The sequence below is a fragment of the Halanaerobaculum tunisiense genome (assembly GCF_054657635.1).
In genome coordinates, this window is sequence record NZ_BAAHYI010000001.1 from 1 (window position 1) to 57,671 (window position 57,671).

52 protein-coding genes (1 of these 52 running past the window's edge) are annotated in these 57,671 nt (G+C 34.0%); 1 reads left to right on the plus strand and 51 read right to left on the minus strand.

Going from position 1 to position 57,671, the window contains the following annotated elements:
- Positions 1–154 precede the first annotated feature (154 nt).
- The 9 genes from ACYQ3D_RS00005 to gyrB form a co-directional block, all read right to left on the minus strand.
- Positions 155–2,500 carry a hypothetical protein gene (locus ACYQ3D_RS00005; protein WP_459834757.1) on the minus strand — a complete coding sequence of 782 codons (2,346 nt, stop codon included), beginning with the start codon at positions 2,498–2,500 and terminating at the stop codon, positions 155–157.
- 334 nt (positions 2,501–2,834) lie between these two features.
- Entirely contained in the window at positions 2,835–4,196 is a 1,362-nt protein-coding gene (ltrA, locus tag ACYQ3D_RS00010; RefSeq protein ID WP_459834760.1) for a group II intron reverse transcriptase/maturase, read from the minus strand.
- A gap of 495 nt (positions 4,197–4,691) precedes the next feature.
- Positions 4,692–6,152, minus strand: coding sequence for a hypothetical protein (locus ACYQ3D_RS00015; RefSeq protein ID WP_459834762.1), 1,461 nt, complete (start codon positions 6,150–6,152; stop codon positions 4,692–4,694).
- A gap of 198 nt (positions 6,153–6,350) precedes the next feature.
- A complete protein-coding gene (locus ACYQ3D_RS00020; protein ID WP_459834764.1) occupies positions 6,351–7,700 on the minus strand; it encodes a serine/threonine-protein kinase in 1,350 nt (449 codons plus the stop codon).
- Between the two features lie 370 nt (positions 7,701–8,070).
- On the minus strand, positions 8,071–9,432 hold the full coding sequence (gene ltrA / locus ACYQ3D_RS00025; RefSeq protein WP_459834760.1) for a group II intron reverse transcriptase/maturase: 1,362 nt from the start codon (positions 9,430–9,432) through the stop codon (positions 8,071–8,073).
- 527 nt (positions 9,433–9,959) lie between these two features.
- Complete coding sequence (locus ACYQ3D_RS00030; RefSeq protein WP_459834766.1) at positions 9,960–10,559, minus strand: hypothetical protein; 600 nt, start codon at positions 10,557–10,559, stop codon at positions 9,960–9,962.
- Between the two features lie 718 nt (positions 10,560–11,277).
- The gene (locus tag ACYQ3D_RS00035) at positions 11,278–11,706 is read right to left on the minus strand and encodes a hypothetical protein (RefSeq protein WP_459834768.1); all 429 of its coding nucleotides are present in this window, start codon (positions 11,704–11,706) and stop codon (positions 11,278–11,280) included.
- A gap of 106 nt (positions 11,707–11,812) precedes the next feature.
- On the minus strand, positions 11,813–12,007 hold the full coding sequence (locus ACYQ3D_RS00040) for a YwbE family protein (RefSeq protein WP_459834770.1): 195 nt from the start codon (positions 12,005–12,007) through the stop codon (positions 11,813–11,815).
- A 14-nt stretch (positions 12,008–12,021) separates the two neighbouring features.
- On the minus strand, positions 12,022–13,932 hold the full coding sequence (gene gyrB, locus ACYQ3D_RS00045; RefSeq protein WP_459834772.1) for a DNA topoisomerase (ATP-hydrolyzing) subunit B: 1,911 nt from the start codon (positions 13,930–13,932) through the stop codon (positions 12,022–12,024).
- 250 nt (positions 13,933–14,182) lie between these two features.
- Here gyrB and gyrA point away from each other — a divergent pair, with 250 nt between their 5' ends.
- Positions 14,183–16,555: a DNA gyrase subunit A gene (gene gyrA, locus ACYQ3D_RS00050; RefSeq protein ID WP_459834774.1), complete on the plus strand. Its 2,373-nt coding sequence runs from the start codon at positions 14,183–14,185 to the stop codon at positions 16,553–16,555.
- 35 nt (positions 16,556–16,590) lie between these two features.
- Here gyrA and ACYQ3D_RS00055 read toward each other — a convergent pair whose 3' ends face one another.
- The 42 genes from ACYQ3D_RS00055 to tnpB form a co-directional block, all read right to left on the minus strand.
- Entirely contained in the window at positions 16,591–16,728 is a 138-nt protein-coding gene (locus ACYQ3D_RS00055; RefSeq protein WP_459834776.1) for a response regulator, read from the minus strand.
- Between the two features lie 8 nt (positions 16,729–16,736).
- Entirely contained in the window at positions 16,737–18,338 is a 1,602-nt protein-coding gene (locus ACYQ3D_RS00060) for a chemotaxis protein CheA (protein WP_459834778.1), read from the minus strand.
- A gap of 84 nt (positions 18,339–18,422) precedes the next feature.
- Positions 18,423–18,617, minus strand: coding sequence for an aspartyl-phosphate phosphatase Spo0E family protein (locus ACYQ3D_RS00065; protein WP_459834780.1), 195 nt, complete (start codon positions 18,615–18,617; stop codon positions 18,423–18,425).
- A gap of 236 nt (positions 18,618–18,853) precedes the next feature.
- Complete coding sequence (locus tag ACYQ3D_RS00070; RefSeq protein WP_459834782.1) at positions 18,854–19,438, minus strand: tyrosine-type recombinase/integrase; 585 nt, start codon at positions 19,436–19,438, stop codon at positions 18,854–18,856.
- A gap of 132 nt (positions 19,439–19,570) precedes the next feature.
- Positions 19,571–20,224, minus strand: coding sequence for a bifunctional phosphoribosyl-AMP cyclohydrolase/phosphoribosyl-ATP diphosphatase HisIE (gene hisIE, locus ACYQ3D_RS00075; protein ID WP_459834784.1), 654 nt, complete (start codon positions 20,222–20,224; stop codon positions 19,571–19,573).
- The gene (hisF, locus tag ACYQ3D_RS00080; RefSeq protein WP_459834786.1) at positions 20,215–20,973 is read right to left on the minus strand and encodes an imidazole glycerol phosphate synthase subunit HisF; all 759 of its coding nucleotides are present in this window, start codon (positions 20,971–20,973) and stop codon (positions 20,215–20,217) included. The genes hisIE and hisF overlap by 10 nt, the downstream gene beginning before the upstream one ends.
- Before the next feature lie 82 nt (positions 20,974–21,055).
- Positions 21,056–21,784 (minus strand): 1-(5-phosphoribosyl)-5-[(5-phosphoribosylamino)methylideneamino]imidazole-4-carboxamide isomerase, encoded by a 729-nt coding sequence (hisA, locus tag ACYQ3D_RS00085; RefSeq protein WP_459834788.1) that lies wholly within the window; start codon positions 21,782–21,784, stop codon positions 21,056–21,058.
- A gap of 509 nt (positions 21,785–22,293) precedes the next feature.
- Positions 22,294–22,908 (minus strand): imidazole glycerol phosphate synthase subunit HisH, encoded by a 615-nt coding sequence (gene hisH / locus ACYQ3D_RS00090; RefSeq protein ID WP_459834790.1) that lies wholly within the window; start codon positions 22,906–22,908, stop codon positions 22,294–22,296.
- 126 nt (positions 22,909–23,034) lie between these two features.
- Positions 23,035–23,622, minus strand: coding sequence for an imidazoleglycerol-phosphate dehydratase HisB (gene hisB / locus ACYQ3D_RS00095; protein WP_459834792.1), 588 nt, complete (start codon positions 23,620–23,622; stop codon positions 23,035–23,037).
- Positions 23,623–23,784: 162 nt separating this feature from the next.
- Positions 23,785–25,074: a histidinol dehydrogenase gene (gene hisD / locus ACYQ3D_RS00100; RefSeq protein ID WP_459834794.1), complete on the minus strand. Its 1,290-nt coding sequence runs from the start codon at positions 25,072–25,074 to the stop codon at positions 23,785–23,787.
- A 196-nt stretch (positions 25,075–25,270) separates the two neighbouring features.
- On the minus strand, positions 25,271–25,918 hold the full coding sequence (hisG, locus tag ACYQ3D_RS00105; RefSeq protein WP_459834796.1) for an ATP phosphoribosyltransferase: 648 nt from the start codon (positions 25,916–25,918) through the stop codon (positions 25,271–25,273).
- A complete protein-coding gene (gene hisZ / locus ACYQ3D_RS00110) occupies positions 25,911–27,170 on the minus strand; it encodes an ATP phosphoribosyltransferase regulatory subunit (RefSeq protein ID WP_459834798.1) in 1,260 nt (419 codons plus the stop codon). Before hisZ ends, hisG begins: the two co-directional genes overlap by 8 nt.
- Positions 27,171–27,405: 235 nt before the next feature.
- On the minus strand, positions 27,406–27,981 hold the full coding sequence (locus ACYQ3D_RS00115) for a cell wall hydrolase (RefSeq protein WP_459834800.1): 576 nt from the start codon (positions 27,979–27,981) through the stop codon (positions 27,406–27,408).
- Between the two features lie 36 nt (positions 27,982–28,017).
- Entirely contained in the window at positions 28,018–28,689 is a 672-nt protein-coding gene (locus ACYQ3D_RS00120; protein WP_459834802.1) for an S-layer homology domain-containing protein, read from the minus strand.
- The gene (locus ACYQ3D_RS00125; protein ID WP_459834805.1) at positions 28,670–30,691 is read right to left on the minus strand and encodes a cohesin domain-containing protein; all 2,022 of its coding nucleotides are present in this window, start codon (positions 30,689–30,691) and stop codon (positions 28,670–28,672) included. The genes ACYQ3D_RS00120 and ACYQ3D_RS00125 overlap by 20 nt, the downstream gene beginning before the upstream one ends.
- Positions 30,692–30,702: 11 nt before the next feature.
- Positions 30,703–31,674, minus strand: coding sequence for an energy transducer TonB (locus ACYQ3D_RS00130; RefSeq protein ID WP_459834807.1), 972 nt, complete (start codon positions 31,672–31,674; stop codon positions 30,703–30,705).
- 10 nt (positions 31,675–31,684) lie between these two features.
- Positions 31,685–32,119, minus strand: a complete 435-nt coding sequence (locus ACYQ3D_RS00135; RefSeq protein ID WP_459834809.1) for an ExbD/TolR family protein — start codon at positions 32,117–32,119, stop codon at positions 31,685–31,687.
- Entirely contained in the window at positions 32,112–32,729 is a 618-nt protein-coding gene (locus ACYQ3D_RS00140) for a MotA/TolQ/ExbB proton channel family protein (RefSeq protein WP_459834812.1), read from the minus strand. Before ACYQ3D_RS00140 ends, ACYQ3D_RS00135 begins: the two co-directional genes overlap by 8 nt.
- A gap of 11 nt (positions 32,730–32,740) precedes the next feature.
- Positions 32,741–33,562 (minus strand): PHP domain-containing protein, encoded by an 822-nt coding sequence (locus ACYQ3D_RS00145; RefSeq protein ID WP_459834814.1) that lies wholly within the window; start codon positions 33,560–33,562, stop codon positions 32,741–32,743.
- A gap of 96 nt (positions 33,563–33,658) precedes the next feature.
- Positions 33,659–34,192, minus strand: coding sequence for a spore maturation protein (locus ACYQ3D_RS00150; RefSeq protein ID WP_459834816.1), 534 nt, complete (start codon positions 34,190–34,192; stop codon positions 33,659–33,661).
- Positions 34,189–34,773: a nucleoside recognition domain-containing protein gene (locus ACYQ3D_RS00155; RefSeq protein ID WP_459834818.1), complete on the minus strand. Its 585-nt coding sequence runs from the start codon at positions 34,771–34,773 to the stop codon at positions 34,189–34,191. Before ACYQ3D_RS00155 ends, ACYQ3D_RS00150 begins: the two co-directional genes overlap by 4 nt.
- A gap of 91 nt (positions 34,774–34,864) precedes the next feature.
- Positions 34,865–36,886 (minus strand): bifunctional 4-hydroxy-3-methylbut-2-enyl diphosphate reductase/30S ribosomal protein S1, encoded by a 2,022-nt coding sequence (locus ACYQ3D_RS00160; protein ID WP_459834820.1) that lies wholly within the window; start codon positions 36,884–36,886, stop codon positions 34,865–34,867.
- Between the two features lie 157 nt (positions 36,887–37,043).
- Complete coding sequence (locus tag ACYQ3D_RS00165; RefSeq protein WP_459834822.1) at positions 37,044–38,498, minus strand: DUF445 family protein; 1,455 nt, start codon at positions 38,496–38,498, stop codon at positions 37,044–37,046.
- Positions 38,499–38,572: 74 nt separating this feature from the next.
- Positions 38,573–40,012, minus strand: coding sequence for an ATP-binding protein (locus ACYQ3D_RS00170; RefSeq protein ID WP_459834824.1), 1,440 nt, complete (start codon positions 40,010–40,012; stop codon positions 38,573–38,575).
- A 119-nt stretch (positions 40,013–40,131) separates the two neighbouring features.
- Entirely contained in the window at positions 40,132–40,989 is an 858-nt protein-coding gene (locus ACYQ3D_RS00175) for an ABC transporter permease (protein ID WP_459834826.1), read from the minus strand.
- Entirely contained in the window at positions 40,982–41,752 is a 771-nt protein-coding gene (locus tag ACYQ3D_RS00180; protein WP_459834828.1) for an ABC transporter ATP-binding protein, read from the minus strand. Before ACYQ3D_RS00180 ends, ACYQ3D_RS00175 begins: the two co-directional genes overlap by 8 nt.
- A gap of 140 nt (positions 41,753–41,892) precedes the next feature.
- Positions 41,893–42,876, minus strand: a complete 984-nt coding sequence (locus tag ACYQ3D_RS00185) for an ABC transporter substrate-binding protein (protein ID WP_459834831.1) — start codon at positions 42,874–42,876, stop codon at positions 41,893–41,895.
- A gap of 87 nt (positions 42,877–42,963) precedes the next feature.
- Positions 42,964–43,578 carry a tetratricopeptide repeat protein gene (locus ACYQ3D_RS00190; RefSeq protein ID WP_459834833.1) on the minus strand — a complete coding sequence of 205 codons (615 nt, stop codon included), beginning with the start codon at positions 43,576–43,578 and terminating at the stop codon, positions 42,964–42,966.
- 66 nt (positions 43,579–43,644) lie between these two features.
- Positions 43,645–44,487, minus strand: coding sequence for a diaminopimelate epimerase (gene dapF, locus ACYQ3D_RS00195; RefSeq protein ID WP_459834835.1), 843 nt, complete (start codon positions 44,485–44,487; stop codon positions 43,645–43,647).
- Positions 44,488–44,525: 38 nt separating this feature from the next.
- A complete protein-coding gene (hfq, locus tag ACYQ3D_RS00200) occupies positions 44,526–44,759 on the minus strand; it encodes an RNA chaperone Hfq (RefSeq protein ID WP_459835448.1) in 234 nt (77 codons plus the stop codon).
- A 63-nt stretch (positions 44,760–44,822) separates the two neighbouring features.
- Positions 44,823–45,020, minus strand: a complete 198-nt coding sequence (locus ACYQ3D_RS00205; protein WP_459834838.1) for a hypothetical protein — start codon at positions 45,018–45,020, stop codon at positions 44,823–44,825.
- A 12-nt stretch (positions 45,021–45,032) separates the two neighbouring features.
- A complete protein-coding gene (locus tag ACYQ3D_RS00210; protein ID WP_459834841.1) occupies positions 45,033–45,557 on the minus strand; it encodes a hypothetical protein in 525 nt (174 codons plus the stop codon).
- A gap of 32 nt (positions 45,558–45,589) precedes the next feature.
- A complete protein-coding gene (locus tag ACYQ3D_RS00215; RefSeq protein ID WP_459834843.1) occupies positions 45,590–46,189 on the minus strand; it encodes a GTPase in 600 nt (199 codons plus the stop codon).
- Between the two features lie 24 nt (positions 46,190–46,213).
- A complete protein-coding gene (locus tag ACYQ3D_RS00220) occupies positions 46,214–47,179 on the minus strand; it encodes an AAA family ATPase (protein WP_459834845.1) in 966 nt (321 codons plus the stop codon).
- Between the two features lie 88 nt (positions 47,180–47,267).
- Positions 47,268–47,573 carry a hypothetical protein gene (locus ACYQ3D_RS00225; RefSeq protein WP_459834847.1) on the minus strand — a complete coding sequence of 102 codons (306 nt, stop codon included), beginning with the start codon at positions 47,571–47,573 and terminating at the stop codon, positions 47,268–47,270.
- A 14-nt stretch (positions 47,574–47,587) separates the two neighbouring features.
- Positions 47,588–48,523, minus strand: a complete 936-nt coding sequence (miaA, locus tag ACYQ3D_RS00230; RefSeq protein ID WP_459834849.1) for a tRNA (adenosine(37)-N6)-dimethylallyltransferase MiaA — start codon at positions 48,521–48,523, stop codon at positions 47,588–47,590.
- Between the two features lie 110 nt (positions 48,524–48,633).
- Positions 48,634–50,451 (minus strand): DNA mismatch repair endonuclease MutL, encoded by a 1,818-nt coding sequence (gene mutL / locus ACYQ3D_RS00235; RefSeq protein ID WP_459834852.1) that lies wholly within the window; start codon positions 50,449–50,451, stop codon positions 48,634–48,636.
- 197 nt (positions 50,452–50,648) lie between these two features.
- Positions 50,649–53,303, minus strand: a complete 2,655-nt coding sequence (gene mutS / locus ACYQ3D_RS00240; protein ID WP_459834855.1) for a DNA mismatch repair protein MutS — start codon at positions 53,301–53,303, stop codon at positions 50,649–50,651.
- Between the two features lie 149 nt (positions 53,304–53,452).
- On the minus strand, positions 53,453–53,821 hold the full coding sequence (locus tag ACYQ3D_RS00245) for a YlbF/YmcA family competence regulator (RefSeq protein WP_459834858.1): 369 nt from the start codon (positions 53,819–53,821) through the stop codon (positions 53,453–53,455).
- A gap of 17 nt (positions 53,822–53,838) precedes the next feature.
- Entirely contained in the window at positions 53,839–55,167 is a 1,329-nt protein-coding gene (gene miaB, locus ACYQ3D_RS00250) for a tRNA (N6-isopentenyl adenosine(37)-C2)-methylthiotransferase MiaB (RefSeq protein WP_459834860.1), read from the minus strand.
- Positions 55,168–55,494: 327 nt separating this feature from the next.
- Positions 55,495–56,457, minus strand: a complete 963-nt coding sequence (locus tag ACYQ3D_RS00255; protein WP_459834862.1) for a YbaY family lipoprotein — start codon at positions 56,455–56,457, stop codon at positions 55,495–55,497.
- Positions 56,458–56,598: 141 nt separating this feature from the next.
- A protein-coding gene (tnpB, locus tag ACYQ3D_RS00260) for an IS200/IS605 family element RNA-guided endonuclease TnpB (protein ID WP_459834864.1) crosses the window boundary here: on the minus strand, positions 56,599–57,671 show its 3' portion. It continues 40 nt past the right edge of the window; 1,073 of the gene's 1,113 nt are visible here — the last part of the coding sequence; its start codon lies beyond the right edge, outside the window; the stop codon is at positions 56,599–56,601.

Here is a 57,671-nt window from a genome sequence, read left to right on the forward strand (position 1 = left end):
GTCACATAACGTCCCGAGGCTTCGCGACGTCTGCGGAATAATCACTACAACTTATTTTTACACCACCCTGTATTTCATAAGTCAGCTCCTACTCTCGTGTATGCTCCCTAGCAGATGTCGCTAAGCCTGTGTTATATGACGGAAATAGGTAGTTTTAACTCTTATTATCCGGAAGCCTTTTAGGAAAATCTTCCCACATTTTTGTATAGTTTGATTCCTCTTTAATAGAAAACCTTAATCCTGAATCAAAAGATCTTAATTTTAATAATGGAACAAAAATTAATGGATCTTTAAAGCTAGGAAGTTCAAAAAAATTATCATTTAATAAATTTAATTCTACAACATTATTAGCATCATTTATTAATTTAACCTTAGTTCTTCCATAAGTTTCTTTAATTTTTTTATGCAATCTATAAACCATAGGATAAATACCTAAATCCTCCATTGACTGAATAATTTCTTTTATTTGGTAACAAAATCTCTCTAACTTTTTCTTAGGCGGAAAATCTTCATCTTCTCTTTGATGACTTGTACAATTTCTAATTTTACACACATCTATATTTTTTAGTCTTTGACTTAAACTTTTTAATTCAGTAATTACTCTTTGAAAATTTTCTAAATCTAATATTAAATGTTTATGTAAGAAAGGAAAGAAACATAAATCATGTTTATAACCAAATGGTAAATTAACTTCTTCTTTTCTATACTCGGTTTTGTTCGTTTTTAATTCTTCACAAATCAGAGCCAAAACTTTAAATCCCTCAATCAAAGGATACAAAGTATTCTTTCCTCTTGAATCTAATTCAAGCTTGTGATCTTCACTAAGATTATACCCATTAAGATATTTAAACATTATTTCTTCAGCCTCTTTATAAAAGTAACTAAAATTCGTATTTTTATAATGATCAGACAACAAGACCCAACACATAAAACTTAAACTCTTTTGTAATATTTCTTCTAATGAAATAAAAAAGTTAATTGATTTGCTTCTTATTAATTCCTTTACTTCTTCAGTATATTCATTGTGTTTTACACATTCCTCTCTAAACTTTTGATGTCTATCCCAAAATATTTTTAATTCATTTGGAAAAGTATTTAATCTAAAACCTAATTTCCATATTATTTTATTTAATAATAACTCTTCTTCTTTCTCGCTATCTGGAATAAAAAAGTTACCAAATCGTAAAATATCAAAACTTTTTTTTAGTTTATCCACATCATCAAAAACTAAAGTCAATAATATTTCTTCAATATCATTATTACTTATGTAATAATCTAATTTTTCATATTTTTTATTTGTTCTTTTCCCATTTATATTAAGATGTCTCAATTTCCAATTTAGATTTTCAATTTCTTCTTTTGTAGAATATAATTTTTTTAGTAAAAGTCGCAATCTTTTTAAACCAAACTGTTCATCTAACATAATTTGATTAAGTGGTATACTCCTGATTCCAAATTTTGAGCATTGACAAGTAAAACTAGTAGTAGAAGCTTCATTATCAAATCCAGGTAAAAAATTCTTATTAAAACTTTTTCTGATTTCAGTAGCAGGGATTATTATATTATTTTCATCAATTAATTCTTCTATTGAATTCACTATTTTTTTATTGCTTTCTAATAAAATTAACTGCATACATTCAGGTTTATCTAATTTTGATACAATTTCTTCAGCACTTCCTTTGAATTTATCATCTGATGGTAATTTATCCCTAAACTTTTCTTGTTCTTTCTCTATTAATTTTCTTAATATTTTTTGAGACTCAACCCGATTAAAACAATGCCCACAAAAAATAGGTAATTGATCTAAATCATAATGATCACACCAACTATCATATGGAAAAATTATATTTTTATAATATTTATTAGGTATTTCATTATCTCCCTTAGAATTTTTTAAAATGTGATGAGATACTTCAAAATAATTTTCCTTTTTATTGCCTTTCAATTTAACTTTATGAAATTTTTTACACCCCGGATTAGAACAATGCCATAAGTGTACAAAAGGTTTAGGTAAAATTCTTCTTTTTTCCTCGGTGACAATAATACCTAAAGGACCAACTATGATATTACCACTTTGATAAACACCTTGAGGGGTAGAATCTAATAATTCTAAAACCGCTTCATGTTCTAATATTTCTATATTTTCACCGAATATTTGATAAAATTTATTATACAAAATATTGTCAAATTTCCATGGGAAAAGAATTTGTTTTTGAGAAATTGCCAAAGATAAAATTTTCTTTAAATTATTAAATCTAGTTTCTTTAAAGTCCACTAAAAATTCTTCTGCATATAATGAATATAATATGCAAAATCTTATATACTCATCTGATAAACTTTCAAACTCATTAGAAATCATTTTAGCATATTCTTCTCCTTTTTTATTTAAAACTATTTCTTCTCCTACTTGTTCAAACGGAAAATCAGAGCAAATAATACCTCTATTTAATAATTTTTTTAAAGAAATTATCTTAAATATTTTTTCAGAATATTTCTTCATTATTTACCTCCTCGTATAATATAGTTAAAGTCATTAAACCACCTATTTCTGTCACATAACGTCCCTAGGGTTCGCGACGTCTAGCTAAACTCTCCTATAACTTGTCCATTCTCTAAAACTTTCATATGTAACTCTTAGCCTTGCCTATCCTCTTAGCCTAGATGTGGTAAGTAGATATATACACCTTATAAACTTAGAAACGGCTTTGTTTTCCCCGTTCTCTCACCCTTTCGTCTGTGAGTGTCACAATATTTGTTTCTTATCTAGTTGGTGTATACCCCTCTCAGAACCGAACTTGCCCAATTCAGGCATTCGGCTCCCCAGATGTTCCTCTTCACACAAAAGCTGAATTAAGATTAACTAAAGATTTAGGATTTACCAGAGGATATATTTTGAGTAATTTTCTAAATTGCTTCCAAGTTAAACTACTCCTCTGACCTCGTTTATTAAGCCATTTATACAAAAGTTTTATAATTTCTTCTTTAAACCTTAAGAGATTATTCCAGTTATCGCTTACTCCATAATATTGATAATGTCCTCTTAACTTCTGATTCACTTTTTGCCATATATCTTTCATAGGAAGATGTCTATTCTCTTTTATCCACTCTCGAAATTTATTTATCTTAGAGTTAAATTTCTTACGTGCTGTTTTCCACTTCAGTTTAAATCTTCCTTTTCTACTTCTTCCACAATAATGAGTGAATCCCAAGAAATCAAAAGTTTTAGGCTTACTTTTACCTCTTCTTTTTACATCTCTTTCAGCAAACCTGCCAAATTGCAATATCTTTGTCTTTTCCTCTGATAATTCTAGTCCAAATTTTGCTAGCCTTTTCTCTAATACTTTATAGAACTTTTCTACATCCTTTTGATATTGAAAGCAAAATACTATATCATCTGCATATCTTGTCATATATGCTTCCCCTTGACAGTGTTTAGTTACTATCCTGTCAAACCATAAATCGATTGTATAATGAAGATATATATTAGCAAGTAAAGGAGATAAACTTCCTCCTTGAGGAACTCCACTTTCACTTTTATAGTATTTTCCTTCTTCGATTGTTCCTGCTTTAAGAAATCTCTTAATTAATCTCAGGATTTTCCCATCTGTAATTCTATGTCGTATGAATTTTATAAGCCAGTCATGGTCTACATTGTCAAAGAAACCACTAATATCTGCATCAATTACGTAATTAACCTTCTTAGTACCTATATCTCTACTAAGATTCTTAAGAGCTTGATGACAGTTTCTTTCTGGTCGAAATCCATACGAAAAAGGTAAGAAATCCTGTTCATATATCTTTTCAAGGATTATTACTAGCGAAGTTTGTACTATTTTATCTTCTATGGCAGGTATACCAAGAGGTCTCATCTTATTACTATTTACTTTTTGTATATATTTACGTTTCACTGGATTAGGTTTAAATGAATTTCTCTTTAGCCTTTTGTATAAACAGTCAATATTTTCTTCTAAATTCTCTTTATAGCTCTCTTTAGTCTCTTGATCAATACCTGGAGATGCTGTATTCGACAGTCTCCTAAAGGCTTCACGTAAAGTACTTTTATACATTAGATGTCCTAATGAACAAAATTTTACTTCTTTATCTTTACGTGCTCTTTGTGCTATGCGAGTAAGTTTTGTTCTCACCGATTCCCTGGTTCTGAGTCCAGGCGATGTGTCCCTCACTTGCAGTTCCATCTGTTATTAGCTCCTTCCCTCCATCGGAATTACCCGACTTCTTAAGTACTACGAGAATATCCGACTTCCTATTGGCTTTTGTCTTCTTCACCTCTTCGGCTCATCAGACATACTTTCTTTCCAGAAAGACCTAATAGGATATCCCTGGGTTTCCGTATATTCTTAATGTTTAGCGAGGTAGGGGCTTAGACCACGGAGGATTTAATTATACTTGCCATTTCGTATAATTAATTGATGCCTTCCACCTTAACGACGGCTTCGACCTCCATCATTAGGTACATAGTTTTCGAGGCTCAATCCCATTCACCGCTGACAAACCAATCCAGTCGATTCTACCTTGCTAACTTTCTGTCTACGCTTAAAATATTACATTACTGTAATATCTCCAAGACTTGATACAGAGCTGGCGGCTAACCTTTGCCCTGATGGGCTTTACACCCACTAGAATATGCGACCTGCCAGGACGCACCGCTAACCCTATGTTATACGCAGTAGTTAGTGGAATAAAGAAACAATCCAATTATAAAATTTTAAACTCCATTTACTAATTCTATTATCAAATAAAGCAATTATAGCAATAAGAAGAGTAAATAATTGAATTTTACGGTTTGTAATTGTGAAATTCCTTTCAATTTCCTTTTTATTGAGTTCATGTAGTAATTTATATGTTCTACTTACCTTATTTAATTTATTTGATATTATATTATTAACTAATAAAAATAAATTTCTATTATTATTATTTAAGAATTTAGCAGATTCATTATTAATTTTTTGTTGGTTTTTATTATAATTATAATCTTCTAATAATCTATTTACATCAACTCCTATTAAATTGAGATTCTTTTGATTCTTCTTCAATAATTCATTTGGGGAAAATATAGAATAATTTTCATTTGGAATATTTGATAAAATTTCTTTACTTGATTTAGATAAGTTATAATCAAGATCATTTAACATTGAATCAACTATAATTAAATGATAAATCTCATTACCCCATTTGTGTATTTTAGGTAATATTTTATTTTGAAATGAAACATCCTCCTGCTTTCTCTTTTTATCTACTAATATTCTTAAATCAAAATTTTCACTCTTATTATATAAATTTGAATAAAATAAATGATATAACTCATCTTCACTTTTAAAATCAGAATTAGTTCCAAAAGGTATATTTACACTTCTCCAAAAAATATCATTTGGATTATCACATTCAAAAGTAAATATTTCAATTGAATAAGGATCATCTATATTTTCAAAAGTTTTTTTACTACAATATTTAGTTATTATTTCATTAGCCTCCCATTTAATATCTAACAACAAATCTTTAATATCACTATATCTTATCAAACTACCACCTACAAGAGTATAACTACAATCCCAATTTTTTAATAAAAATGAAGGCTCTACTCTATTTTCATATTCACTATTAATCAATTTATCAAATTCTTTTATACATTCTTCTGATAAAGTAACTTTTACTTCTAAAATAATATAAGAAGATAAAAAATTATTTAATAAAATTTCTATACTATCTATATACATTAATTCTTTTTTGAAATTTATTTTTCCTAACTCATAATATTCATCTGAATTTAAAAAAGAATCAAAATAATTGAATATTGAATCGAAATTTTTTTGAACTATAACTTCATTTAATGTATCATGTTTATTAATTAAAATTTCTAAACCATTTTTCAAGTTTTCTATTTGCTCTATTGGAATAGCCCAAAAGTAAAAAATAGATTCTAAATTTAATTCTATATCTTTTGAAATACTTGAAATAGACTTTTCCTCAGTATCAGAAATAAACTTTTTTTCAGCATCAACTGATTTATTTGATATTATAGGGCATAAGTTCTTTAGAATATTATTTTTCTGCATTTTAAGTTTATATAAAAAATCATATTTTCTTTTACTCCAAGGATATCTAGGTTTATATTTCTTTTTATCTCCTTTCATATTATAATCATCCTCTCACATTAAAGACTATTAAATAACTATTGCGTATAACGTCCCTGGGGTTCGCGACGTCTAGCTCAACCATCCTATAACTTGTCCATCCTCTAAAACTTTCATATGTCACCCCTACCTTCACCTATCCTCCTAGCCTAGATGTCGCTAACCCCATGTTATCAGACGTTGAGTAACAATTTAATATTATTCTTCACTATCTACTTGTTCCCAAATCACTTGAATTCTTGAATTAAGTTTGTGTTTATCAATTCTGCTATAAAGTCTAGAATAATAATCATTATTTTCCCTAAGCATTTCTGAAATTATATATCCCTCTTCATCTTTATTTATACTTAACAAAATTTCATCAAAAGACTCCATTGCTGCCCAGCGATTACACATAACAGAAGCAACAAGAATACTATTTAATACATTGGCTTTTAATTCAAAATCTTGAGTTAAAAAATAAATTTTCTCCATTTTTCTCGCTACTGTTTCTGCATACGAAAAACTATAATACATATTCTCATGGAAGAAATTTTCAAGTACTGTATTATAAATTTCTAAAATATCTTTAAATTCATCAAATAATTCCTCAATATAAATTCTATATGATTCTTCTGGAATTCTATCAAATTGTTCTAAAAAAGTACTATTATCAGATTTGAGTGAACGCAAATACCTTAAAATATTTTCTAAATTAACTTTATCATATGCTCCAGTATTCAAACTCTCTTCTAAACTCTTAATTTCACCATCAATTGATATTACAGGGTTATTATCTGGATTTAATGAAAGCAAATAATTATTCAAAGAATCAACTAATTCATTCACACTTTTGTATCTATTATCAGGATCTGTTTTAGTAGCCTTATTAACAATATATTCAAGTTCAGTATTTAAAAGATCTTTTTCAATAAGATAAGGATGTTTCTGGGTTAAAAGATAATATAAAGTTTTACCTAACTGATAAATGTCACTTTTTTTATCTGCCTCTTTTGTTCCACCAGGTCGTCTAAATTCTGGAGGAATATATCCTTCAGTACCCATCATCACATATGTGTCAGTTAAAACTGTTGAATCTCTTTCTTCAAATTTACCTAATCCTAAATCTGTTATTACTACTCTGTCATTAGACATCATAAGAATGTTATTTGGATTAATATCTCTATGTACTTCTTCAGACAAATGCAAGGAATTAATTCCTTGACACACTTCAATAAAAATATTAATTATTTCCTCTTCAGATAATTCATTATTTTTTAAATAATTTTTTAAATTACACTTTGCAAGTGGCATAACAAAATACATTGGTTTATAACTAAGATTAGTTTGTAATAACTTTATAACATTTTTTTGATCAATTTTTTCAGCAAGTCTTACTTCTCTCTCAAATCTTTTAATATTTTCCTTTTTTTTCGCTTTGCATATTTTCACAGCTTTAAAATTTTCATCATCAATATCCTTACATTTATAAACAATGCCAAAACCACCTTCACCTAATTTTTCTATCACTCTATATTTTTCATCAATTAAATCATTCTTTTCAAACATATTTTTCCTCCTTTATATGATTTAATACTTTTTATTTATTCAAGTCATTTAAAAATAACTTTCAAACTAAGATTATCTTACTCAATGTCTGATAACGTCCCTGAGGTTCGCGACGTCTCGCTTAACCCTCCTATAACTTGTCCATCCTCTAAAACTTTCATATGTAATCCTCACTCTTGCTTAACCTCTTAGCCTAGATGTGGTAAGTAGATATATACACCTTATAAACTTAGAAACGGCTTTGTTTTCCCCGTTCTCTCACCCTTTCGTCTGTGAGTGTCACAATATTTGTTTCTTATCTAGTTGGTGTATACCCCTCTCAGAACCGAACTTGCCCAATTCAGGCATTCGGCTCCCCAGATGTTCCTCTTCACACAAAAGCTGAATTAAGATTAACTAAAGATTTAGGATTTACCAGAGGATATATTTTGAGTAATTTTCTAAATTGCTTCCAAGTTAAACTACTCCTCTGACCTCGTTTATTAAGCCATTTATACAAAAGTTTTATAATTTCTTCTTTAAACCTTAAGAGATTATTCCAGTTATCGCTTACTCCATAATATTGATAATGTCCTCTTAACTTCTGATTCACTTTTTGCCATATATCTTTCATAGGAAGATGTCTATTCTCTTTTATCCACTCTCGAAATTTATTTATCTTAGAGTTAAATTTCTTACGTGCTGTTTTCCACTTCAGTTTAAATCTTCCTTTTCTACTTCTTCCACAATAATGAGTGAATCCCAAGAAATCAAAAGTTTTAGGCTTACTTTTACCTCTTCTTTTTACATCTCTTTCAGCAAACCTGCCAAATTGCAATATCTTTGTCTTTTCCTCTGATAATTCTAGTCCAAATTTTGCTAGCCTTTTCTCTAATACTTTATAGAACTTTTCTACATCCTTTTGATATTGAAAGCAAAATACTATATCATCTGCATATCTTGTCATATATGCTTCCCCTTGACAGTGTTTAGTTACTATCCTGTCAAACCATAAATCGATTGTATAATGAAGATATATATTAGCAAGTAAAGGAGATAAACTTCCTCCTTGAGGAACTCCACTTTCACTTTTATAGTATTTTCCTTCTTCGATTGTTCCTGCTTTAAGAAATCTCTTAATTAATCTCAGGATTTTCCCATCTGTAATTCTATGTCGTATGAATTTTATAAGCCAGTCATGGTCTACATTGTCAAAGAAACCACTAATATCTGCATCAATTACGTAATTAACCTTCTTAGTACCTATATCTCTACTAAGATTCTTAAGAGCTTGATGACAGTTTCTTTCTGGTCGAAATCCATACGAAAAAGGTAAGAAATCCTGTTCATATATCTTTTCAAGGATTATTACTAGCGAAGTTTGTACTATTTTATCTTCTATGGCAGGTATACCAAGAGGTCTCATCTTATTACTATTTACTTTTTGTATATATTTACGTTTCACTGGATTAGGTTTAAATGAATTTCTCTTTAGCCTTTTGTATAAACAGTCAATATTTTCTTCTAAATTCTCTTTATAGCTCTCTTTAGTCTCTTGATCAATACCTGGAGATGCTGTATTCGACAGTCTCCTAAAGGCTTCACGTAAAGTACTTTTATACATTAGATGTCCTAATGAACAAAATTTTACTTCTTTATCTTTACGTGCTCTTTGTGCTATGCGAGTAAGTTTTGTTCTCACCGATTCCCTGGTTCTGAGTCCAGGCGATGTGTCCCTCACTTGCAGTTCCATCTGTTATTAGCTCCTTCCCTCCATCGGAATTACCCGACTTCTTAAGTACTACGAGAATATCCGACTTCCTATTGGCTTTTGTCTTCTTCACCTCTTCGGCTCATCAGACATACTTTCTTTCCAGAAAGACCTAATAGGATATCCCTGGGTTTCCGTATATTCTTAATGTTTAGCGAGGTAGGGGCTTAGACCACGGAGGATTTAATTATACTTGCCATTTCGTATAATTAATTGATGCCTTCCACCTTAACGACGGCTTCGACCTCCATCATTAGGTACATAGTTTTCGAGGCTCAATCCCATTCACCGCTGACAAACCAATCCAGTCGATTCTACCTTGCTAACTTTCTGTCTACGCTTAAAATATTACATTACTGTAATATCTCCAAGACTTGATACAGAGCTGGCGGCTAACCTTTGCCCTGATGGGCTTTACACCCACTAGAATATGCGACCTGCCAGGACGCACCGCTAACCCCATGTTAGACGAAGTGGCAAGTTTTTAAAATTACACCTATGATAGTGATTTATTCTTCACATTCCTTCGTATATGGATTATCTTTTTTTATTTCTAACAATTCTCTATTATTTAACAAAAATTCAAAAAGTTTATTATCAATTTTATAATAATTATAATTTCTACCTGTTTTTTGATTAAAACTAATCAAATCTTTACTTTGTAAATCTTTAATTTCTTTTGCTTTTTCTCTCATATCAAACATCACAACTCGATTCCCTTTAAAAACAAACTTTCTTAAAACTTGCTTCTCTTTATCATTCAATTTTTTAACAATTTTCATATTCTTTTTAAACAACTTTCTTTTCTTCTCTGATTGCTTTTCTTTTCTTCTTTTTTTCTTAATATTTGAATAAAATTCTTTTACTTTATCCTTAATTATAATTAATAAATCTACTCCAAATACAAACGCCATTACCCAAAATATGATTTCAATTATAAATTGTATTTTAAGTCCAAATATAATTTTATTATTTAAAATATCCAAGTATTTATTTCCTAAACCAAACCAATTATAAATCAATTCACCAAAGACTAAAAATAACCCAATGAAAATTTGATATAACTTTTTAGTATTAATATGTTCTTTTATAAAATTTAAAAATTGCATTATTATTAACCCTGCCTTTAAATTTTAATTTTCTATTATCATTTATTAAATTAATTTTGATCACCTTTTATCTAACATTTTATACTTTTTTCTTTTTTTAAACTCTTTAATTTTAAAAAAAGAAGTATAGTCCACTAATTATAAATCTAAACTTTAGCCAACTCTTCATTAAATCATTCCACCTGTAAGCCTTTAATTTCTACTTCTCAACTCTCCAATTTATATGCTTTTTCCCTCATTATATACTGACTAACTCTTAAACTAGAATAAGCTCTTAGCATTCTTGTTAAAACTTCTAAATTAAAAGCTATAAAGCTATTCTTATCCAATTTACTTATATCTATATCCCAATATACATCTGAATTTGTTTGTTCTTCTAACCAAATAATATAAGATATGAAATAAGATAAATTACAAATAACAATTAGATAAGTAAAATATATATCTTTTTAATTATTCTTATTCTTCAAATAGAGCTCTACCATACTTGCCATTTCGTCTAACTTCTTTTTAACGACATATGTCGTTAATACTTACTCATATAGAATCTTTACGAAGTATGTCGTTAATATTCTATATATATTAATTTACTCTTTATCTTGATATTCTACTTTAATAAACATATTCCTCCAATATCATCCAATGAAAAATGATATATCCAAATTTATAAGGCATACAAAAAACCTCTGGCTGAATTCCAGAGGTTTTAATATAATATTTAATTTGATTCAATTTCAACTACTGTTTTAGGTAGCCAATACTCTTCATTAAATTTATATGCCTTTTCAGTCTCATAGGTGATCTTAAAATATTTACTCTCTATCCTATACTTATCCCTATAAGCTTTTAAGGGCAGTATAATGGTTAAATGAAAATTATCTCTGTCTATAAATTTACCTTGAATTATAAACACTTTATTATCTTTTTCTTCCTGCACATTCTGTTGGAAACTAACTGTAGATTTAGGGAACCAAAACTTATTATTAACTTGATAAGCTTTTTCACTTTCTTTGGTTATTTCAAATTGGTCATTATTAAGATGATATCCGTTATGTTCCCTAAGATATGGTAACTTATTATAATCTCTTCTAATTTCATCATTTTTATTTATAAACCACGCATCTACTATCATTTGTTTATTTTCCATATTTACTCCCTTTCTAACTAATTTTCATTACTTTTAAACAAATAAAATAACCCCTGAAATAATTTCAGAGGTTATTTATTAAATCTAGTACTTTTTCAGTCAAACTTTAAGAATTAATCTCTTTTACTCTACCAACTATTCCACTCTTCAGACGTACTTTAATTCCATGTGGATGAGTAGCAGAATTAGTTAAAATATCTTTAACAACACCATCAGTTAATTTTCCTGAACGCTGATCTTTCTTTTGGACAACTGAAACACTAAGTCCAGGCTTTATATTTTTACGCTTCTTTCCATCCATTGCTTATTCCCTCCTTAAATATCAATATTACTAGCTAAATTAGCATTATTCATAATAAATTCTCTTCGAGAACTAACCTTAGACCCCATTAGGCGATTAAATACATCATCAGCCATAATTTCATCTTCAATCTCTACTTTCTGTAGTTTCCTAAATTCAGGATCCATAGTTGTAGTCCATAATTGTTCCGGATTCATCTCTCCTAATCCCTTATAACGTTGAATACTCACTCTACTTCGATTCTTTCCTTCAAAATAGTCTTGTAGATCCTGATCAGTATATAAATACTTTGATTGTCCACCATAAGTCACCTTATAAAGTGGCGGTTGAGCAACATAAATATGATTATTAGCAATTAACTCTGGCATATAACGATAGAATAAGGTCAATAATAGAGTACAGATATGAGCTCCATCTACATCTGCATCAGTCATGATTATAATTTTATGATAACGCAACTTATCTAGATTAAATTCTTCTCCAATACCTGCTCCTAAAGCAGTAATAATTGAAGCAATTTCTTTATTCTTTAATATTTTATCCAATCTAGCCCGTTCTACATTCATAATCTTACCCTTTAAAGGTAATACAGCCTGGAATTCTCGGTTACGACCTTGTTTAGCTGAACCGCCGGCCGAATCTCCCTCAACTAAATATAACTCACAATCTTCTGGCTTACGGCTACTACAATCAGCTAACTTACCAGGCAAAGAATTGTTACTTAAGGGTCCTTTTCTTTTTCTAGCTAGTTCTCGGGCTTGTTTAGATGCCTTCCGTGCTCTAACAGCTTCTAAAGCCTTCTCCACTACTGCCTTAGCCAACTGTGAATTTCTTTCTAAATAAGAAGGTAAATAATTAGAAACCACCTGTTGAACAGTACTTCTGATTTCACTATTACCTAACTTAGTCTTTGTCTGCCCTTCAAACTGTGGTTCTGATAATTTAACACTTACTATTGCCGTCAAGCCTTCTCTTAAATCACGACCAGTCAGTCTAGGATCTGTCTTATTCAGCAAATTGTTCTTATCCGCATAATTATTAAAAGCTTTAGTCAGTGCTGTTTTAAAACCAGTTAGGTGATAACCTCCATCATGAGTATTAATATTATTAGCAAAACTATAAATTCTTTCGTTATAGCCTTTATTATACTGGAAGGCAATTTCTACGTAAGTATCATCAACTTCTTCTTCAATATATACAATATCATCAGTTAAAGGAGTTTTGTTCTCATTAAGATGTTCAATAAAGGCTTCTAAACCACCATCATAACAGTAATTAACTTCTGTTACGTCTTCTGATCGTTTATCTCTAAGAACTAAGTTTAAATTTTTATTTAAAAAGGCTGATTCTTGGAAGCGATTCTTTAGTACCTCAAATTCAAACTGTAGAGTATCAAAAATCTCCGGGTCAGGCCGGAAAGTAATTTCCGTTCCTGTTTGATTAGTACTTCCTTGTTGCTCAAATTCAGTCACTGGATAACCTTGTTCATACCTCTGATGATAGATATGCCCACCTCGATAAATCTTAACTTCTAGCCACTCGGATAAAGCATTAACTACCGAAACACCTACTCCATGTAAACCACCAGAAACTTGATAGCCACTACCATCAAACTTTCCTCCCGCATGTAATGTAGTCAAGACTAATTGAGCAGCCGGTAAACCTTTTTGCGGGTGAACCTCTACCGGAATACCTCTTCCATGGTCTCGAATGGTAACTACTTGGTCTGGTTCGAGATTAATTTCAATCTCCTCTCCATGACCAGCTAAAAACTCATCTATACTATTATCTACTACTTCCCAAATCAAATGGTGTAAACCTTTAGAACCAGTAGATCCAATATACATCCCAGGTCTTTTTCGAACAGCTTCTAGTCCTTCTAAAACTTCAATTTGTTCTGCATCATATTCTTTATCAACTACCATATTCCTTCACCCCTTTTCCATCTTCTGTAAAACGGACGTTACATCTATTATGATAGCATATAAGATTTAAGATGACAAACTTTTCTCGATCTGTTACAGAATTTATAAATAATTTCTACAAAAATAATACAAGCTATACAAGAAATCTGATATTAAAATTTTACAACTAAATTTTTAATGATATAATAAATATTGTTATCTTAATCTTAATTCAATTTTCAATTATAGATTATAGAAAGGGGCACACACAATGACACAAGAAGAAATTAATCCAGTAACTATTGAAGATAAAATGCGTGATTCTTATCTTAATTATTCCTTAAGTGTAATTATCGGACGAGCATTACCTGATGTAAGGGATGGACTCAAGCCAGTCCATAGAAGGATTCTGTATGCTACCAAAAAGTTAGGTTTAACTCCGGAGAAACCACACAAAAAATCAGCTCGAATTGTAGGTGAGGTATTAGGTAAATATCATCCCCATGGCGATAAAGCAGTCTATGATGCTATGGTTCGTATGGCCCAGGAGTTTAGCCAGCGTTATAAATTAATTGATGGCCATGGTAACTTTGGATCAGTCGATGGTGATAGCGCAGCAGCTATGCGTTATACTGAAGCTAAATTGGCTCCTATCTCGTTAGAACTTCTCAAAGATATCGAACAAGAAACTATTGATTTTGTAGATAACTTTGATGGTAGTCTAGAAGAACCAACAGTTTTACCTTCCCGAGTACCTAATCTATTAGTCAATGGTTCAAGTGGGATTGCAGTAGGTATGAGTACTAATATTCCCCCACATAATTTAAGCGAAGTAATTGAAGGGTTAATTAAACTACTAGATAATCCTGACTTAGAGTTTGAGGAGTTATTAGAGACAATTCCTGGACCAGACTTTCCTACTGGAGGCGAAATTGTAGGTAACGAAGGAATCAAAGAAGCCTATAAAACAGGCCAAGGCAAAGTAGCTTTACGAGGTGCAGCTACTATTGAAGACCGAGGTAGAGGTAGAGAAAGGATTGTAATTACTGAAATCCCTTATCAGCTCAACAAAACTAAACTAATTAAAGAAATAGCTGATATAGTTAAAAAAGATAAAATCAATCATGTTAGTGATGTGCGTGATGAATCAGATAGAGATGGCTTAAGAATTGTAGTTGATCTCAAGAAAAAAGCTGAACCAGAGATAATCTTAAATCGACTCTATAAATATACTTCTCTCCAATCTAACTTTAGAATTAATATGTTAGCTTTAATCAACCAACAACCACAAGTGATGAACTTAAAGACAATTCTCCAACACTTTATTGATTTCAGAAAAAAAGTGGTAACTCGTCGAACAGAATATCAGTTACAACAAGCCAAAGATAGACAACATATTCTGCTGGGCTTAAAAAAGGCGATTGATAATCTAGATCAAGTAATTAAAATTATTCGTAATTCTGATTCAGGCAATAAAGCTAAAAGAAATCTACAACGGGAACTAGAAGTAACTACAGAGCAAGCTAAAGCAATCTTAAATATGAAACTACAAAGATTAGTTAGTTTAGAAATTGAAAAGTTAGAAGATGAATTGGCTGAGTTAACAGCAGAAATTGATTCTTTACAGACAATTCTAGCTGATGACCAAGAACTTAACCACTTAATTAAAGAAGAATTACTAGAAATTAAAGAAGAATACGGGGATAAACGACAAACTAAACTAATCAAAGATGACTCCAAGGCTGAATTGGATAAAAAAGATCTAATTAAGGATAAAAAAGCAGTCATCTCGCTATCTTATAATCACAAATTAAAAAGAACTGATAGTAAGGAAAATATCAGAACAGCTAAAAACGATAAAATCACTACTGTCTTATCCGGACGCAGCCACGATAAACTCTTATTCTTTACTCAAACAGGACAAGTCCATCTGCTAAAGATCCATCAAATTCCTGAACACCATGGTCTATCCACTGGAGATCCACTATCTGATTTTCTCCAGCTTCCACTCAACGAAGAAATTGTGGAAGTAGCTATTCTCAAGGAAGAAATAGAAGATAAATACATTACAATTGCTACTCAACAGGGACTAGTCAAAAAGACACAAGCTAGTGAATATAAAACAAGTGTTTCTTCAATTAAAGCAATTAACTTAGCAGATGATGATCAAGTAGTTGATGTTACAATAACTGATGGCCAACAGAATCTCATGTTAGGTACACAGGAAGGCTACACTATCCACTTTGCTGAAGAAGAAATAGCTGCTACTGGTAGAAATACTAAAGGACGAAAAGGGATTAAACTCCAAGAAAACGACCAAGTAATCAGTTTAAATACTACCAACCAAGCAGAAGTAGTGATCACTCTTACTAAAAATGGTCGCGGCAAAGCTAGCCCTATCTCAAATTATAAACTCCAACAGAGAAATGGTAAAGGCATTCAAACTATGAGTAGTGACGATTATCAAGTATTAAATTTAATAACTGCTCAAAAGGAAGAACAGATCATTCTAGTTACAGAAACAGAAAATTTATTATGTAAAAAAGTAGCAGATATTACAACCACTAAACGAATGGGGAGTATGTACCAACAACTTGATTTAGAAGAAGAACTAGTAGACATTATTAAACAACCACAATTTTAAACTAAAAAGGGATACGACTCAAGTCGTATCCCTTTTTATCTATATCTAAAGAAATAGAACCAGAAGGCTTCAAAAGCACCTAACTCTAGAGCTTGAATAGTAGTCTGCTTACCTTCAATAGTTACACTACTTAACATCACTACCGGAATAGCTTTCCCATTCAACTTAGGCATTTCCACATCTAAACTGTAGTAATTTCTTCTACATTAATGATTGAAGCTATATTACCATCACCTAAAATAGCTCCTCCAGCAATCTTTTCTATATCTTCAGATAAATCATTAATTCGCTTAATAACTACTTCTTGTTGACCAATAATTGAATCAACTATTAAGCCATAATAATCATCTTCAACTTCAACAATTACAGTAGATATTTCCTCTTTATCAGCTACATCTTCAGGTTTATTTAGTTTATCTCGTAAAGAGATCAAAGGAATTACCGCACCACAACGCTGAATAACCTCTTCTTGTCTGATTGTTTCTATCTCATCAGGAGTAACATCTACAATTTCCTGAATGAATTCTAAAGGAATCAGATACTTTTGATCTGCTACCTCAGTTAAAAAACCTTGAATAATAGATAAAGTCAAAGGCAGTTTAATGGTAAAGGTTGAACCTTCTCCTAATTTAGAATCTATCTTAACTGAACCATTAAGTGACTCAATTTTATTGCGGACTATATCCATTCCTACTCCCCGACCAGAAACATCACTTACCTCTTGAGCAGTAGAAAAACCAGCTGCAAAAATTAGATTGATTATCTCCTGGTCAGACATAACATCTAACTCTGCTTGATCAACTACTCCTTTTTCTAGAGCTTTCTCTTTAATTACTTCTGGATCAATTCCTGCCCCATCATCTTCAATCTGGATTACTACATTATTACCTTCATGAAAGGCGGATAATCTCACCAATCCTTCTCTAGGCTTACCTGCTTGTTCTCTTTCTTCTGGCTCCTCAATACCATGATCAATAGCATTTCTAATCATATGTACTAAAGGATCACCAATTTCATCAATAATCGTCCGATCCAGCTCAGTTTCTTCTCCTTCAATTACTAAATTAATATCCTTATCTAATTCCTGAGATAAATCCCGGACTAACCGCGGAAAACGATTAAACACTTGACTAATCGGTACCATTCTCATCTCCATAACCGCATCCTGCAATTCAGTAGTTACCTTGCTTAAAGGCTTCAACTTTTTATTTAACTCATCTAAATCATAGTTCTCTCCTACTGATTCCACTTGCATCCTTTTAATCACCAACTCAGCAACTAAATTCATTAGTGAATCCAATTTTTCCACATCAACTTTAATCTTACTATTGGATTTTAATCGTTTTGATAAATCAGGGTTATCTGTAGCTGCTTGAGATTGATTTTTATTGCTTATAACAGAATCCTCTTCTTGGTTAGCAATAGAATTAAGCTCCCCAATCAATCTTTCTAGCTTCTCTTCAGCTACTCCTTCTGGATTACTACTTAATAATTCTAAATTATCTACAGCAGCAAATAAAACATTAATAATTTCAGTCTCTACAGTTAATTTATCATTTCTAAATAAATCCATCACATTTTCCAACGCATGGGCCAACTCACTTACTTTATCAAAGCCCATTGTGCTAGCCATTCCTTTTAAACTATGAGCCGCTCGAAAAGCTTCATTGATTACTTCTGTATTCTGTGGATTATTCTCTAACATCAATAAAGAATCATTTAGTATATTCAAATGCTCTCGCGACTCGCTAGCATATAATTCCTGAAACTCATCCATATCCATAAACTTATCCTCCCTCCCCACTACTTGATTAATTCTGTGACTCTAAATCAATCTCCTCTTCTAATTTTAACTTATAATGTTTACTTATTTTTTTGATTTATCTATCATATATTCTAGAATTTTTCTATCAAGTTCTTGGCTTATCTGATTAACTCTTTTACTTTGTAAACTAGTTTCTTTGATGGCTAATTTTAATTTAATCCTCATTTGTTCAATTTCCTCTTTCAACTTTTGTGATGTAGTTATAATAATCCCTCCCTTATTACGATTACTTAACATAATTAATCTTTTGTTAAGTAATCCATTAAAAAAATACAAAATACAAGAGTATAATTGATTTTTCAATTCTATTCTTGTAAAAATAAGGGTTTTTTGTTTATAATAAATAATAGAAGAATAAAAATACCAATAAAAAAATTTTAGAAAAAGCAATTAATTAAATATAATTTAATTAATTGTAAAATATTATTAACAAAAGATTAAATTTGTTAATATAAGAAAAGTTTTAAATAAACTTATAAACTAACTTTATCATATGCTTTATTAACATCCTTTTGTTCAATACCTAAATAATGTCTGGTAGTGGATGTACTCGCATGTTTATATTTAGCCTGAATAACCTCGATACTAACTCCTTCCTGATGAGCGTGGTAACCCCAAGTTTTTCTTAAAGTGTGAGTCCCAACAGCCAAATCTCCTAATCCTACCTCTTGACACCAACGACATACTAGTTTATAAGCTTGCACTCTACTAATACTTCTACTCTTCTTCCTTAGATTATAGATTAAATGATTATCATAGTCATTAACTATATTAGTTTGAGTTATTAATAACTCAATAGCTTCTCGAGCTGATTGATTAATTTTAATCACATTTCTTTTATCCGTTTTTTGTTCTATAATCTCAAATGTATCCTTGATTCTTCTTGTAGCATCTATTACATCTCTAATTTTAAGTTGTAATAAATCACTGATTCGTAGGCCAAAATTAATCCCACAAACAAATAATACATAATCTCTATATTGATTCTTTCTCTGTAACATCTGTTTAATCTGCTTTATCTTTTGCTTATCCCTAATTGGATTAACTCTATTTCCCATCTAATCTCCTCCTATTCCTGTAATTAATATAATCACTTTTATAACCAATAATCAAGCCTGATAACCTACACTATTATAAATTATATCCCCTAAGTATAAAAACTTCTGCCCGCAAGGCAGAAGTCAGTAAATCTATCTTCTATTTTTTAATTCTTCTAAAACTTCTTCAATAGAAACATCATAATAAACTAATGCTACTAACAGATGATAAACTAAATCTGCACTTTCATAAATTAACTCACTTTGGTCATTATCTTTAGCAGCCATCACTACTTCTGTTGCCTCTTCTCCTACTTTCTTTAAAAAGGCATTTTCTCCTTTTTTATATAAAGAAGATGTATAAGAATCAGGTTGCGGATTTTCCTTTCTATCCTTAAGCACTCGATATAATTCATCTAATATTTCTGTATCTAGCTGATCATAAACTTCTGCTGGATCAAAAACTTTTTCTTCTTCCTCCCGATTCTCTCTTTTGATCTCCCGATAAAAACAAGATTTATGTCCTGTATGACAAGCTCCTCCTGTCTGCTCTACTGTAAGTAATAAAGTATCACCGTCACAATCATATTTAATTTCTTCTACCTCTTGGATATGGCCTGAAGTCTCTCCTTTCCACCATAATTCTTCTCGACTACGACTCCAAAAACAAGTCCGTCCTGATTTAATAGTCTTTTCTAAAGATTCTTGATTCATATAAGCCATCATTAGTACTTCTTTAGTATCAACATCCTGAATAATGGCTGGAATTAAACCATCCTCATCAAATTCTAAGTTATTTATAGACATCTGATATGAACCCCCTCTTGTTGTAGATAATCCTTAACTTCTTTGATTGTGTACTTTTTAAAGTGGAAAATAGAAGCTGCTAAAGCAGCATCTGCTTGGCCTTTAGTGAATGCTTCTTTAATATGGGTTAAGTTTCCTGCTCCCCCAGAAGCAATTACTGGAATGTCAACTGCTTGACTAATTGTTTTAGTTAATGATAAATCATAACCGTCTTTAGTCCCGTCACTATCCATACTAGTTAATAATATTTCCCCAGCTCCTAATTCTTCTGCCTGCTTAGCCCACTTAACAGCATCAAGCCCTACCTTTTTTCTCCCACCATGAATATAAACTTGCCACGAGTCAGCTTCTCTTTTAGCATCAATAGCCACTACTATACACTGACTACCAAATTTTTTAGCACCTCGTTTGATTAATTGCGGATCTTTTACTGCCGCTGAATTAATGGCAACCTTATCTGCTCCTGCCTTGAGTAATTCTCGCATATCCGCTGTACTTCTAATTCCGCCCCCAATCGTAAAAGGAATAAAAACTTCTTCAGCTGTTCTTCGGACCATATCTATCATTATTTTTCGTTTATCACTTGAAGCTGTAATATCTAAAAATACAAGTTCATCAGCCCCCATTTGATCGTATAAAGCAGCTAATTCTACTGGATCACCTGCATCTCTAATATCAACAAAATTAACTCCTTTAACTACTCGCCCTTGATCAACATCAAGACAAGGAATAATTCGTTTAGCTAACACTTAAACCACCCCTTCTTAACAAATTGAGAATTGACAATTGAAAAATATTTTTTATTATTTGACCTTAATTGTAAATTATCAATTATCCATTGTCAATTTGTTTTATCGCTTCCTCTAAGTCTAATTTCTCACTATATAAAGCCTTCCCTGTAATTACTGCCTTAACTCCATCCGATTCTAATTCTTTAAGATTCTTAATATCATCTAGACTCGAGACTCCTCCGGAAGCAATAATATTAAGTCCTGTCTTTCGGGCCAACTCCCTAGTAGCCTCAAGATTAGGGCCACTTAATGTCCCATCCCGACTAATATCAGTATAGACAACCCACTCCACCCCTTGCTCCTTCATCTTCTTACCTAACTCAATTGCTGAAGTAGCAGAAGTTTCTAACCAACCTTCAGTAGCAACTTGTCCATTTTTAGCATCAATCCCGACTACTATTTTTTCTGCTCCAAATTCCTTGATAGCTTCTATAACTAATTCAGGATTCTTGATTGCTGCTGTACCAATAATTACTCTAGCAACCCCAATCTCTAAATACTTTTGGATAGTCTTAATCTCTCTTATACCCCCACCAACTTGAACCGGAAGATCTGTAATTTCTATTATCTCTTTAATCAAATCCAAATTCTTAGGTTTTCCATCTAAGGCTCCGTCTAAATCAACAATATGTAACCTACTGGCTCCTTTGTTGGCCCATAAGGTAGCCATCTCAACTGGATTACCATAAGTAGTCTGTTGCTCAAAATCACCTTTATATAGTCTGACACACTCACCATCTTTAATATCTATAGCAGGTATCACTTCCATATTTTCCCTCCTTAATTTTTTAATAAAAAATTAACAGAAAATTCAACAGCTAGTTCGGAAAAGCTACTTTGTAGCTTTTTTCCGAGTAACTTTTATTGAACTATAAAAGTTACCAAAAGATTTCAAGGGAGAACAATCAATGTTTTCTGCCAGTAAAAAATGGCTATAATATTTAGGCAGTCTTAGTTCATATATTACTTACTAATTTTAACTATAGGGCACTGATTGTTCTAAATAAATCTAAAGCAGAGCAATCTTTTTCAGTTTCTAGGTAAGAGTTTCACAACGACATTTGAATTTTTTAGTAACGAATCTTAGCGAACTGAAGTAAAAATAAGGCTTGAATTATCTAATTTGCAGGACATTAAATTAGATTAGCCTTATTTTTAAGCAGGGAGCTGTAGATGAGTTTGAAAAAATTCAAGAAGTGAGAAAACTCTTTCCTAGTACACTATAAAAATACCACTTTATATCAATTAATCTTCACTTCAATTCTCCCTTGTAAATTATTAGTTATTAACTATTTGGCCGAAATTTTTAAGTATCTGTAATCCATCTTGACTGCTCTTTTCTGGATGGAACTGAACTGCATAAATATTATCCTGAGCAATACTTGATACAAACTCCATTCCATAATCAGTTGTAGTAGCTATTACTTCTTCATCTTCTGGCTTAACATAATAAGAATGGACAAAATACTGAAATATACCATCATCTAACTTATTATAAAGCTTAGTTTCCTGATTAAGTTCAAGTTGATTCCATCCAATATGAGGAATTTTCAGGCCTAAATCAGCCGGGAACTTCTTAACTTGACCTGAAATAATATCTAAACCTTTAGTTGAACCAAATTCTTCACTAGTAGTAAATAAGAGTTGTAATCCTAAACAAATCCCTAATAAAGGAGTTCCTTGCTTAACTACTTCTTGGAGAGGTTCTACTAACTTAAGTTTTTGCAAATTATCCATTGCATCACCAAAAGCCCCTACTCCAGGTAAAACTACTCCCTCTGCTGACAAAATTTCTTGCGGATCTCTAGTAATTTCAGCTTCATAACCTACTTGGGCAAAACCTTTAGCTACATTTTTTAGATTTCCCATCCCATAATCTATAATCTTAATCATTTTAGCACCTCACCTTATTAATTGACAATTGATAATGTATAATTTACAATTAAATTCCTAAAACTTATAACACTCATTATTTTATTATTTAATTCTAATTGTCAATTATCAATTCTTCCTTGTAAATTATTCTAATTGGCCCTTAGTCGACATAACCCCTTCAATTCTATCATCTATCTCTACTGCTTGAGCTAAAGCCCGAGTAAAGGATTTAAAGATTCCTTCAATAATATGATGGGTATTAGTCCCCGCAATCATTCTAATATGCAGATTTAATCCCGCATTATAAGCTAGTGCTCTAAAAAATTCCTCTACTAACTCTGTATCAAAATCCCCGACCTTATCCTGTAACCCTGTAACAGAATACTTAAGATAATACCTACCACTAAAATCAATAGCTGTATGTAACAGTGCTTCATCCATTGGTACAAATTGATCCCCATAACGTTTAATCCCCTGTTTATCTCCTATAGCTTCTTGAAGCGCATCCCCTAGCACAATCCCTATATCCTCAACACTATGATGAGCATCAATTTCTACATCTCCACTAACCTCTAATTTAAGGTCAAATAAACCATGGCGAGCAAACAACTCTAACATATGATTTAAAAAGGGTACAGGAGTATCTACTTTAGCTACTCCCGCTCCATCTAAATTTAATTCTAATTCTATCTCAGTTTCACTAGTCTTTCGTTCTAGCTTCGTCTGACGCACATTAGTTCCTCCCTCTAATATTAATGGACAATTTACAATTAAAAAATCAAAACCGCATAATTTCTTGATTTATCTTAAAGGTTTAAATAGTCCTAATTGTCAATTGTTAATTGTAAATTATAAATTATTACCACCACTGGTTCCTCACACTGACACTAGATATCATTCCTCTAATCGGACTTTAATACTATTAGCATGAGCATCTAAACCTTCTACCTCAGCTATCTTAAGAGCTGCATCTTTAACTTTATCCAACCCAGCTTTAGAATAGTAAACTACACTTGATTTTTTAATAAAATCATCGATATTAAGTGGTGAATAAAACTTAGCTGAACCTCCAGTTGGCAGGACGTGATTTGGCCCGGCTACATAATCCCCAACTGGTTCAGCAGCATACTCCCCAAGGAAGATTGCTCCGGCATTCTTTAGTTGGCCTAGAATAGAAAATGGCTCAGTAACCTTAACCTCTAAGTGTTCCGGGGCAAACTGATTTGTCACTGCAATAGCCTCCTCTAAATCCGAGACTACAACTAAAGCTCCATAATCTGTTAAAGCCTGCTCGGCAATCTCTTGGCGAGATAACTTCTCTAGTTGTACCTCTATCTCCTGTTGTACCTCTTGAGCTAATTCTTGGGAAGTAGTTACCAATACTGATGAAGCCATAGGGTCATGTTCAGCTTGAGATAATAAATCTGCTGCTACATAACTTGGATTAGCATCTTTATCTGCTAAGACCAAAATCTCACTTGGCCCAGCTAACATATCAATATCAACATAACCATAAGCTAACTTTTTAGCTAGTGTTACATAAATATTACCTGGGCCAACTATCTTATCTACTTGCTTAATTCCTTCTACATCAAGACTTAAAGCTGCTATAGCCTGAGCACCACCTACCTTATAAATAGTATCTACTCCCACTTCACTAGCAGCTACTAAAGTATAAGGATTTAAACTACCATCTTGACTTGGGGGCGTAACCATAACTACTTCTTCTACTCCAGCTACCTTTGCTGGGACTCCATTCATTACTACCGAAGAAGGATAAGCAGCTCGGCCACCTGGTACATAGATCCCTACCCGCTCTAAAGCAGTAAATTTTTGTCCTAAAATAACTCCATCCTCTTTAATATCCATCCAATCTTCTCGCAATTGCTTAACATGAAACTCCTCTACATTAGCAATTGACTGTTCAATTGCTTCTAAAAATTGCTCATCAACTTGCTGGTATGCTTCTTCAATCTCCGCTTCACTGACTTCTAGATTAGTAAGCTCTACTCCATCAAATTTAGCTGTATAATCTAGAACTGCCTGGTGTCCTTTATTTTTAATATCATCCCAAATATCCTGGACTACTTCCATCTGTTCTGGACTATCAAAGGAAGAACGATTCAAAATCGTAGCTAACTTATCCTTAAACCCCTGCTGGTTGGCACTTAATACTTCTAGCATACTAATTCCTCCTTATTATCTCAAATTAAAATTTAGTCGTGAGCTATCTGCTATGTGCTATTAGCAGATTTTCACGGAGAGTCCATAGGACTCATAGGAATTCAAAATCTAGCACCTTATAATTACTATATTTTAAGGAGTTGAACTGTGTTTATGACTTTGAATTTGCTCATGACTCATAACTCATAGCTAACAACTAATTTCTACTCTTAACTACTTTTTTCACTCGATCAACTATCTCCCTGATTCTTTTATCTTCTGTTTTATAACTAACTTGATTAACAATTAATCTAGCCGATGACCTAGCTATCTCTGCAATCTCCACTAGATTATTCTCTCGTAATGTAGTTCCGGTAGAAGAAATATCAACAATCATATCCGCTAACCCAATTAAAGGAGCTAACTCAATCGAACCATTTAACTTGACTAATTCCACCTGAAAGCCACGCTGGGTAAAAAATTTCTGAGCTACATTAGTATACTTCGTTGCTACCCGCCCAGTTAGTGGTAACTCAGCTAAAGAAGTGACCCCTTTGTCTTCAGGTAATGCCACCACTAATCTACAAGATCCAAACTCCAGATCAGCTACTTCATAGACATCAGCTTCTGCTTCTAGTAAAATATCCTTCCCGGCAATCCCTATATCAGCTACTCCATGCTCTACATAAGTCTGTACATCAACTGCTTTAGAGAGGATAAACTCCACCTCACCACTAGGATCAGGTAGAACTAATTTCCGCGAATCATCATCTAATTCTCGATGAACTAAATCCGCCTTTCTTAAAATATCAACAGCAGTACTAAACATTCTTCCTTTCGGTAAAGCTACTCTTAATTTATTCATTCTCTCCCTCCCCCTCTAGCTTAATCTCCCTTACTTCTCTATCCAATACTTCCTGTGTAGTATAATCAACTGTTAAGTTTTGCTTACCAAGAACTAAGATTCTATCTATACCTTTACTTTGAGCGTACTCAATCACTTCCGACAACTCTCTTTGGGCAAACTCAAGTTCAACTTGATAGCCTTTAGCTCGTAGATCAGTAGCTAAAGAAAAACTTACTTCTTTCTCTTTAGCAGTAGTCCGAATCAGTACTGACTGATTAGCAGTAGCAAACTGATAACCTTGTTTTTGTAAAGACAACAATAATCTTTCTGTCCCAATAGCAAATCCAGTAGCAGGTACCGAATAACCAAAGTCCTCTACCAGACCATCATAGCGTCCTCCACCACAAATAGTATATCCTAAATCTTGCGTATAACCCTCAAAAACAACTCCTGTATAATAATCAAAACTACGGACAACTCCTAAATCAATACAAATATGAGACTCGACAGCAAATAATTCTAAGTTATGATAAACTTCCTCCAAATTATCTAGAGCTTGTAAAGAAGCTTCGTTAGTAACTAAATCTCTAGCTGTAGCAAATACCTCTCTTCCACCTCGTAATTGAGCTCCTTGTAAAATTGCTTCCTGTTGTTGTCCAGTCAAATCAGCTGTTGCTAGTAATTCCTCTAACTTAACAAAATTTCGCTGGGAAAGAGCAGTCCTGATCTCAGACTGTAAATCATCATCTAAATCAGCTGCTTCCATAACCCCTGTAAAATAATCGACATCTCCAATGTCAATCTTAAACCTCTTAAGTCCTGACTGAGCTAAAGCTTTTACTGCCAAGGCAATCACTTCTGCATCTCCTACAGGAGTATCTACTCCAAATAATTCAACTCCAGCTTGATAAAATTCGCGATAACGACCAGCCCGAGGCGTCTCATGACGAAATACATTACTCTGGTAGGATAATTTAAGTGGTAGTGGCTTATCCTTTAGCTCTGTAGCTACTAAACGAGCTATTGGAGCTGTCATCTCCGGCCGCAATGCCACTATCTCCCCTTGCCGATTAACAAATTTATACATTTTATCCTGCAAACCTGAAGTTGCTGTTGCTAATAAATCATAATACTCCAAAGTAGGAGTAATTATCTCCTGGTAACCCCACTGAGAAAAAAGTTCCATTAATTTATCTTCTACTTGTCTCTTAGAAGCTGCTAACTGTGGTAAATAATCCTTAGTTCCTTCAGGACGTTGTAATTTATTCACTATTCTAGCCTCCTTTATTACTTTAATGCTTTAAAGCGATGATTTATTAAAATATAACATATCTCATTAATTCTGTCAATCAATAAATTTATGTTTGGTATGTCGTATGTCATAAGCTATGTGTCATGAGTAAGTTCAAGCCTTTAAATTATTATGTTTTAACCTTTCCTCACTCATTCCCCACACTCACACTTTAACTTAACTAAACAAAAAACCCTAGACTATAAGCCTAGGGTTACTTAGCAAAAGTATGATCTCCTATTCTAGCAGTCACTTCTTTAGTCTGAAACCAGGATATAAAATCAGCTGTTTGCGGATTATAAAAATATAAAGCTCCTTGGGAAGGATCAACTCCAGATAAAGCTTCTTTAGCTGCCTGATAAGCACTAGAAGTAGGTGGTAAATTAATCTGGCCATCCTGGACTGAACTAAACTGTTCCTTTTGGTGAATTACGCTATAAATAGTATCTGGAAACTGATTACTAGCTACCCGATTAAGTATTACTGCTGCTACAGCTACTTGACCCTGATAAGGTTCACCTCGGGCTTCACCATTAACAGCTTTAGCCAACCACTTAAGTTCATCTGTAGTATGATCTCTAGTGCTAATTTCCTCTTTATTAGTTGGTTCTCCGTCCTCAGTCAACCAGTTGATTGTTAGAACCAATACACCAGTTACTAGTAATCCTTTATAAGCTGTTTCTTTATCAATTGTAACCTCGCCTGCTTGAGCTAAAGGAGAAGTAACTAATAGACTGACTAATAAAACTACTAAAGATAAACTGATAGTCTGAATTATTCTCTGTCTCATTTATCTGTCACCCTTTACTTTCACTCTAAACTTGACCTAATTACTGACCAACAATAATAAACCAATACTTAAACCAGCTCCTACCCAATAAACTCGATTCTGTAAAGTTTCTACTTCTTGGGCTACTCCTTTATTATCCAATTTAGTCTCCACTTCAGTCAATTTTTCTTTTAATTGTTTATTGTTAGTCTCTAACTTAGTTACTCGCTGTTGTAGTTTCTTTAATTTAGCAGCTTCTTCTTCTATATCTGTTACTAACTTATTAAGTTTAACTCTTAGTTCATTAACCTTATCATTAGTCTGGACTATATCTTCTTGGGTAATCTTTTGTTTCTCAGCTGTCTTTTCTACCTGCTCTTGCAGTTCTTTATTTTCACTTGCTACCTCTACTAACTCGGACCGAAATTCAGTAGCTAACTTTTTAAGAGTTAAAATTTCCTTTTCTTCTAAAGAAACCTGCTCCTGATTTACTTGCTCTAGCACTTTATAAACTACTTCAGCTAATTTATACCGGCTTACTTCTTCTTCACCTTTAAACTTATTATCTTCATATAAGGAAAGATAACCTTCATTTACTAACTTAACTACACTTTGATAAGCCCAATGATCAGAAGAAATATCCTTAATCTTTTCTTCAGCTAAAGCAGGCAATGTAGTCAGCACTACTAAAGCCACTATTAATAAACAACTAATCATTTTTTTCTTCATTTTGATTACCTCCAATATCTAACTGATTATTCTCTACCTCTACCGATAATTTATTATCTTGTGCATCATAAATCTTAAACTTATTTAATTGTAACTTAGCTTGACCAGTTGACTTAATCTTAAAGTAGACAGTAGCTATAGTTCCCTTAGTAAGATCAACAGTAGTATCTAAACTACCAGAAATACCTGTGATCATCTCAGCTTCCTGATCAATCTGGGGAAGATTCCAACTTAACAACTCACTCTCTTGAACAAATAAAGATCCTCGGGAGATATAAACTGGTTCTAATACTTGGCCATTATAACTTAAATCACCTTGCACTTGATAAAAGTTACTTATATTACTAACTCTGACCTTAGCAGTTAGATAATCTCCTACTTGAAACTGAGATGCCTCCTCTACTATCTCAACTTGAGCTGTAGATTGTCGCTGAGGAATCTTAAAATTAGCATTTTGCATTTGATTGGCTGCATTTTCGCTATCAACTCCTACAGAATAATTTAACTTACCACCAATCAAGCCAAGAGGTTCAACTTCCCAGGGAACTGTTACTGACTCTCCAGGAGCTAAAGAACCTATCTCCTTTTCTGTTTTATCTCCAGTTGCTAATTTGAGTCCCGGCGGGAAAGCCAAGTAAGTACTAACTCCATAAGCAGCGGAAGCTCCAGTATTGGTTATTTTACTATAAACAGTAACTGAATCAGTAGTTAACTGATTATTTATAACTTCTAGCTGATCTGGTTGTTGTAACTCTAAATCTAATTTAGGCGGGCCAACTATCTCTAAATCCCTAGTTACCTGGTTATCATCTGTATTTTCCGCCCTAATTTTAACTTGATAGTTCAACTGTTGATTTTGTAATTGGTCCGGCCGTACCTCCCACATTATTTGAGCTGTATCTGCTGGTTGTAAATCACCTAACTTTTTAACTCGAGACTCAGATACTAACTCTAATTCAGCTGGTAAGTCCAAAGCAACCTCTACATCCTCAACTTCAATCTCAGCTGTATTTTGGATATACGATACAATCTGCACAGTTTTATCTGGTTGATCCATAATTACTTTCGCTGGGGAAGTAACTCCTAAAGACAACAAACCAGGTACAATAGTAATTCCACCTAATCCATAATTAGTCTTATACTCTCTAGTCTCACCAGGCTGTAAAGTCTCTGGTTGCCATAATAAAGCCAGAGCACTATCCAGTTCAAACTCTCCTTTTCTTAAAAACTTCTGCCCAGGATTAAAATCAAAGTCCCAGACTCCATCAGCTAAACTCCCCCAGTCAGCTAAATAAATCCGATCAGGGGTTGTTATATTCTGACCTTTAATAGTACCCTGAGCTGTCACCTGCGGATCATTTAGTGAATCAAAAGCTTGCCAAAACCCAGGGGCTTCTTCTTGGTTATACATTTGATCAGCAGTTACTGCTTTTTCTTTAATCCGAAAAGGAGCCCCATCATTAGCCCCTAACATAGTATCAAGCATAATCCTTAATCCTAACTTATGTTCCTTTTCGCCTTGGTTAGTAACTCGATATTTGATTTGAGCTGTATCAGGTAAGCCTGTAGTATTACTAGTAACAAAACTTAATATCTGAGTGACCATTACTTTACCAAACTGATACTTAGTAATAATCTGATCCTTTTTTAATTGCGGGGCCTGGATTAATTTACCATATCTTCCTTGCTTACCAGCCCGTTTATCAGTTGGCCCTCCAAATACATAATCAGTTTTATCTATCCGTACTGTAGTATAAGAAGTCCAGGGTTTAGGGCGACCATAAATCAATGGTTTACCTTCATCACCTTCTCTTAAAGGGGCTCCTCCTGTAACATCAACTGCAAATCGCCCTTGGTTGGACTTATTTTGATTAACAAAAATTGATATATAATCATTCTCCAGTACTAAATTACCATGTTCATCTACCTTAGCCATAGCTATACCTGATAACAGCAATACTAATAAAATGGAGATTGCTATTGCTCTTGTTGTTGCTCTCATTTCCTAACACCTCATTCTCCTCCAAGTGATAAATCTAAATATTTTATCTCAACTTGTTGTTCTTCTTCTGTAGTCTCAAACTCAACGACTAACTTCATTTCGTAATTATTAGACATCTGCTTAAATTCCCAACCATACTTAATTGTATTAATAGCTGCACTATCTAACCTTTCATCTGCAGCTGATTCTAAGACCTCAATTTCGGCAATTTGACCTTCAATATCAATCCTAACACTTAACTTAACCTTACCTTCTACAGAAGTATTGGATGCATCTTTAGGATACTTTGGGACTGGGTCTTTAAGCAACATACCTTGCGGCGTCGGAGAAGATTTTTCTTCCGCTTCTTTTGTACCAGACTTAACTTCTGATTGTTGCTCACTCTTATCCTGCTTTGGTGCTTCCTCTGTCTCCTGTTTCTCCTGTGGTTCTTCCTCTTGAGTTGAAGATTCTGCAATTGATTCTTGTTGAGAATCATCTTTTTCATCCTGTTGTTGATCATCATCTTCAGTAACCTCTATTTCTTCTGAACCACTCTCACTAGTTAAAACTTCTTCTTCTCCCGACTTGTCTGCTACCTCTTTTGCTGAGGAAGAACTATCTGCTGTAGTAGCTGATTCATCTGATGTTTCCTCAGGTGGAGGGTTTTGCTTACTTTCATTAGTTTCATTACTTTCACTAGCAACAGAATCTGGACTAGTAGACTGCTGGTCTTGCTTAGCAGTTTCTTGTTCGTTTTCTTGGTTACTTTTTTCTTGAGTCGCCTGTGACTTGTCCGGATCACTTTGAGCAGTAGTTTTTTGTTCTTCTTTACTTTCAGTAACCACTTCTACTTCTCCATAATACTCTGTTTTTTCTTCAAAAGTCGGTTGAGAACCTAAGCTTAATTGAGTCATTGCAAATAAAATAATCATATGACAGATAATAGAAATCATTAAATACTTAAACAAACCATCTTCTGAGGTAAAATCATTTCTAGCCATAAGCCACCACCTAATCTTTATCTTCTTGCTTAGGATCTCGGTCCTGTTTATCAGCTGCTAAAGCTAACCGGTGACCACCTACTTGTCTAATAGTATCCATAACTGCCACAATGCGTTCGTACTCTACTTTTTTATCAGCCTTGATAATAAATAACAGATCTTGATTATCAGCAATTAACTCCCTAACTTGAGATTTTAAATCCTGACGACTAACCAACTTATCATCTAGAGCTAACTGACCATCATCAGAAATATTAACTCTTATGTTAGTTTGTTTTTCTTGTTGTTCACTTGCAGTTTTAGCTTGCGGTAAGTTAACTTCGATACCAGCAGGAGTCACTCGAAAAGTGGTAAATAACATAAAAAAGATAACTAAAAAAAACATAACATCAATCATAGGTAATAAATTAACATCTAACTTACTATCTAGATTACTTTTAAACATCTTGACCATCCTGACTAAAAAGGTCTACTACATCCATAAACCACTGGTTTAACTCCATAGTCCTTCTATCGACTAGACTAGTTAAATAAGAGTACATTAGCATACTAGGAATCGCCACAATTAAACCAGTTGCTGTACTGATTAATGCTTCAGCAATCCCTGAACTTAAAGCCTGCGGGGAAGCTAACCCCTGAGCTGCTTCTAAAATATTGAAACTATTGATAATTCCAATTACTGTTCCTAACAAACCCAATAAAGGAGCTACAGCAGCAATGAATTCTAGAATTTTAAGCCGTTTCTCTAACTTTCTAACCTCATTTTGGCCAGCCAATTCTAAATTATCTCTGATTTCATACTTACTTTGGCCCCGGTACCTTAGTCCTTCTAATAATATACCTGCTACTGGGCCATTTGAATCATTAATTACTTCTTTAGCCTGACTGATTTTACCTTTTTCTAAAACTAATTTAACCTCTTTAATCAAGTTATAATTATTAGTTTTAGCCTTCTTTAAATAAATTAATCGCTCTATAGCCACAGCTAAACTAACGACTGAACATAATAATAAAGGAATAACTGTTACGCCACCTTGTTGAATAAAATCTAACATTTTATTACCTCCTATCTTACTGCTTTAAGATCTTCTAGTAATGAATAAGGTGCTTGAATAGCTCCTAATAACTGACCTGACTTTCTAGTTGGCCCGTGACAATCAGAACCACCTGTCACTAACAAATCATTCTCCTGCGCCAACTGCAAGTAATACTCAGTCTCTTGTTGATCATGATCTGTATGATAGACCTCTAATCCTGCTGCTCCAAAATCTATTAATTCTGTTAATAAATCTTCTGCCTTTACTAAACCAGGGTGAGCAATAATTGGAACCCCACCTGCCTCTTTTACTAGCTCAATAGCTTGAAAAGGGGTTAATTTCTTCCGTTTTACATAAGCAGGACCGGACCGACCAATATACTTAGCAAAGGCTTCTTCCCATTCTGTAACGTATCCTTTCTCCAGCATGATTTTAGCTATATGTACTCGACCTAGAGCAGCTCCATCTGCTAAAGCTGCTACTTCCGCAAAATCAAGTGCAAAACCTAAATCATTCAATTTAGCAACCATCTTTTTGATTCTAGTAACTCGGCCTTGCTGTAATGAAGTTAATTTTTCTCTTAAGTTTTGTTGTTGATCATCAATATAATAGCCTAAAATATGTACTTCAGTCTCCTGATAATCAGTATTCAACTCAATACCAGGCACAAATTCAATTCCCACCTTTTGAGCTACCTGTCGTCCTTCTTCTAAACCAGCTACTGTATCATGGTCTGTAATAGCAATAGCACTAAAACCTAATTCTTTAGCCTTAGTAACTACTTCTGTCGGAGTAAAACTACCATCAGAAGCTGTAGTATGTAAATGTAAATCAATATATTCTTGACTCATTAACTCATCTCCTATCTAGTTTATAATTTGTAGTTCTGGTTACTAATTCAATATTAGCAACCAAATTCCTTCTTTTTTACTCCAATCAATCCTAGCTTAACCAAAAACTAAACGACAGATAAAAATTGCTGCCCCAAACCCAGCTAAATCAGCTAGTAACCCAGCCACAATAGCATGCCTTTGCTTGCTAATACCTACCGCCCCAAAATATACTGTAGCTACATAAAAGGTAGTTTCTGTACTCCCTTGGAGAGTAGAAGCTATTCTACCAAGCAAGGAATCAGGACCATATTGTTCAAATAAATCTCCTACTAAAGCTAAAGCCCCTGTGCCAGACAAAGGTCTGATGATTCCTAAAGGTAGAATTTGGCGGGGGATTCCTAACTTATTTAATGGTTCTGCTAACAGATCTAATACTAAATTCAAAGCTCCAGAAGATCTGAAAATACTAATAGCCATCAACATAGCTACTAAATAGGGTATAATTTTAACTCCTACTGTAACCCCTTCTACTGCTCCTTCAGTAAATACATCATAGACTTTAACCCCTCGCCAAGCTCCTATAATTAAAATAGATAGGATCAATCCTGGTATAGCCCATTGCGATAAGGTGTTAAGCAATGCAATCATAATCTATACCCCACTTTAATCAATAACTTATTAGCTACTAAACCAACTATAGTCGAACAAGTAGTAGCAAATAAAGTAGTTCCGATAATCTCAGTGGGGTTACTAGAGCCAGCCCCCATTCTTAAAGCTAATATAGTTGATGGAATCAAAGTCACACTAGAAGTATTTAAGACTAGAAAAGTACACATAGCATCAGAAGCAGTATCAGGAATAGAATTTAGCTCCTGTAATTGATTCATAGCCTTGATCCCTAACGGAGTAGCTGAATTGCCTAACCCCAATACATTAGCTGCTAAATTCATAACAATAGTCCCTAAAGCAGGATGATCTTCAGGTATTTGAGGAAATAAAAACTTAGCTACTGGTTTAAATAACCGAGCTAATAAAGAGGTTAAATCTGCTTCTTCTGCTACTTTCATCACCCCTAACCATAAAGACATAGGACCAATTAATTTAATTACTATCTTAATACTTTGCTGAGCTGAATCTAAGATAGCTGTAGATACTGCCTCCATTTGTCCGTTAATAGCCCCAACCACAACTCCAATACTGATCATAGCTAACCAAATTTTATTTAACATATAACCCCCCCTTATCTTAAATTTATGTGCTTAATAGGGGGATATGAAGAAAAACCCCTGACGCTATCGTCAGGGGCAGAATCACTAATATTTAGTTAAATAGGTCTTCTAGATCATCGCCTACTAAATCTCCAATAGTAGTTCCATTATTATCATCTTGGTCTCTCTTCTTATTTCTAGTTTGAGTTCGATTTTGAGTTTGGTCTTGAGCTGGTGCTTGTTGTGGAGTAGGACTTTCTAACTCTTTCATACTTAACCCTACTCTACGTTCAGCAGTATCAATATTTATGATTTCTGCTTCTACTTTATCTCCCTCAGAAACTACATCCTCTACGCTAGCTACATGCTCTTGTGATAGTTGAGAGATATGGATTAAACCTTCAACTCCTGGTTCAATCTGCATAAAGGCACCAAAATCAACTGTCTTAGTGATCTCACCTTGAGCTACATCGCCTACTTCATATTGATCACCAAATTGCTCCCAAGGATCTGGTTGCGTCTGTTTATATCCTAAAGCAATTCTTTCTTCTTCCGGATTAACACTTAGGATTTTAACTTCAATCTCTTGTCCTTCTTCTAATACTGTAGAAGGATGATCAATTCGCTCCCAAGAAATTTCAGAAATGTGTAATAATCCTTCAACGCCACCTAGATCAACAAAAGCACCAAAATCCACTAGTTTAGTAATAGTACCAGTTACTACTTCATCTTCACTTAGTGAAGCTAAAATTTCTTCTTTCTTTTCGGCCAACTCTTCTTCTAGGATAGCTTTCCGAGACAGAACTACATTATTATTGTCCCGCTCAACTTCAATCACTTTTAATTCTAATTCCTGATCTACAAATTGACTTAAATCCTCTACATAGTCAACTGCTACATGAGAAGCAGGAATAAATCCTCTTAATCCAATATCAACAACTAATCCACCTTTTACTTCTCGACTAACTTCAGCTGTAATGATTTCATCATTTTCATAAGCTTCTTCTACTTCAGCCCATGCTTCTTCCTCATCCACCTTTCTTTTGGATAAGATAGCATGTCCATCATCACCTGTAGGATCAACTACTTCAACTTCAACTTCATCCTCTTCCTCTAAGACTTCAGCTGGTTCAACTCGATTAGAACCAATTTCATTACTAGGAATAAACCCTTCTGTTTGAGCACCTACATCTAAATAAGCGCCTTCTTCAGTTACTCGAGTGACTGTACCTGTTACTCTTTCACCCTCTGTTAGCATAGTATTACCTTCTGCTTCAACTTGTTCTTCCTGAACATCTTGATTCATATCTGTCATTCGACTAACAACCTCCTTAATTATCCAGTCAGGGGTCGAAGCCCCTGCCGTAACACCAACTTTTTTATTATTAGTAAACCAATCAGCTTGCAGTTCACCTGCCTGTTCGATATGATGAGTTTCAACTCCATTTTCTCGACAGATTTCTGCTAAACGATTGGTATTAGCACTATTATATCCTCCAATTACTATCATTAAATCAACCTTTTGGGCCATCCTAGCTGCTTCATTTTGCCGTTGTCCTGTAGTAGTACAAATAGTATTATGCACCTTTAGGTCTGATACTTTAGGTAATAAGTAACTAATTAATTCTTCTAGTTTACCAATTGATTGAGTAGTTTGAGCTACTACTCCAACCTTACTAGCTAAATCTAGTTCTTTACAATCGGCTAATTCCTCAATCACTATAGCTCGATCAGCAGTATGACCTAAAATACCAACTACTTCAGGATGGTTTTTATCGCCACTGATTAAAACCTGATAACCCTCCTCTTGTAATTCCTGAGCCTTATCTTGGACTCGCTTTACAAAAGGACAAGTAGCATTAATAACTTCTAATTGCTTAGCTTCAGCTTGTTGTATCACTTCAGGCTTCACACCATGGGAGCGAATGATTATTGTCCCTTCATCTACCTCATTTACTCTGTTAACTACACCAACATCAACTTCCTGTAATTTCTTAACAGCTTGAGGATTATGTATTAAAGGACCTAATGTATAAACATCAGCTTCAGTTTGTTGACCAGTTTCTAAAGCAACATCCATTGCCCGGTCAACTCCAAAACAAAATCCACCATGTTCAGCCACAATAATCTCCATAACTCCTACTCCTTCCACCAACATGTGTATATTATCTCCAGATAATTATTAAATATACACCTACTTATAATTAAAATAGTAATTATCCAAACTCCACTATAGACATTATAACAGAAAACGAGATAAAACTAAAGAGCATTTCCCACTTTTTTATATATTAAACAAGGGTAGAAATAATTGGCGTAATAAGCCCCATTACAAATCCTAATACTGCCCCAAACCAAGTAATAGCCTCTAATTCTTTAGCAATTACATCTAATAATAACCGCTCCACTTCCAAGATATCAAAGGAATTAATCTTTCGTTTAACCATTGCTTCAAAATCTAAAGTAGCTAATACTTTACCTAAATGATGCTCCAGCAAATACTCAATAATGATTACTAGTTTCGCTTTTAATTTATCAATTTGAGAGGGGGCTAACCAAGACAAATAATCCTGGACTGGTCTATTTAACAAATCAGAGGCTTGTCCTAGTACGAATTGATTAACCTTGGGGGTTATATTAGCAGAGTCAACTAACTTACTACTTAATTTCTTAACTTGACTTTCTAAATCACTAACAGCTAAATTATCAACTATAATCTGTTCTAAACCAGCAACTACTAATTCAGCTTGTCCTTCCTCTACTAATTGCTTAGCTATTTCAGCTGCCATAGTAGATAAATCATCCTCGTCTACTTTCTGGGCTATAACTGCTACTTTAGTCTCTAATAAAGAATCTACAAACTGATTAAGTTGTTGTCTGATATTCTCCCGACTAGCAGGATCTTCTAAAAAATCCACTATATAAGTAAGAAATTTAGTTACAAGGCCCTCTTTAACTCCTCCAAACATACTAGCTAACGGATTAGATCCTAATAACTCATCTAACTTATCATCTATTCTGTCCTTTACAGACTCAGAAGTTAAAAATTCACTAATTTGCTGAGTTAATTCTGGTTCATTGCTAGCAATCCATTCTTTTATTTGAGTAATAACTGAATCAGGTAACAGATCTTGTAGTTTTTCTTCACTAGTTGCCAACTCTTGCGAAAAAGATTCTAAGATAATAAAAATTCCTTCTTCTACCTGTTTCTGATCCAATTTAGCTAATAAGTCTGCTTTCAACTGCTGATAATCCTCTGAAGCTAAATATTCTGCTAGCTGCTGTTGATTAAAATCAGCCAATAATCTATCAAGTAAATCATTAATTCTATCCTTAGTAAGTACTCTAGCAGTTAACTGTGGAATTAACTCTTCTAAACTCTCCTCTAGTCTCTTCTCTTGGGATTGGTTCCAGATAGGATTTAACAGCTCACTTAAACTCCGTTCTTCACTAAGTAATAAATCCAGTTTTTCCGTAATAAACTGCTCTATCTTCTCCCTCATTTCCTCCCCCTGTAACATTTTACTAAAGGCATCAGCAGTTAATAACCTACTTCCTACTGCTTCTCCAATACTAGTAGCTAATTTTCCTCTCCGCCGTGGTATCACTCCTGGAGTAAAAGGAATTGGAATACCTAAGATTTCTTTTTTAGTCAGTGGCTTAAATAACATTTTAATTGCTAACCAATTAGTACAGTAACCAATTATTGCTCCTACAACAGGGCTAATAATAAATACTAGATCCATTTCTAGTTCGCCTCCTTGATTTTATTCTCTGTTAACTACTCTAGATTTATCCTAGTTTAACAAATTTTAAATGATTAATTCCCATTCAGTCCCTTATAGGAAGGATCAAGATTAGATTCTATCTTTTCAATCTCCTGGGGTAATTTAATATAAAAGACTGTTCCATGCTGATTGCTTTCAAACCAAATATCACCCTGGTGAATCTTAACAATAATATAGTAAGCTATTGTTAACCCTAACCCAGCCCCATTTTTACCTTTATTAGAGGAAAATAAATCAAATATAGTATCCTCAATTCCTTCTGGGATAGGAGGACCTGAATTATAAATGCTAAAATAAAAATTATTATCTGTAGCCCAGAATTTAATCTTTAATCTTTTGTCGGCTGAAATTTGCTCTAAACTTTCTATAGCATTTTCCACTATATTTAATAAAGCTTGTAACAATAGCTTCTGATCCCCAGTAATTATTAGAGAAGAATTATCTATCTCAGTTGATAATTTAATTTCCTTTTCTTGGCAGGTATTTTGAATCTTACTTATTATTTTATCTAATAATCTATTAATATTCAACTCCCTCAATTCAATTTGGTGTGGATCAAATAGCTGTAAGTTAGTAGTTAATAACCTATGGACTTTCTTAACCTGCTTATTGATTTTAGTAAAGTACTGCCTAACTTGTTGGTTGTTAGCCTTTAGTTGCCCTAGCTCACTAGTAGCAATAATCTCCTGAAAAGGATTACGAATTTCATGAATCACCCGAAAAGCCATTTGCCGGACATTCTCAATTCGATTGGCTTGGTTTACTTGTTCATTATAGCGAATAACATCTTTTCTAGTTGGCCCCCAGACTATCCCTCCAATTAATTTATCATCTACTATTAGCGGAAAAGCTGTTATATCTAAGATAAGCATTTCTTCTGTAGTCTTTATCTGGAAAAATTCCTTAGTCTTAATAAATCTATCTTCCCGCATAGCCCGAATTACTGTGGGGATGGAATCCTTTTCTACTGATAATAAAGTGAAGAAGTCAGAAATATATTTACCTACTACTTGCTCGTAATCTAACTCTGCCTTAGAGAGAAAATACTGATTGATATAAGATATCTTCCCTGCCTTATCCACTAGCATCATTACTAGTTGACTACTATTAACCTGACAGCTAGTAGCTATATTGCCTGCTATATCTGCTAGTTGATTAATAGGCGACTCTAAAATCAATCCTTTAGTTAAATAACCTTGTTGCTTATGATTTACTACCGCTGGAATATTACAGTAGATAAGTTCACGATTATTATATTCTTGGGAACCATAGGTTATCTCTCCAGTTGCTATAGTCTCTACTGTAGAAATAGCACTAAATAAATCTATTTCTGTTATTTCCTGGCTGACTAATCCTTCTGGAAATCCAAAAACTTTCTCTAGTCGTCCATTGGAGTTTATAACTTGTCCTTGTTGATCGGTTATAATTACAAATCCTGGATACTCACTTAGTAGAAAATCTAGATTATCCATGTAATAACTCCTTTCTTGGTTTTATTACAAAAATTTACAAATATTTTTGCTTTCATCATTCAACTTCTAATTTCGATAATTTACCTAATTTTCCTTTTTTTAATTAAAATCCCCTGCTTTTACTCAGGGGATTCTTGTCTTTCCCAGTCTATTACTTTCTTTTCTAACCAGGCTATTAAATAATATAATACTCCAGCTAACAGTAAGAGGATAATAACGCTAGTCATAACTAAATTCAATTTAAAGACTTGGCCCCCATAAACAATCAAGTAGCCTAAACCTGCCTGAGAGACTAAAAATTCACCTACAATCGTACCTACTAAAGAAAGACCAATATTAACCTTTAAAGCAGAAAAGATTGTTGGTAAATTAGCTGGCAAAACAACTTTTTTAAAAATCTGCCATTTACTAGCACCTAAAACTTGAAGTAACTTTAATTTATCATCATCTGTTTCCTTAAACCCATTATAAACCATCATAATAGTAACAATTACTGAAATAAGTAAAGCCATTCCAATAATTGCTATTGGACCATTACCTAACCAGATAATTAATACAGGACCTAAAGCCATCTTAGGTAACGCATTAAGTACTACAATGAATGGTTCACAGATCTGAGCTAAATAATCTGACCACCATAGTAAACTAGCTACTACTATACCTATTGTAGCTCCTACCGAAAAACCGATTAGCGTTTCGTAGATAGTAGTCCAAATATGTTTCCAGAGTTGACCACTGATGGCTAGCTGATAGATAGTAGATATAATCTGCGACGGATAACTAATAATAAAAGGATCAACTATTTTATACCGAGCTACTAATTCCCAACCGCTAACAAATAAGACTAAAAATAAAATTTGGGCCAACCTGATACTAAACTGGCGTAGTCGCACTTGTTGTAAGTACTGACCATGCTCCTTAGTTACTGCCCCAGCAACTAACCGCTGTTTGATTTTTTCTTTTAATTTACTAAACATTAAGCTCCAACTCCTCCCAAATGGAATTAAAGTAATCATTAAATTCAGGAGCTTTGCGAGCCTGAAAAGTAGATAACTCATCACCACTAACAGTTAAGTTAATTTGGTGCTCATCCTTAATATAACCAGGACGTTGACTGAAGACTAAAACTCTGTCCGACATAGCAATAGCTTCGGAAATATCATGGGTTACTAACACAACTGTCTTATTCGCCTCGCGTAGAATCCGGGCTACTTCCTGTTCTAATTCCAGTTTAGTATGATAATCCAAAGCTGAAAATGGTTCATCCAACAACAAAATATTAGGGTCAAAAACTAAAGTTCTAGCTAAAGCTACTCGTTGTCTCATACCTCCTGATAATTGAGCCGGATAATGATCAGCAAATTCTTGCAAGCCATAATCAGCTAATAAAGCACTAGCCTGTTGTTTAGTTTCTTCATTAAGCAACCCCTTAGTCTCTAGACTAACTAATACATTTTCCTTGATAGTCCGCCAGGGAAATAAATGATCTTCCTGGAGCATATATCCTACCTGCTGATTGATGCCTGTAACTTCTTGCTGATCAACTATAATTTGACCACTAGTAGGGGCCAATAAACCAGCTAATAAAGATAACGTTGTACTCTTACCACAACCACTAGGGCCAACTAAAGAAACAAATTCACTTTCATCTATAGTAAAAGATAAATCAGCCACAGCTTCTGTCTCCGTCTCTAAAGTATAATACTTCATTCCCACCTCCTTAAACTCTATCTTCTTCATCGAATCCCTCCTTATTAAAATTTTGCTGTAAGTCGTGTGCTATGAGTCGTGAGCTAAAGACCATACCCCCTAATCTTTTAAAACATAGTAATTTTAAAGGTTTTGAATTGGCTGATAGCCCACAACACACGACTGACGACTCATTCCATAACCGATTCAGCAAACTCAGGATTAACTATAGCATCATAATCCACTTTCTGGTCTAATTCACCAGCTTGTTGAATAATCGTCTGCCAGTGAGTAAAAGACTTACGAGGCAATACTGGATTAGGAGACCATGTATTTTGCTCTTTATATCTTTTAATTACTGTTACTAAAACATCAAATTCTAACTCAGGAAAGGATGGTCTAATAACCTGCGCAATTTCTTTAGCTGAATGGTTATAAGTCCACTGCTGGGCTCGATAGATAGCATTAGTAAAACTTTGGATTAGGTTCGGATTACGAGCAATATAATCTTTTCTAGCCATATAAGCAGTATAGGGCACTTTACCTCCTAGTTGACCAAAGGAAGCTACTATATGTCCGGCCCCTATCTTTTCTAGCTGCGAAGCCTTAGGTTCAAATAACTGGACAAAATCTCCTAAACCATTCTTAAAAGCTGGTGCATTAGCAGTAAAATCAAGGTTGGTTTCAATTTCCACATCTTGGAATGGTTCAATCCCTTGGTGGCGGAGAGTATACTCCAGTACCATTTCGGGAGCTCCGCCAGGTCGATTACCTATTATCTTTTGTCCTTTAACATCTTCTAAACTAAAATCAGGCATAGGCTCTCTAGCTACTAAGAAAGAACCTGCCTTTTGAGTCAACTGGGCAAAATTAACTAAATGATTCTCTTGTCCTCTCTGGTAAATATAAATAGAAGTTTCTGGGCCAATCAAAGCTATATCTGAGTTATTAGAGACTAAACTAGCTGCTGCTTTATCCCCTCCCCAAGCTGTAGTCAAATCAATCTTTAATCCTTCCTCAGCAAAAAAGTCCTGGTGTAGAGCTACGTACTGAGGAGCATAAAAGATAGAATGAACAACTTCATTAAGTCTCACTTCAGTTTTCTGAGCCAAACTAGGACAACTAAAGGTCCAGACTAAACCAACTACCAATATAAAAATAAGTATCTTCTTCACTAAGCTCACCTCCATTAACTATTTATAATATATGTCTTAACTAATATCATCGTTCATAAAAAAACACGATGCCTGGTAGGCACCGTGTTAATCCAAAAATAACTTAGCTGCTTCTCTTCCCTTGCTTATATGATACATTGCCTTAAATACATTACCTTGTTGGTAATAATTAACTCCTAATAAAAAGTGGGTATAATCATTCTTTTCTATAGCTAAAGAATCTTGTAACGATTGGTGAGCTGCCTTGTATTTTTTCTGTTTATGCTGACTCACAGCTAAGTAATTATAACTCCAAATATTCTTAGTATCTAATTGAATAATCTGCTTAAATAGTTCCTCTGCTTTAGTATACTTGTGGTCTATAAAATAAGCAAAAGCCAAATAATTTAGTACTTTAATATCTGTTTCTTCTTGCTTTACCTGCTGCTTGTAAGTAGAAATTAACTCCTCTATTTTCTGTTCCCAATTACTCTCTTCTAACTTATCAAATAATTGATTAGCTTCTTTAATCTGACCTAGATTAGCATAGCCAACTGCTAATTCATACTCTACTTGTAGTTTAGTTGTTTCTGGTTCAACTAGCTTTTGTTTATCCTTAACTATTTGTTGCCATTGGGCCTGATATTTACTCTGACTACTCACTCCTATTGAGAATAACAACAATAAACAAATCAATAATAATAAAACTTTATCTAGACTCATCGCTTAGGCCCCCAGAATCAATTTGGTTAATACAAAAAAAGGCGAGGTTGCCCCCGCCTTAACTAGCTATAACTGCCATTGACCAGTAAATACTTCAGTTGCTGGCCCACTCATATAGACATGACCATCTTGCTCGTTCCATTCAATCACTAAATCGCCACCTAACAAATGGACTGTTAACTTATCAGCAGTTAACTCATTTAGCTGGCAGGCTACTGTAGAACCACAAGCTCCTGTTCCACAAGCTAAAGTAACACCAGCTCCTCGTTCCCAGACTCTCATCTCGATTTCTGAATCATTAACTACTTCCACAAACTCAACATTTGTATCCTCAGGAAAAGCCTGGTGTGTTTCTAATTGAGGACCTAACTCCTCTACTGGAGCCTGTTCTATATCATCAACAAAAATAACACAATGGGGATTACCCATTGAAACACAGGTAACCTCTACTTCTTGTCCAGCTACAGTAATCGTCTCGGCTACAACTTGATCTGTAGGCTGACCAGTCATAGGAATCTGACTTCTGGTTAGCTTCGGCTCACCCATATCAACCTTAACTAACTCAACAACACCCTCATTAAGAATCAGTTCTGGTTTAATTATTCCAGCTAGAGTCTCCACCTTCAGCTGTAGCTTATCAGTCAGATCACGCTCGTAAAGATACTGCGCAAAACACCTAATAGCATTACCACACATCTCGGGCTCACTACCATCGGGATTAAAGATTCTCATCCTAAAATCTGCCTCTGATAGGTCAGAAGGTAAAATTAAAACTAACCCATCTGCTCCTACCCCAAAATTACGATCACAAATTCGCGTAGCTAGCTGGGCTGGCTGAGATACTTCTTCTGCCAAACAATCAACTAGTACAAAATCATTGCCTAGCCCGTGCATCTTAGTAAATTCCATCGCCTAATTCCTCCTTACACTATCTGCTAAGTAAGATCCTACTCTTGATCAAATAAGTTATCGATTCCTTTAGCAGGTACTACAGTAGAAATCGCATGCTTATAAACTAATTGTTGCCCTTTATCTGTCTGCACTACAACAGTGAAATTATCAAAGCCTTCAATAACTCCTGATAAACGCACTCCATTAACCAAAAAGATAGTTACTTGAATATCCTCTCGACGAGCTTGATTAAGAAACTTATCTTGTAGATTAAATTGTCCAGCCACTATAATCTCCTCCTTTATTGTAAATCATCTTCATTATTTTTACCTAAATCTATACTTTCTATACAATTAACTTTTTTCCTGCTTCAAAGAAAAATTATCCACATCTGTATTACATAAGACACATCTTTGTTGTTCTAAACTCTGTTGTCTAAAAATCAAAGGTGCAGTAAAAAAACCATCCTGGAATCCTTGTTTATATCCTACAAAACGACCTCCGAGATAACCTATTGTGAATACAATGAGAAATAAAAGTATATCCAACAAAGTTAGCCCCTCCTATCCTATAATAAAAGTAATAATCGGCGTACTACTAATAATTATAATAGCTAATTTCCAATCAATTCCTATAGCAATACCTAAACAAATCATAGCCAACAATAAAGTACCGATTTCATCTAGATAGTTAACAAAGTTTCTCCGATTAACATACTCCTGGGCGTAATAATCTATATAATCATCAATTAAATGAAGAAAAGAAATTACTGCTAAAGCAAATAAAAAATCCTTAACTCCTAATAGCCAAAAACCTAATATAGTCATAATTAAGGATTCTTGATAACTCTTTAGTCCTGTTGGTAAAGTATGACTACTAAACCCCATTCCCACAATATAACTAGCCCAAAACAAAGAAGTTGCTAATTGATAATCAATTACAACAGCAAAGCTAAATAATAATAAAGTATAAGGCAGTACCCCCCGCTGTAAAGTAAGAGCTAATGTCTGTTTATCATTCAACCTATCTAGCTCCTGATCCAGATAATCATCCATTAATTTAATGGCTAACCCAGATAATAAAACCACTATACTAACAGCAAATATCTTTTCTCCCCCTTTTATATCTGATTAAGTAGAAATTTCTTAACTTCAGCAAACCCTGATTGATAGAGAGCTGAAATAGGGAGTACTAATCTCTGATCTACTAACTGATATAAGGAATTTAACCCTTGTTGTCCAGTATCTAGATCAATCTTATTAGCTAAAATTTTATATTCCATTTTATCCTGGAGAAAATTATAGAGTTCCTGGTCAATCTGAGGTAGCTGATGTTCTAAATCTGATTTGCTTACATCTATCATATGTAGAACAATCTGACTAGTAAATACTTGCTGTAATGTCTGAGACATAGCCTGTCTTGTCTTCTTTTCCGGATGTATACCGGCTAACAAACCACAGCTATCAACTAACTTTAATTCTTTATCTTGCTTCCCTACTGGCAGATTAAGTTTAATACTCTGTAGCTTCTTAGTCGTATGAGAAGTAGTAGCAGTTAACTTTTCTAAAGCAGAATCGACTAGATAAGTCTCAGTAGCTACAAATCCTGCTGACCTTCTTACCAACAGTTCTACTTCTTCCACCCCTAAATACTGCGCAAAGTTGATCACAAAGGAAGTCTTTCCTACATTAGGTTGACCAACTAGTATAGCCGAAGTCATTCTCTCCCTCCAGTATAATCTTAATTAAAAATCAGTTGCTGACAATTTATTTAAATCCTGCTTAGTCAAAGTTAGTAAAGCCTGACGACTAATATCCTCCTGGTTAACCAATCTACTAGCTTGTTTACGGATTAACTGCTCAATAATATTTCTCACTGTCCGAGCATTACCTACTTCCACTCCTTGGTTCTGTCTAATCTGGGCCAACAAACTATATAATTTAGTTTCAGCTGGAGAAGTTAATTTATATTCCCGCTCCTGTAACATTAAATTAGCAATTTCTACTAATTCATCTAGCGTATAATCTTCAAATTCAATTTGGATGGGAAATCGAGAGGTTAAACCAGGATTACTATTTAAAAACTGCTCCATTTCTGCTGGATAACCAGCTAAAATAATAATCAAGTTATCTTTATTATCCTCCATCTGCTTTACTAAAGTATCAATTGCTTCTTTACCAAAGTCTTTCTCACCTCCCCGGGCCAAAGCATAAGCCTCATCAATAAATAGAATCCCTCCTATTGCTTCCTCTATAACTTCTCTAGTCTTTTTAGCTGTATGGCCTATATACTCTCCCACTAAATCAGCTCGTTCAACTTCTTTAAGTTGGCCCTCTTCTAACACCCCTAACTCTTTAAATAAATCTCCTAAGATTCTAGCTACTGTAGTCTTACCTGTGCCGGGATTTCCTTTAAAAATCATATGCAAGACTAAAGAATCAGACTTAAGCTGTCTTTTTTTTCGCTCCTGTTGAATCTTAATAAAAGCTTCTAATTCTTTTACCAAGCGCTTAATCTTCTCTAACCCTACCAAGTTATCCAAGCGATCCATAACCTTTTGAACTCCACTTGTAGATACCTTCTCTTGTTGGTCAGAAGATATCGTCTCCTCTCTATCTAGTGAAGTGAATAACTGGGAGATAGAGATTTCCCCTGCTTCAAAAAGACGCAGTACCTCCTTTCTAGTAGCTTCATCACTATTGAAGGACATTCTCTCTCCCTCCCTTTTTTCTAAAGTATATGTCTACAAATAACTAAAAAGAATCAAAAAACAAAAAAGAGGCGCTAACCGCCTCTAATTACTTTATAGTTATGTACTCCCTACTAGAACAGTATTTATCACATAAAACCCTTATCTCATTAGCAGAAGAAAATAGTTCCTGGTCTAAAATATCATTCACCAACTGGTGGTCATTACATACTTCATAAGTACAACAGATTCGGCATAAATATCCTTCGATAAGTGGACAATAAATATACTCTTCATGTTCCTCAGTACCACAATTACACCCTTGACAACTAAGTTGACTCTGCATCTCCACTGCAGTAACTTCTTCTTCTTGTAGTTTGGTAATTAACTTACCTACCTGTGTGCTATACTTCATTTAGCTTTAACCCCCTAGCTAAGTTCTTCATTAACTACCTTCTTCACCTCAGCAACTAACTCAGCAAAATCATACTCACCTACATCAAACCAATGGATACTATCATCACGCTTAAACCAATTAAGTTGACGTTTAGCAAAGTGGCGGGTGTTGCGTTTAATTAATCTAATCGCTTCTTCTAAATCATATTCATCTGCAAAGTAACCTATGAGTTCTTTATAGCCTAATCCTTGCATAGAAGTCAATTCCCGATCATATCCTTGCTCATATAAATTCTTAACCTCATCTATTAATCCTTGATCTATCATTTGCTCAACTCGCTGGTTAATCCGATCGTAAAGCTCTTCGCGCTGGCGCCATAATCCAATCTTAACTGCATCATATCTAGGAGGTCGTTGTTTAGCCTTTTCTTTAAAGTGAGTAATAGTCTTTCCTGTCTCCTGGTAGACTTCAATCCCTCGAACTACTCTCCGCACATCATTAGGGTGTAACTTATCAGCTAAAGTAGGATCAATTTCTTTTAACTTATCGTGAACATATTCTGTTCCCTTTTCTTCCGCTTCTGCTTCCAAACGGTTCCGTAACTCCCAATCTTTTTCCATATCAGGAAATAAGAAACCCTGAATTAAAGATTTAATATATAATCCAGTTCCTCCTACCAACATAGGCAGTTTATCCCGCTTAGCAATCTCCGGGATTAATTCATCAACCTGACCTTGAAAATCAGCTACACTAAATTCATCAGCCGGATCTAAAATATCAATCATATGATGAGGCACAACTTTTCGCTTTTCAGGAGGAGCTTTAGCAGTTCCAATATCCATTTGTTTATAAATCTGCATTGAATCGGCAGATATAATCTCTCCTTCTAAATCCTGGGCCAACTCCAATGATAATTCTGTCTTACCTACAGCAGTAGGACCTACAATAGCTACTATTGATTCCCGCATAATATCACTCCTTATATCAGTTTACAATTTACAGTTTACAATGTACAATTAGTATTTGGGTTTGATTTTAATTGTAAATTGTTCATTGTTAATTATCAATTGATTTAATGCTACCTTCGTTTAAACTTCTTTTCTAGCTCTTTTTTGGATAACTGCATGACAACAGGTCGACCATGAGGACAATTAGTTACATCATACTCTCTAACTTGATCTAATAAGTGATTCATCTCCTCAACTGATAATTTATCCCCACCTTTAATAGCACTCTTACAAGACAGCATAGTTAAAAACTCTTCTACTAACTGTTCAGAGGTGGTCTTTCTTTCCTCCAATAATTGATCAATACAATCTAGAATTAACTGCTTATCATCTAAATTATATAATTGTAAAGGAACTCCGCGCACTAGATAACTAGTTCCTCCAAATTCTTCTAACTCAAATCCTAACTGCTTTAATTCTTCCTCTCTGTCTCCTACTAACTCTACTTCTTGGTGGGTTAAATCTAATTGAAGAGGAACTAATAATTCCTGAATCTGTACTTCTTGAGCTCGAAATTTAGTTAATAATTCTTCGTAAATAATCCTCTCGTGAGCAGCATGCTGATCTATAATATACATTCCGTCTTGACCTTGAGCAATAATATAAGTCTGATGAATCTGACCTAACGGTACTAAATTAAAATTTGCTTGGTAGTCTTCTTGATCTTCTTTGATTGAGACTTCTGAATCAGTATCAGCTCCTCCCAATAAAGTATCAATCTTGTGGGCTTTTTCTTCCTTAGTAGTTGAGGAAGGAGATTTTTTCGGTTGATGACTAGCTGAGTTTTTACCTTGCTTAGTAGTTGATTTTTGGGGCTCTAAATCCAACTCATTTTGTTTAAACTCTTGATTGGATTGATCTTCTGCTTTATCTTCTTCTAGCTTTAATTCTGGTACTAGATCACTAGCCTTAATAGCTTGACTAACGCCTTCATTGACTAACTGATAGACTAGATTACCACGGCTGAATTTAGCTTCTAACTTAGTAGGATGAATATTAACATCTACATGAACTGGATTTAATTTCAACTTCAAGACCACAATAGGATACCGATTAACTGTTAGCAGTGTATGATAAGCTTCTGCTACTGCTTTTCCTAGCAATCCACTTTTAATAAACCGACCATTAACAAAGTAGGATTGATGGCGACGAGAAGAACGAGTTACACTTGGTTTAGAGATATAACCCTTTAACTCCATATGATAATCCTGATAATCAACAGGAATCATTTCAGCCGCTACCTTGCGACCATAAATATTAAAGATAACATCCAATAACTCTCCATTGCCTGCTGTTTCTACTATCTTGCGGCCATTATGTTCTAGAGAAAAACTAATCTCTGGATAAGCCAGACTTAACCGATTAACAATATCACTAATATGCCCAATCTCAGTAGAATTTTTCTTGAGATATTTATATCTAACTGGCGTATTAAAAAACAAATCCCGGACTATAATATTCGTTCCTTGTCGACAACCACAACTTTCTTGCTGTTTAACTTCGCCTCCTACCAACTCCAGCCTAGTACCACTTAAACTATCCTCAGTCTTAGTCGTTATCTCTAATTTAGAAACAGCAGCAATACTAGGTAAAGCCTCTCCTCTAAACCCTAATGTTCGGAGAGTAAATAAATCATTAGCCTGACTGATCTTACTAGTAGCATGGCGCTCAAAAGCTAACTGAACATCCTCGGTTGTTAGTCCTTCTCCATCATCTATTACCTGAATATAGTCTTTTCCACCATTTTTAACTTTAATCTGGATCCGACTACTACCTGCATCAATAGCATTCTCCACTAATTCCTTGACTACTGATGCTGGTCTCTCGACTACTTCTCCAGCTGCTATTTTATTTGCTACTTCTTCTGTTAATAACTGAATTTGGCCCATTTTTGTTCCTCCTTTCCTGATTAGTTTACAGTTTACAATTTAAAGTTTACAATTAAATTCAAAACCCAAACTCCAATCTTGTCCTTAACCTCAATCTTAGTTTTAATCTTAATCTCAGCCTTGTCCCTAACCTCATCCTCAACCTCGCCCTTGATCTTGGACTTAGTCTTAAACTCAATCTTAAACTTATCCTTAGCCTACTCCCTCTCTTCTTTAGCTTGTTGTTGCAGATGATGTAATTTATTCATAGCCTCTAAAGGAGTCAAGGACATAATATCTAACTTACTTAACTCTTCTACTACTGGACTAGATTGACTATTAAATAATGAGAGTTGACTCTCTTCTTCTACCCGATTAGCCTCTTCTAACTCCTCTTGTTCTGTTACTGGATTGGAGTCAACAACTGTTTCTTTGACCTTTTCTTCTTCCTTTTCTTCTAACTGAGCTAAGATCTCCTGCGAACGATCAATTACTGAACTAGGCACTCCAGCTAACTCAGCTACTTCAATCCCATAACTTTGGTCTGCCTCACCAGGAACAATCTTATGCAAGAAAACAACTTCGTCCCCTTCTTCTTCAACGGCCACATTATAATTTTTAACTCCTGGCAAAGTATCTTCTAATTCAGTTAATTCATGATAATGAGTAGCAAACAGGGATTTGGCCCCTATCTGAGTTGGATTGGCAATATATTCTGTTACTGCCCAAGCAATACTTAACCCATCATAAGTACTAGTTCCTCGTCCTACTTCATCTAAAATAATCAAACTTTGCTCAGTAGCATTATTTAAAATATTAGCTACTTCATTCATCTCCACCATAAAAGTACTCTGTCCTGTAGTTAGGTCATCTGAGGCCCCCACTCGAGTAAAGATCCGATCAACAATCCCTAATTGTGCCTTAGCAGCAGGGACAAAACTACCAATTTGGGCCAACAAAGTAATTAAAGCTACTTGGCGCATATAAGTCGACTTCCCTGACATGTTAGGCCCAGTGATAATACAGAAACGATCCTCTGCCTGATCCAAATAAGTATCATTAGGAACAAATACTTCTTCTTCCATCATCTCTTCAACTACTGGATGAAAACCACTATCAATATTAATCTGCTCTCCGGTTGTAACCTCTGGTTTTGTATAATCATTATTTAAAGCTACATCAGCTAGAGATAATAAAGCATCTAATTCAGCTAAAACTGTAGCCGACTGCTGAATCCGCTCTGTCTGGGCAGCTACTTGATCCCTAACCTTTATAAATAGTTCATACTCTAATTCTTTACTATTCTCCTGGGCCCCTAAAATAGTTGATTCTTTCTCCTTTAGTTCTGGGGTAATATACCGTTCACTATTGGTTAAGGTCTGTTTTCGCACATAATCATCAGGAACAGCATCTAAATTAGCCTTAGTTACCTCAATATAATAACCATGAACTTTATTATGACCAACCTTCAAAGAACTAATACCAGTTCTTTCCCGTTCTTGTTGTTGTAAATCTAAAATCCATTGTTTACCATGCTCCATAGCCTCTAATAACTCGTCCAGTTCTTCATCATACCCTTTCTTAATAATATCACCTTCAGTTAATGTAGAAGCTGGATCATCTTTAATTGCCTTATCGATTAATTCGGCTATTTCTTCTAACTTATCCAGTCGGTCTTGGAGATGATTTAATTTAGGGGTCTTAAACTGAGTTAGAGCTTGTTCAACATCAGGTAGGATATCTAAAGAACTTTTCAGTGAAATCAAATCCCGCGCATTAGCCGAACCATAAGTGATCTTACCTAATAACCTCTCGATATCATAAACTTCCTTTAGTAACTCCTTAAGTTCCTCTTTAACAAAGATATTCTCTGTAATCTCTTCTACCCCAGCAAGACGATTCTGAATTCTGTCTAATTCTAATAATGGCTGCTCAACCCACTTTTTTAACATTCGACCACCTATAGCAGTTACTGTCTCATCTAGTACCCAGAGCAGACTCCCTCGTTTTTTCTTCTCCCGCATTGTCTTAGTTAATTCTAAATTACGCCGAGTATTAGCATCTAAGACCATATAATCAGTAGTAGAATAAGTAGCTAGTTGATTAATATGGTGCAAACTACGCTTTTGAGTCTCCAACAAAAAGTCTAGTATTGCTCCAGCAGCTTTAGTTGCTAATGGTAAGTCCTGACACCCGAAGCCTTCTAAATTAGCTACATTGAAGTGATCAGTCAATAAGCGATAAGCCTCATCTTGAGCAAAATCTTCAATTTCGGTTACACTTGAAGTCAACTGCTGGGCAATAAAATCTGTAATTTTAGCTGTAGCTTGTACTTGCTCAGTTAATAGTATCTCTGACGGATTGATTCTTGATAATTCATCAATTACTTTGTTTCCTTGATTTGCACCTTTTAATTGAGTTGTCACAAATTCTCCTGTAGACACATCCACTACAGCAAAACCATACCCTTGCTTAGCACCTGTTATAGCTGCTAAATAATTATTATCTTTATCCTCTAATAGATCATTATTTATTATTGTACCAGGAGTAATCACCCGGACGACTTCTCTCTTAACTAGACCACTACTAGCACTTGGGTCCTCTACCTGCTCACAAATAGCCACCCGAAAACCTTTCTCAATCAATTGAGCAATATAAGACTCAGCTGATTTACAAGGCACTCCTGCCATTGGCGTTTCTTCTCCGCCACCTTTATTCCGCGAGGTTAATGTAATTTCTAATTCTCTAGCTACTGTCTTAGCATCTTGATTAAACATCTCATAAAAATCACCTAACCGAAAAAATAAAATCTCTTCTTGGTATTTTTCTTTAATCGAAAAGTACTGTTGCATTAACGGCGTTAAATCCGACACAATCAATCCCTCCTGCGACAAATAGTTACTTCAAACCTATTATAATTCTATGAATTATATTATACCATATTTATAGTTAGATAAAAAATAGAAACCAATAAAAAAACCTCTAAGCCAAATGGCCTAGAGGTAGCTTATAGCTTAAAAGGTTAGCAACAACCTTCGCCGCAATTATCATCTTGACAATCTTCTTCATCACTTAATGCACCAGAGATAACTTTATTAACTGTTTCCATTACTTCATTAAACTTCTCTTGCGCACCCATTAGTTCTTTTAACTTCTCATGGTCTTCCATCTTAGCTTGTAAAGACTGTAATTTGTTCTTAGTCTCATCAGCTACAGCTTGACCATTCATCTGCGCCATCTGTGCTTTCTTTTGCTCAGCTTGTAGCTCCTGTAAAATACCTTGAGCTTCCTCATCTTCAGCTACCTTAGCTTCAATATCTTTAAGTGCTTTATATTCTTCAGAATCAACAATTGCATCAGCTAAATCTTGTGCTTTTTCCATAATTGCCATAAGTAAAATCCCCTTTCTTAATTTACGATCTCACCAAATAATGTCCAACTCTGTACCTTATTAATTTTAACATCAATTAGCTGTCCTGTCAAATCCTGATCTGATTCTACAATAACAACCTTGTTAGTCCGAGTTCTACCCGACATTTTCGTAGCATCTTTTTTACTTGGCCCGTCCACTAATACTTCTACTGTCGATCCTTTTAATTCCTGATTTTTCTGTAAACCAATCTCACTTTGTAAATCAAGTAACTTTTGGTGTCGTTCCTTTTTTACTTCTTCAGGCACTTGATCATCCATCTTAGCTGCTGGAGTGCCTGTTCGCTGGGAGTAAATGAAAGTAAAGGCTCTATCAAATTCAACTTCCTGATAGATTTCCATAGTCTCAGCAAAATCTTCTTCTGTCTCGCCAGGAAAACCTACAATCAAATCAGTAGTAATTACAGCTTGAGGTTTTCTCTCCTCTAACTCACTTACTAACTGTAAGTATTCCTCTTTAGTATAACCACGATTCATCTTTTTTAAAAGTCGATTACTACCTGATTGGATAGGTAAATGATAGTGTTCACAGACATTCTCTAAATTAGTTACTGTTTTTATTAACTTATCATTAAAATCTCGCGGATGAGAAGTCATAAATCTAATCCGCGGCAATCCTGGAATATCATTAACTTCTGTTAATAAATCAGCAAAATCAATCTCCTGCTCTAAATCTTGACCATAGGAATTAACATTTTGGCCTAGCAACATTACCTCTTTAACTCCATCAGCTACTAACTCTTTAATCTCGCTAATAATCTCCTCACGGGGCCTACTTCTCTCCTGACCACGCACATAAGGAACAATACAGTAAGTACAGTAGTTATCACAACCATAAATAATATTCACCTTAGCTTTATGGTCGTTCTCCCTATCAGTGGGCATTTGGCCAATTGCTTCCCGAGAATCATCCCAGACTTCTACTAAACTTTTACTCTTGTCCTGGGCTTCTGTTAATAACTCAGGGAATCTATGAATATTATGTGTCCCAAATACAATATCTATAAAATTATATCTCTGTTTAATCTTATTGACAACTTCTTCTTGCTGCATCATACAACCACAAAGACCTACAATCAATTCTGGATTTTCTTTTTTTAATTGTTTGATTTCTCCTAGTTTACCAAACACTTTAAGTTCAGCATTCTCTCGCACACAACAGGTATTGAGAATAATTACATCTGCTTCTCCTAATTCAGCAGCTAAGGTATACCCCTCATCTTCTAGTACACCAGCTAATTTCTCCGAATCATGTTCATTCATCTGACAACCGTAAGTACGGATGAAGTATCTTTTATCCTCTGGCATAACTGATCGCTCCTTCAATTCTATAATCTATATTATATCAGCTTGTTATTCATTTTAGCCTAAGTAGTATTATAACATACAAAGTAAATATTGCAAAAACTATCTTTCAAAAGGATAGCATCAATTTTTTATAGATTAACAATTAAACTAGACCTAATTATTAAATACTAGTTTAATAGATCTTAATGCTTCATTCAAACCAGTCCTTTTAACTTCATTTATACTCTGATCAACACCTTCCTCTAATCACGCTACCAGCTTTTCTAATCCTATTTTTTCCTCATTATTTGCATTAACTATTAATTCACTAAAAGCTTCTTTAACTAATTATAATTTGTAAGCACCACCAACTAGCTCTTTATCAACAATTTTAAGTTTCACAGTATAGAGATATTCTTCTCCGCTCATTATATCAGTATGCCTCTTATCAATTAGCTGTAACTGAAAATTTAATAAACTAGTATTCACATTATAAACTATCTTTTGCTGAGTTACTTCTTTCTTAATCTGATCTCTATCTATCAGCAGTTTATTTTCTCCGTAACCGAAATTCAACTCTAGCCTTTTTTCATCTAATTCTAAATACCAGAATGGCTCTTGGCCCCAAGCTTTTAAAGGCACAGTTTCTGGATTATAATTAGCTAAAGTTATCTTTTCTGCTTTAATTCTTTTATCTTCTTTTTCTATTAATGCTTCGTCGCCTTTATTCCAAAAACTTATTTGTTCGTTAGCATATTTAACTCCAGAAGCAGTTCGCAACTGCGATAATATATATTCTTCTCCCTTATAAATGATCTGCGCTAGACCCTCTAAAGCAAGCAACTTTAAATAGCTTTCTTCAGTTTTAAACACCTCTTTTGAAATTTGGCCACGCACCTGTTTTAAGAATATTTCTTGCTTTTCAGCCAATTTAGCACTATCATTAATCTTTTTACTTCCCTGCCACAACACTTGATTATTTCTAGATTTAATCACTGCCTGAAGAGAGTAATTACTAGCCGAATCAATCTTGTCTCTATCTAACTTCAACTTAAAATCAATCGGAACTTGACCATGAATCTCTTTTTCTTGCTTCGTTATAATTAAATCTTCAATCTGGCTAGCTTGATTATTAACTAATAATAATTTAAAAGTTGTCTGCGATGGCAAGGCTATTTTCTCTTTGTAATTTAAACTACCGTTAATTTCTGTTTGACTATCTAACCCAGTCTGACTAAAAACTGTAGATGAAAATAAAAAAATCAATAGTAAAACAAATATTAATTTAAACTTATTCATTAAACATATCATTTTTTGACCCTCCCCGGGGCAAGCCCACGAGGATTCTTAGGCTGAGAGTGTAACCACTACTCATATATAGCAGGCTTAAAATTCAAAACCTGCTATGTAAACTCCTAAGCGTAACTTCCTGTCAGCCCGACAGTACATATCCTAAGTGGTACTTGCCTTTATTTTTAATCCTTCGTTTAAAATGTTCAAACTAGCGTTAATGTCCCTGTCATGAACTTCTCCACACTCAGGACATTCCCACTTTCTGACTTTTAAATCTTTGACTTTCTCATTTTTGTAGCCACAACTATTGCATAATTGACTACTAGCAAAGAAGGTATTTATCTTAACTAAGTTTCTACCATACCACTTTGCTTTATAAGTTAGCAACTCAACAAACTTACTCCAACTAGCGTCAGAAATACTTTTAGCTAGTTTAGAGTTTTTAAGCATATTCTTCACTTTAAGCGTTTCTAAGCAAATTGTTTGGTTTTCACGAATTAGCTTAGTTGACAGTTTGTGAAGAAAATCTAAGCGTATATTTTTAACTTTTTCATGTACTTTAGCTAGTTTCTTTTTAACTTTATGCCAATTATTTGAACCTTCTTCTTTCCTAGCTAAACTTCTGTTTAATCTAGCAATTTTCTTTTCATATTTCTTTAATACTTTAGGATTTTCTATCTTTTCACCATTAGAAGTAATAGCAAATTCTTTTAATCCTAAATCTATTCCAATAGCATTATCTTTTTTAGGCAGTTCTTTAATATCTTCTTCAACTGCTACTGAAACATAATATTTATCTATATTGGTTCGAGTTACTGTAACATTTAATATTTTACCTTTAACTTCTTTAGATTTTCTAAATTTAACCCAACCTAATTTAGGTAATTTGATTTTATTATCCTTAATCTCAATATTTGTAGTTCCACTTTTTCTAGTAAATTTGTTAGTGCGATAAGAGTTCTTTTTGTTTTTCTTGGATTTGAACTTAGGAAAATCGTATTTGCCACTAAAATAGTTTTTGAATGCTCGGTCTAAGTCTTTAAGTGCATTTTGTAAAGCAAATTTATCTGGCTCTTTTAACCATTCTAATTCTTTCTTTAATTGAGTTAATTGCTTAGAATATTTAGTATAAGTTAAGTATCCGTTTTCTTTAGCTTTATCTAAGAAATGATTATAAATATATCTGGCACAACCTGCTGATTTATTGATTAAAATTCTCTGTTCTTTATTAG

Bases quoted from the DNA above. Each gene is read 5' to 3' on its own strand.
- ACYQ3D_RS00005 (WP_459834757.1), bottom strand. From the start codon at position 2,500: ATGAAGAAATATTCTGAAAAAATATTTAAGATAATTTCTTTAAAAAAA.
- ltrA (WP_459834760.1), bottom strand. From the start codon at position 4,196: ATGGAACTGCAAGTGAGGGACACATCGCCTGGACTCAGAACCAGGGAA.
- ACYQ3D_RS00015 (WP_459834762.1), bottom strand. From the start codon at position 6,152: ATGAAAGGAGATAAAAAGAAATATAAACCTAGATATCCTTGGAGTAAA.
- ACYQ3D_RS00020 (WP_459834764.1), bottom strand. From the start codon at position 7,700: ATGTTTGAAAAGAATGATTTAATTGATGAAAAATATAGAGTGATAGAA.
- ltrA (WP_459834760.1), bottom strand. From the start codon at position 9,432: ATGGAACTGCAAGTGAGGGACACATCGCCTGGACTCAGAACCAGGGAA.
- ACYQ3D_RS00030 (WP_459834766.1), bottom strand. From the start codon at position 10,559: ATGCAATTTTTAAATTTTATAAAAGAACATATTAATACTAAAAAGTTA.
- ACYQ3D_RS00035 (WP_459834768.1), bottom strand. From the start codon at position 11,706: ATGGAAAATAAACAAATGATAGTAGATGCGTGGTTTATAAATAAAAAT.
- ACYQ3D_RS00040 (WP_459834770.1), bottom strand. From the start codon at position 12,007: ATGGATGGAAAGAAGCGTAAAAATATAAAGCCTGGACTTAGTGTTTCA.
- gyrB (WP_459834772.1), bottom strand. From the start codon at position 13,932: ATGGTAGTTGATAAAGAATATGATGCAGAACAAATTGAAGTTTTAGAA.
- gyrA (WP_459834774.1), top strand. From the start codon at position 14,183: ATGACACAAGAAGAAATTAATCCAGTAACTATTGAAGATAAAATGCGT.
- ACYQ3D_RS00055 (WP_459834776.1), bottom strand. From the start codon at position 16,728: ATGCCTAAGTTGAATGGGAAAGCTATTCCGGTAGTGATGTTAAGTAGT.
- ACYQ3D_RS00060 (WP_459834778.1), bottom strand. From the start codon at position 18,338: ATGGATATGGATGAGTTTCAGGAATTATATGCTAGCGAGTCGCGAGAG.
- ACYQ3D_RS00065 (WP_459834780.1), bottom strand. From the start codon at position 18,617: ATGTTAAGTAATCGTAATAAGGGAGGGATTATTATAACTACATCACAA.
- ACYQ3D_RS00070 (WP_459834782.1), bottom strand. From the start codon at position 19,438: ATGGGAAATAGAGTTAATCCAATTAGGGATAAGCAAAAGATAAAGCAG.
- hisIE (WP_459834784.1), bottom strand. From the start codon at position 20,224: ATGTCTATAAATAACTTAGAATTTGATGAGGATGGTTTAATTCCAGCC.
- hisA (WP_459834788.1), bottom strand. From the start codon at position 21,784: ATGGAAGTGATACCTGCTATAGATATTAAAGATGGTGAGTGTGTCAGA.
- hisH (WP_459834790.1), bottom strand. From the start codon at position 22,908: ATGATTAAGATTATAGATTATGGGATGGGAAATCTAAAAAATGTAGCT.
- hisD (WP_459834794.1), bottom strand. From the start codon at position 25,074: ATGCTAGAAGTATTAAGTGCCAACCAGCAGGGGTTTAAGGATAAGTTA.
- hisG (WP_459834796.1), bottom strand. From the start codon at position 25,918: ATGAATAAATTAAGAGTAGCTTTACCGAAAGGAAGAATGTTTAGTACT.
- ACYQ3D_RS00115 (WP_459834800.1), bottom strand. From the start codon at position 27,981: ATGAGACAGAGAATAATTCAGACTATCAGTTTATCTTTAGTAGTTTTA.
- ACYQ3D_RS00120 (WP_459834802.1), bottom strand. From the start codon at position 28,689: ATGAAGAAAAAAATGATTAGTTGTTTATTAATAGTGGCTTTAGTAGTG.
- ACYQ3D_RS00125 (WP_459834805.1), bottom strand. From the start codon at position 30,691: ATGAGAGCAACAACAAGAGCAATAGCAATCTCCATTTTATTAGTATTG.
- ACYQ3D_RS00130 (WP_459834807.1), bottom strand. From the start codon at position 31,674: ATGGCTAGAAATGATTTTACCTCAGAAGATGGTTTGTTTAAGTATTTA.
- ACYQ3D_RS00135 (WP_459834809.1), bottom strand. From the start codon at position 32,119: ATGTTTAAAAGTAATCTAGATAGTAAGTTAGATGTTAATTTATTACCT.
- ACYQ3D_RS00140 (WP_459834812.1), bottom strand. From the start codon at position 32,729: ATGTTAGATTTTATTCAACAAGGTGGCGTAACAGTTATTCCTTTATTA.
- ACYQ3D_RS00145 (WP_459834814.1), bottom strand. From the start codon at position 33,562: ATGAGTCAAGAATATATTGATTTACATTTACATACTACAGCTTCTGAT.
- ACYQ3D_RS00150 (WP_459834816.1), bottom strand. From the start codon at position 34,192: ATGATTGCATTGCTTAACACCTTATCGCAATGGGCTATACCAGGATTG.
- ACYQ3D_RS00155 (WP_459834818.1), bottom strand. From the start codon at position 34,773: ATGTTAAATAAAATTTGGTTAGCTATGATCAGTATTGGAGTTGTGGTT.
- ACYQ3D_RS00160 (WP_459834820.1), bottom strand. From the start codon at position 36,886: ATGGAGATTATTGTGGCTGAACATGGTGGATTTTGTTTTGGAGTTGAC.
- ACYQ3D_RS00165 (WP_459834822.1), bottom strand. From the start codon at position 38,498: ATGGATCTAGTATTTATTATTAGCCCTGTTGTAGGAGCAATAATTGGT.
- ACYQ3D_RS00170 (WP_459834824.1), bottom strand. From the start codon at position 40,012: ATGGATAATCTAGATTTTCTACTAAGTGAGTATCCAGGATTTGTAATT.
- ACYQ3D_RS00175 (WP_459834826.1), bottom strand. From the start codon at position 40,989: ATGTTTAGTAAATTAAAAGAAAAAATCAAACAGCGGTTAGTTGCTGGG.
- ACYQ3D_RS00180 (WP_459834828.1), bottom strand. From the start codon at position 41,752: ATGAAGAAGATAGAGTTTAAGGAGGTGGGAATGAAGTATTATACTTTA.
- ACYQ3D_RS00190 (WP_459834833.1), bottom strand. From the start codon at position 43,578: ATGAGTCTAGATAAAGTTTTATTATTATTGATTTGTTTATTGTTGTTA.
- dapF (WP_459834835.1), bottom strand. From the start codon at position 44,487: ATGGAATTTACTAAGATGCACGGGCTAGGCAATGATTTTGTACTAGTT.
- ACYQ3D_RS00215 (WP_459834843.1), bottom strand. From the start codon at position 46,189: ATGACTTCGGCTATACTAGTTGGTCAACCTAATGTAGGAAAGACTTCC.
- ACYQ3D_RS00220 (WP_459834845.1), bottom strand. From the start codon at position 47,179: ATGTCCTTCAATAGTGATGAAGCTACTAGAAAGGAGGTACTGCGTCTT.
- ACYQ3D_RS00225 (WP_459834847.1), bottom strand. From the start codon at position 47,573: ATGAAGTATAGCACACAGGTAGGTAAGTTAATTACCAAACTACAAGAA.
- miaA (WP_459834849.1), bottom strand. From the start codon at position 48,523: ATGCGGGAATCAATAGTAGCTATTGTAGGTCCTACTGCTGTAGGTAAG.
- mutL (WP_459834852.1), bottom strand. From the start codon at position 50,451: ATGGGCCAAATTCAGTTATTAACAGAAGAAGTAGCAAATAAAATAGCA.
- ACYQ3D_RS00245 (WP_459834858.1), bottom strand. From the start codon at position 53,821: ATGGCAATTATGGAAAAAGCACAAGATTTAGCTGATGCAATTGTTGAT.
- miaB (WP_459834860.1), bottom strand. From the start codon at position 55,167: ATGCCAGAGGATAAAAGATACTTCATCCGTACTTACGGTTGTCAGATG.
- ACYQ3D_RS00255 (WP_459834862.1), bottom strand. From the start codon at position 56,457: ATGATATGTTTAATGAATAAGTTTAAATTAATATTTGTTTTACTATTG.